Annotated in this window: 36 protein-coding genes (1 of these 36 cut by a window edge); 8 read left to right on the top strand and 28 right to left on the bottom strand. The window is 61.3% G+C overall.

Annotated elements, in window-relative coordinates; genetic code table 11:
* The 8 genes from DIE12_RS20550 to DIE12_RS20515 all read right to left on the bottom strand — a co-directional run.
* Positions 1–2,684: efflux RND transporter permease subunit (locus tag DIE12_RS20550; RefSeq protein ID WP_124551324.1), on the bottom strand; the 2,684-nt coding region annotated here is incomplete at its 3' end.
* Between the two features lie 15 nt (positions 2,685–2,699).
* The gene (locus DIE12_RS20545) at positions 2,700–3,959 is read right to left on the bottom strand and encodes an efflux RND transporter periplasmic adaptor subunit (protein ID WP_124523526.1); all 1,260 of its coding nucleotides are present in this window, start codon (positions 3,957–3,959) and stop codon (positions 2,700–2,702) included.
* A 1,046-nt stretch (positions 3,960–5,005) separates the two neighbouring features.
* A complete protein-coding gene (locus DIE12_RS20540) occupies positions 5,006–6,370 on the bottom strand; it encodes a cytochrome c (RefSeq protein WP_124523527.1) in 1,365 nt (454 codons plus the stop codon).
* Positions 6,371–6,398: 28 nt separating this feature from the next.
* Complete coding sequence (locus DIE12_RS20535; protein ID WP_124523529.1) at positions 6,399–8,657, bottom strand: molybdopterin cofactor-binding domain-containing protein; 2,259 nt, start codon at positions 8,655–8,657, stop codon at positions 6,399–6,401.
* A complete protein-coding gene (locus tag DIE12_RS20530) occupies positions 8,654–9,244 on the bottom strand; it encodes a (2Fe-2S)-binding protein (RefSeq protein ID WP_059541835.1) in 591 nt (196 codons plus the stop codon). Before DIE12_RS20530 ends, DIE12_RS20535 begins: the two co-directional genes overlap by 4 nt.
* Before the next feature lie 431 nt (positions 9,245–9,675).
* Entirely contained in the window at positions 9,676–10,713 is a 1,038-nt protein-coding gene (locus DIE12_RS20525) for a zinc-dependent alcohol dehydrogenase family protein (RefSeq protein ID WP_124523531.1), read from the bottom strand.
* A 102-nt stretch (positions 10,714–10,815) separates the two neighbouring features.
* Positions 10,816–11,580: an SDR family NAD(P)-dependent oxidoreductase gene (locus DIE12_RS20520; protein ID WP_124523533.1), complete on the bottom strand. Its 765-nt coding sequence runs from the start codon at positions 11,578–11,580 to the stop codon at positions 10,816–10,818.
* A gap of 70 nt (positions 11,581–11,650) precedes the next feature.
* Entirely contained in the window at positions 11,651–12,208 is a 558-nt protein-coding gene (locus tag DIE12_RS20515; RefSeq protein ID WP_059542955.1) for a flavodoxin family protein, read from the bottom strand.
* A 133-nt stretch (positions 12,209–12,341) separates the two neighbouring features.
* Here DIE12_RS20515 and DIE12_RS20510 point away from each other — a divergent pair, with 133 nt between their 5' ends.
* Entirely contained in the window at positions 12,342–13,304 is a 963-nt protein-coding gene (locus DIE12_RS20510; protein WP_059542957.1) for a LysR family transcriptional regulator, read from the top strand.
* A 73-nt stretch (positions 13,305–13,377) separates the two neighbouring features.
* Here DIE12_RS20510 and DIE12_RS20505 read toward each other — a convergent pair whose 3' ends face one another.
* The 8 genes from DIE12_RS20505 to DIE12_RS20470 all read right to left on the bottom strand — a co-directional run bounded on the left by DIE12_RS20505 (position 13,378) and on the right by DIE12_RS20470 (position 22,309).
* Complete coding sequence (locus DIE12_RS20505; RefSeq protein ID WP_124523535.1) at positions 13,378–14,877, bottom strand: aldehyde dehydrogenase; 1,500 nt, start codon at positions 14,875–14,877, stop codon at positions 13,378–13,380.
* A 132-nt stretch (positions 14,878–15,009) separates the two neighbouring features.
* Positions 15,010–16,032, bottom strand: a complete 1,023-nt coding sequence (locus tag DIE12_RS20500; RefSeq protein WP_124523537.1) for a zinc-binding dehydrogenase — start codon at positions 16,030–16,032, stop codon at positions 15,010–15,012.
* A 91-nt stretch (positions 16,033–16,123) separates the two neighbouring features.
* Entirely contained in the window at positions 16,124–17,515 is a 1,392-nt protein-coding gene (locus tag DIE12_RS20495) for an MFS transporter (protein WP_124523539.1), read from the bottom strand.
* A gap of 67 nt (positions 17,516–17,582) precedes the next feature.
* Entirely contained in the window at positions 17,583–18,122 is a 540-nt protein-coding gene (locus DIE12_RS20490; protein WP_185641027.1) for a VOC family protein, read from the bottom strand.
* Between the two features lie 122 nt (positions 18,123–18,244).
* On the bottom strand, positions 18,245–19,447 hold the full coding sequence (locus tag DIE12_RS20485; RefSeq protein ID WP_124523543.1) for a porin: 1,203 nt from the start codon (positions 19,445–19,447) through the stop codon (positions 18,245–18,247).
* Between the two features lie 205 nt (positions 19,448–19,652).
* A complete protein-coding gene (locus DIE12_RS20480) occupies positions 19,653–21,074 on the bottom strand; it encodes an aldehyde dehydrogenase family protein (RefSeq protein WP_124523545.1) in 1,422 nt (473 codons plus the stop codon).
* Between the two features lie 51 nt (positions 21,075–21,125).
* Positions 21,126–21,416 carry a DUF1330 domain-containing protein gene (locus DIE12_RS20475; RefSeq protein WP_039321237.1) on the bottom strand — a complete coding sequence of 97 codons (291 nt, stop codon included), beginning with the start codon at positions 21,414–21,416 and terminating at the stop codon, positions 21,126–21,128.
* Positions 21,417–21,514: 98 nt separating this feature from the next.
* Entirely contained in the window at positions 21,515–22,309 is a 795-nt protein-coding gene (locus DIE12_RS20470; RefSeq protein ID WP_124523547.1) for an HpcH/HpaI aldolase/citrate lyase family protein, read from the bottom strand.
* Between the two features lie 242 nt (positions 22,310–22,551).
* On the opposite strand from DIE12_RS20470, the gene DIE12_RS20465 reads away from it, so the two are divergent.
* The 4 genes from DIE12_RS20465 to DIE12_RS20450 all read left to right on the top strand — a co-directional run bounded on the left by DIE12_RS20465 (position 22,552) and on the right by DIE12_RS20450 (position 27,004).
* A complete protein-coding gene (locus DIE12_RS20465) occupies positions 22,552–23,391 on the top strand; it encodes a hypothetical protein (RefSeq protein WP_124523549.1) in 840 nt (279 codons plus the stop codon).
* Between the two features lie 43 nt (positions 23,392–23,434).
* The gene (locus DIE12_RS20460) at positions 23,435–24,295 is read left to right on the top strand and encodes a fumarylacetoacetate hydrolase family protein (RefSeq protein ID WP_059541820.1); all 861 of its coding nucleotides are present in this window, start codon (positions 23,435–23,437) and stop codon (positions 24,293–24,295) included.
* Positions 24,296–24,429: 134 nt separating this feature from the next.
* Positions 24,430–25,440 carry a LysR family transcriptional regulator gene (locus tag DIE12_RS20455; RefSeq protein ID WP_185641028.1) on the top strand — a complete coding sequence of 337 codons (1,011 nt, stop codon included), beginning with the start codon at positions 24,430–24,432 and terminating at the stop codon, positions 25,438–25,440.
* A 211-nt stretch (positions 25,441–25,651) separates the two neighbouring features.
* Positions 25,652–27,004: an NAD-binding protein gene (locus DIE12_RS20450; RefSeq protein ID WP_260429036.1), complete on the top strand. Its 1,353-nt coding sequence runs from the start codon at positions 25,652–25,654 to the stop codon at positions 27,002–27,004.
* Positions 27,005–27,237: 233 nt separating this feature from the next.
* On the opposite strand, the gene DIE12_RS20445 is transcribed toward DIE12_RS20450, so the two are convergent.
* The 12 genes from DIE12_RS20445 to DIE12_RS20390 form a co-directional block, all read right to left on the bottom strand.
* A complete protein-coding gene (locus tag DIE12_RS20445; RefSeq protein WP_260429035.1) occupies positions 27,238–28,032 on the bottom strand; it encodes an enoyl-CoA hydratase/isomerase family protein in 795 nt (264 codons plus the stop codon).
* Between the two features lie 69 nt (positions 28,033–28,101).
* Complete coding sequence (locus DIE12_RS20440; RefSeq protein ID WP_124523553.1) at positions 28,102–28,827, bottom strand: enoyl-CoA hydratase/isomerase family protein; 726 nt, start codon at positions 28,825–28,827, stop codon at positions 28,102–28,104.
* Between the two features lie 49 nt (positions 28,828–28,876).
* Positions 28,877–29,920 (bottom strand): CDP-6-deoxy-delta-3,4-glucoseen reductase, encoded by a 1,044-nt coding sequence (locus DIE12_RS20435; RefSeq protein WP_124523554.1) that lies wholly within the window; start codon positions 29,918–29,920, stop codon positions 28,877–28,879.
* Between the two features lie 47 nt (positions 29,921–29,967).
* Positions 29,968–32,217: an acetate--CoA ligase family protein gene (locus DIE12_RS20430; protein WP_260429034.1), complete on the bottom strand. Its 2,250-nt coding sequence runs from the start codon at positions 32,215–32,217 to the stop codon at positions 29,968–29,970.
* Positions 32,218–32,672: 455 nt separating this feature from the next.
* A complete protein-coding gene (locus tag DIE12_RS20425; RefSeq protein ID WP_124523556.1) occupies positions 32,673–33,515 on the bottom strand; it encodes an SMP-30/gluconolactonase/LRE family protein in 843 nt (280 codons plus the stop codon).
* Between the two features lie 76 nt (positions 33,516–33,591).
* Positions 33,592–34,335, bottom strand: coding sequence for an SDR family oxidoreductase (locus tag DIE12_RS20420; protein ID WP_124523558.1), 744 nt, complete (start codon positions 34,333–34,335; stop codon positions 33,592–33,594).
* Positions 34,336–34,484: 149 nt separating this feature from the next.
* Positions 34,485–35,456, bottom strand: a complete 972-nt coding sequence (locus DIE12_RS20415; RefSeq protein WP_124523560.1) for a sugar ABC transporter substrate-binding protein — start codon at positions 35,454–35,456, stop codon at positions 34,485–34,487.
* Between the two features lie 210 nt (positions 35,457–35,666).
* Positions 35,667–36,848, bottom strand: a complete 1,182-nt coding sequence (locus DIE12_RS20410) for a porin (RefSeq protein WP_124523562.1) — start codon at positions 36,846–36,848, stop codon at positions 35,667–35,669.
* A 675-nt stretch (positions 36,849–37,523) separates the two neighbouring features.
* The gene (locus DIE12_RS20405; RefSeq protein ID WP_124523097.1) at positions 37,524–37,913 is read right to left on the bottom strand and encodes a type II toxin-antitoxin system VapC family toxin; all 390 of its coding nucleotides are present in this window, start codon (positions 37,911–37,913) and stop codon (positions 37,524–37,526) included.
* 11 nt (positions 37,914–37,924) lie between these two features.
* Positions 37,925–38,143, bottom strand: coding sequence for a type II toxin-antitoxin system Phd/YefM family antitoxin (locus DIE12_RS20400; protein WP_124523095.1), 219 nt, complete (start codon positions 38,141–38,143; stop codon positions 37,925–37,927).
* Between the two features lie 121 nt (positions 38,144–38,264).
* Positions 38,265–39,485, bottom strand: a complete 1,221-nt coding sequence (locus DIE12_RS20395) for an ABC transporter permease (protein ID WP_124523093.1) — start codon at positions 39,483–39,485, stop codon at positions 38,265–38,267.
* A 2-nt stretch (positions 39,486–39,487) separates the two neighbouring features.
* Positions 39,488–41,029, bottom strand: coding sequence for a sugar ABC transporter ATP-binding protein (locus DIE12_RS20390; protein ID WP_124523091.1), 1,542 nt, complete (start codon positions 41,027–41,029; stop codon positions 39,488–39,490).
* 123 nt (positions 41,030–41,152) lie between these two features.
* On the opposite strand from DIE12_RS20390, the gene DIE12_RS20385 reads away from it, so the two are divergent.
* The 3 genes from DIE12_RS20385 to DIE12_RS20375 all read left to right on the top strand — a co-directional run.
* The gene (locus DIE12_RS20385; protein WP_124523565.1) at positions 41,153–41,359 is read left to right on the top strand and encodes a hypothetical protein; all 207 of its coding nucleotides are present in this window, start codon (positions 41,153–41,155) and stop codon (positions 41,357–41,359) included.
* Between the two features lie 271 nt (positions 41,360–41,630).
* Positions 41,631–42,383, top strand: coding sequence for a hypothetical protein (locus DIE12_RS20380; protein WP_260429033.1), 753 nt, complete (start codon positions 41,631–41,633; stop codon positions 42,381–42,383).
* 183 nt (positions 42,384–42,566) lie between these two features.
* Positions 42,567–43,905, top strand: partial view of an NAD-binding protein gene (locus DIE12_RS20375; RefSeq protein ID WP_409364392.1) — the 5' portion only. It continues 80 nt past the right edge of the window; only the first 1,339 of its 1,419 coding nucleotides appear in the window; it begins with the start codon at positions 42,567–42,569; the stop codon falls past the right edge of the window.

Here is a 43,905-nt window from a genome sequence, read left to right as displayed (position 1 = left end):
GACCAGCTTTCATACAGCGCCGCGAGACACAGGAACACGACGAGGATCGAGATCGCGTACAGGATCGGCGCCTGCGAACCCGACTGGATTTCCTGGAACGACAGGCCGGTCCACGAATAGCCGATGCCGACCGGCAGCTTCTTCGCGAGCCCTTCCATCGCCGCCATTGCCTGACCGGTGGAATTTCCTTCGGCCGCCTGCCCCTGGATCTCGATCGCAGAGATCCCGTTGTAGCGTTCGAGCTTCGGCGAACCGTACGTCCAGTGACCGGTCGCGAACGCGCTGAACGGCACCATCCCGCCCGAACCGTTGCGCACATACCAGATGTTCATATCCTCCGGCGTCATCCGGAACGGCGCATCCGCTTGCACATAGACCCGCTTGATCCGGCCGTCGGCGTCAAGGAAGTTGTTCACATACTGCGATGCCCATGCAATCGAGAACGCCTGGTCGATTGCAGATGCCGTCACGCCAAGCGCATTCGCCTTCTCGCGATCGATGTCGACCTTGTACTGCGGCGTGTCGTTCAGCCCGTTCGGGCGTACCAGCGCGAGCGTCGGATCCTTCGCCGCCATCCCGAGCAACTGGTTGCGCGCGGCCATCAGCGCGTCGTGGCCAAGACCGGCGTTGTCCGTCAGTTCGAAGTCAAAGCCGGCGGCCGTGCCAAGTTCCGGAATCGAGGGCGGGTTGAAGGGAATGACCACCGCGTCCTTGTACTTCGCATAATGAGCCGACGTTCGCGCAATGAGTGCGGCGACTTTCTGGGCAGCACGCTGACGCTGCTCATACGGTTTGAGCTTCACGAAAACGAGCCCGGCATTCTGCCCGCGGCCGGCGAAACTGAAGCCATTGACGGTGAACACGGAATCGACAGTGTCCTTTTCCGCTGTCTTCATATGTTCGGTAATGTCATCGAGCGTCACGCCGGTGGTTTCCTGCGTCGAACCAGCTGGGGTCTGTACGATCATGAACATGTACCCCTGGTCTTCATCCGGCAGGAACGACTTCGGCAGGCGCACGAACAGGAATCCGACCGCGACGATTACGGCCAGATAGATGACCATCCAGCGCCCCGAGCGCCTGATCACGTGATGCACGCCGCCCGTATAGCGATCGCGGTTGCGATCGAAGGTCCGGTTGAACCAGCCGAAGAAACCCTTTTTCTCTTCGTGGTGGCCTTTTGGGACCGGCTTGAGGATCGTCGCACACAGTGCCGGCGTCAGAATCAACGCGACCAGCACCGACAGCACCATCGCCGACACGATCGTCAGCGAGAACTGACGATAGATCGCGCCGACCGACCCGCCGGAGAACGCGACTGGCACGAATACCGCCGACAGCACCAGCGCCACGCCGACGAGTGCACTCGTGATCTGCTCCATCGCCTTCTTGGTCGCCTCCTTCGGCGACAGCCCCTCCTCGACCATCACGCGCTCGACGTTCTCGACCACCACAATCGCATCGTCCACCAGTAGCCCGATTGCGAGCACGAGGCCGAACATCGACAACGTGTTAATCGAAAAACCGGCGATTGCCATGACTGCGAACGTGCCAAGCAGCACCACCGGCACCGCGATCGTCGGGATGATCGTCGCCCGCAGGTTCTGCAGGAACAGATACATCACGAGGAACACGAGCACGATACCTTCGAGCAGCGTCTTGACCACTTCCTCGATCGACAGCTTCACGAACGGCGTCGTGTCGTATGGATAGTGAACCACCATCCCGTGCGGAAAGTATCGGGAAAGCTCCTCGACCTTGCTTTTCAGCATCTTGGCCGTCGCAAGCGCGTTTGCGCCCGTCGCCAGCTGGATCCCGAGACCCGCGGTCGGCTGTCCCATGTACTTCGTGTCGAATGTGTAGTTTTCCGCGCCAAGCGCCACTCTTCCGACGTCCTTCAGGCGAACCTGTGAGCCGTCCTGGTTGACCTTGAGCAGGATGTTCTCGAACTCACTTGGATTACGAAGCAATGTCGCTTCGGTAAGCGTTGCCTGCAACATAGTGCCCGGCTTCGCCGGTGTGCCGCCAAGCTGCCCCGCGGCGACCTGCACGTTCTGGGTCGCGATTGCAGCCGTCACGTCTGCAGGCGTGAGACCGTAGTTCGTCAGCTTGTTCGGGTCCAGCCAGACTCGCATTGCATACTGCGACCCGAGCAGGAACGTCCGTCCGACGCCATTGATCCGGCTCAGCGGATCGAGAACGTGCGACGCAACGTAGTTCGCGAGATCGTCCTTGGACATGCTCCCGTCCTCGGAATTGAACGCGAACCAAAGCAGCCAGTTGTTGCTGGATTTCGTCACCTGCAGACCAAGCTGTTGCACGACCTGCGGCAGAACCGGCGTCGCGAGCGACAGCTTGTTCTGCACCTGGACCTGCGCCACATCCGGATTGGTGCCGGGGGCGAACGTAATGGTGATGGTCGAGTTGCCCGAGTCGTCACTCGTCGACGACATGTACAGAAAGTTGTCGAGACCGCTCATCTGCTGCTCGATCACCTGCGTCACCGTGTCTTCCACCGTCTTCGCGGAAGCGCCCGGGTAGCTCGACGTGACCTGAATCGCAGGCGGGGCGATATTCGGGTATTGCGACACGGGGAGCGAGAAAATCGACGCAATCCCGGCCAGCATCAGGACAATGGCGATCACCCACGCGAAAATCGGGCGATCGATGAAGAACTTTGCCATGAAACAGGCTCCTTATTATTGCGCGCTCGACGCAGCGGCGGCGCTCGCCGGTGCTCCGCCCGATGCGGCTGCGGCGCCGGAAGCGACAGCGGCCGGCGCGGCGGATACGGCAGCCGCGCCCGAAGCGGCATTGGCTGCCGGCAGTTGCGCCGCGACCGACTTCACCGTCGCACCTGGGCGCACCTTGTCGACGCCCTGCACGATCACACGGTCACCCGCTTGCAGCCCGCCTTCGACGATCCAGTTCTGACCCTGCATGCCGGTCGTCTTGAGTTGCCGTGTTTCGACCTTATCGTGTGCGTTCACGATCAGCGAAACCGGCTGGCCCTTCTGGTCGTGCGTGACGCCGATCTGCGGCACCAGGAACGCGTTCTCGTTCACGCCTTCCTCGATCCGCGCGCGCACGAACATCCCCGGCAGCAGCACGCGGCCCGGGTTCGGGAAGACCGCGCGGATCGTCACCGAGCCGGTTGCCTGGTCGACCGTCACGTCGGAGAACTGCAGCTTGCCGGCTTCCGAATACGTCTTGCCGTCCTCGAGGATCAGCGACACCTTCGCCGCGCCCGGGCCGCTCGTCTTCAGGCGACCGCTCTGCACGTCCTGACGCAGCTTCAATCCCTCGAGGCTCGATTGCGTGAGGTCGACATACACGGGGTCGAGCTGCTGCACCGTCGACATCAGCGTCGCCTGGCTCGCCTGCACGTACGCGCCCGGCGTCACTTGCGAAATGCCGACGCGGCCCGTGATCGGCGAGACAACGTCCGTGTAGCCGAGGTTGATCTGTGCCGTATCGACCGCCGCCTTGCCGGCCGCGACGTCCGCCGCGGCCTGCCCCTGGGTGGCCACTGCGTTGTCGTAGTCCTGCTTGCTGACCGCGTTCGCGGCCACGAGCACCTTGTAGCGCGCGACCAGTGCGTTCTGCGTGACGAGGTTCGCCTGCGCCTTCGCGAGCGTCGCCTTCGCGCTGTTCAATGCCGCGATGTACGGCGCCGGATCGATCTTGTAGAGACGTTGGCCAGCCTTGACGTCGGTACCTTCGGTGAATTCACGGCGCAGCACGATGCCGTCGACCCGCGCGCGGACCTGCGCGACGAGGAACGCACTGGTGCGGCCCGGCAGTTCGGTGAAGACCGCTACGTTTTGCGGCCGAGCCGTCACCACGCCCACTTCAGGCGTCGACGGCGCAGGTGGCGGACTGGTTTTTCCGCAAGCTGCCAGCGATGCAGCCGCGGCTGCGGCAAAAATAAAGCGATTAGAGATCCATTCGATCTTCATGGTGCAGCCTCTGAAAATTACTAGAAACCGCATCAGTCGGCGACATGAACGTCTTCGACTGACACGACAAGGTCCGGAAGCGAGTCATGACCCGGTATTCGCTCACCCGGATCAGCGCCTCGTGTATTTGCCGCAATCGCGTGCTGCCTGAAAGCCAACCCCGATGGGCAGATTCGACTCAGGCCGGCAAAGCGTCCGGTGAATGAGAAACGCCACGCGACAAGGGCTCAACAAAGCACGCGGCAATCAGTCGGAATCGCCGCTGTTATGCAGTCTCGGGATGGCGATGCCGTGCGAACGCGCGGAATGAAATGGGCGAACATCGGGTCACGCGTAAGCGATATCGGATAAATCGATACGGAAAGGATGTGAGCCGGGTGTCGATCCACCGAGTTCCCCTCGCGCACGCTAATGGTCGATCACGCGCCGCTCATCGGAAGGACCCGCTACATCGTGGGCAATTGGGACACTGCACGAACCGGCGACGCTCACCGAAGCGATCAACCGGTCGTCGACTCGGCGCAATGAAGTCAACTCCTTGAAGCTGACACTGCCTGCGTTCCGGGAAGCGAATCGACCTCGCGCTCGCACGCGCATTTCCGCTCGCGGCGGTAGGTGAAAAACTCATTGTTGCGACTCCAGAAAGCTCGGACTTGCGCACACCCTCGTACGCCGAACGTCGTAACATGCCGGACTTCACGCGCTTTGCGTGCTGTCCAACATGTCACCTTGTCTCCTGCGCCTTATGGCGCGAGCCTCCTGATTCCGAAATCGCGGTGATGAATCTGCGCGACGCCGATGGAGCATGCTTCATGCGATGGATTCGGCCGTCCATCATTCGAACGCCGCAGCCCAGATTTTCAGGTTGCCGACGTCAACACAGGGAAAGCCCGGTGGCTATCCAAACCGAAAGGAATGTACCAGCATCGCAATCTTCGACAAATGGCCCGGCGTCGAATGACCTTATGAGCCGGAATCATCAATCGAGCACAATGCGATGTATCGAGGTGAGCCGGTCACCGACCGGCTCGCGAGGCGGAAAGCCTTCAGCGCATCTGCAGAACGATCACGTTGCTGCTGGCCGGATTCGTGCGATCGCGAAGGTGCTTTACCTCGTCGGCATTCACTGCTCCGCCGCGGTTGCCCCACGACGTCCGGACGAAAGTCAGCACGTCCGCGATCTCCTGGTCCGAGAGCTGGTTCCGGAATGGAGGCATCCGATAGGCATCCGGAACGCCGCCCGCGACAACCCGGCCGGACCCGTTCAACGCTACGTTGACGGACGACACGTTCGTACTGGCCATCGAGGATGCGGCGCCAGCAAGAGAAGGGATCCATTGGCCTTGACCGCGTCCGTCCACGCCATGACACGCGCTGCACTTTGCCATGTAGGTTTGTGCACCGTGCACCTTCAACCGCTGATCGACTGCGAGCTGACCGTTGGACGCTGCATCGTATTTCCAGGGCGCGCCGTCCCTTGCGGGGTCGCCCGGCAACGACTTCAGATAATGTGCGACGGCCCGCAGATCATCATCCGTCATGTACTGCGTCGAGTTGTTGAACACCTCGGCCATCGAACCGAACACCACGGAGTGCCCATTCCGGCCCGTTCGGAGGAAGCGAAACACATCGTCCTCGTTCCAGCGACCGAGCCCGGTATTGACGTCGCCTCGCAAGCTGGGCGCATACCAGCCGTCGAGCTCGGCACCGGCGAGATAAAGCGCGCTGCGTTCGTCGAGCGCCTTTTCATTCATCCCTATCCCGCGCGGTGTATGGCAACTGCCGCAGTGACCGAGCCCCTGTACGAGATAGGCACCACGATTCCATTGTTCATCGGCAGACACTTTGGCCTGGTACGCACCGGGTTCCGTGAATACGCCGTTCCATAGCGCGAGCGGCCAACGCATGTTCAGCGGCCACGGAATGTCGCTACGCTTGTTTTCCTCCCGAACCGGCTGTACGCCCTGCAAGAAATACGCATAGAGCGCGCGTACGTCGCCATCGGAGAGCTTCGAGTAAGACGGGTAAGGCATGGCCGGATAGAGTCGATGACCATCGCGCGCGACGCCGTGACGCAACGCGCGATCGAAATCCGACAGCGTATAGCTGCCGATGCCGGTTTCCTTGTCCGGCGTGATGTTCGTCGCGAAGATCGCGCCCATCGGTGTCGCCATCTCGAGGCCGCCAGCGAATGGCGCGCTGCTCGGGGTACTGTGGCATGCGACGCAATCCCCGAGCCGCGCGACATACTCGCCATGCCGAATCAATTCGGCCGACGGCACACCCGCATCCACGACGGTGTCAAACGGCGACACCGGTGTTCGGTTCACGAACCAGGCAACGCCGGCCGCCACGACACCACAGGCGGCCAACAGGATGGTGATGATCTTCTTGAAGCGGCTTTTCGTCATTGTCGGGCGTTGCTTTGCTGGCAAGTTTTCAGGTATCGAACGTATAGCGCGAGAGCGGCATGCTGCGAACGCGCTGGCCGGTCAGCCTGGCGACGGCGTTGGCTACGGCCGGCGGCACTGCGGGCAACGGCGGCTCGCCGTTCCCACCCATCTTCTCGCCGCTCTCGATGATCCGGACGTGTACGCGCGCCATGCGGGCGGGCGGCAGAATCGGATACATGTCGTAGTTGCGCGCGGTCGGTACGCCCTTATCGAACGAAGCCTCTTCCAGCAGGACCTGGGACAAGCCGAGTGCGACGGCTCCGCTCACCTGAGCCTGGATGATGGCCGGGTTGACGATGCTGCCCGGATCGATCGCCTCCCAGATATCGTGCACCTTGACTCGCCCTTGCTCGATCGACACCTCCGCGATCACTGCCGCCTCGGTACCGAACGGGCTCGCCATCGCGACGCCACGAGCGCGGCGCGTACCGTCGCTGGCCGTAAACGGTCCACGCTTCCAGCCGCCGGACATGTCGCCGACGGCTCGCAACAAATTCGTGAGCCGCTTGTTGCCGTTCAGCAACCGCATCCGCAGGTCATACGGGTCGTGGCCACCCTCGTCGGCCAATTCGTCCAGGAACGTCTCATAGAAAAAGTCGTTCATCGAGTTGCCGACCGAGCGCCAATAGCCCTGGATCATCGGGCTCTTCACATAAAGCCGCGCAATGCGACGATCCGGAATCGCGTATTTCTTGCCGGCGAGCCCTTCGACGGCACTGGGATCCACTTTCTCGCCCCGCTTGTTGCTCAGCGCCTCGGTCGGGCCTTCGGTGACCGTCACGGCTTCGAGGGCGATCGGCAGCCCCTCGGCATCGAGCCCGGCACGAAAGCGCACCGCCGCCATCGGTCGTACTGCGTCGCGCAGGAACTCTTCCTCGCGACTCCAGATGACCTTGACCGGTCGTCCGACCGACTTTGCCAGCTGGATCGCCTGTGGATACACGAGTGCCGTGTCGTACAGGAAATGGCGCCCGAAGAACCCGCCCAGTAGCGGGGAATGGATGATCACCTTGTCGGCCGCCAAGCCCGTGCGCTTGACGATGTCGGCCTGGAACATTTCGGGCGCCTGATTTGGCATCCACAGTTCGAGCGAACCGTCCGCGTTGAATCGCGCAAGCGCCGACGGCGGCTCCAGTTGCGCGTGGTTCAGATACTGGCTGTGATAGGTCGCGTCGACCACCTTCTTCGCACGCTTGAACGCCGCATTTGTATCACCCACGACCTCGGCATCGTCGCCAACGCCCGGCTCGTTGGCGAGGCGTTTCGCGAATGCCGCGGTCGAGAAGTCGGCGGGCATGTAACGTACGGTCGAATCCGGCCCCGGCTCACGCCAGTCGACCTGCAGCGCTTCCGCTGCACGCTTCGCGTCCCACCAGCGCTCGGCCACCACTGCGACTGCACCCGGCAGGCGATGAACGGAATGCACGCCCTTCATTGCGCCGACCTGTGCCTCGTTACGGATCGCTCCGACGGTCAACCCCAGCCGCGGGGCATGCTGGACCGCCGCCTGCAGCATGCCGTCCACGCGACTGTCGATGCTGTACATCGCCTTGCCCGTCGATTTCTGGCGGACGTCGACACGCTGGACCGGCTTGCCGATCCACCGGAACTGCGCTGGGTCCTTCAGCTTCACGCTCGCGGGATCGGGCACCGGCAGGTCCATCGCGCGCGATGCGAGCTGCCCGTAGTCGAGCGAGCGACCGGACGCGCGATGAATCACCTTGCCCGGCTCCGTGCTCAGTCCATCAACCGGCACGCGCAGTTGGGCTGCCGCCGCCTGCAGCAGCATCTGGCGCGCCAGAGCGCCCAGGCGACGCATCGTCGGATAACTCCTGCGAACCGACATGCTGCCGCCAGTAATCCGCATGCCGTTGTCCATGACCTTGTACTCGGCACCCGGCGGCGCGCTTTCCACGACAAAACGCGCAGGATCGGCATCGAGTTCCTCGCCGACGATCTGTGCCATCGCAGTAAAGACACCCTGTCCGCCTTCCATGAACGGACTGAGCAGCCGGATCGTGTTGTCCGGACGAATCTCCAGAAACGCCGGCACGCGAGTCCCGGGAGCCGCGGTCGTCGCAGCGGCAGCGGCGCGCGCAGGACGAACCGGCAGGCCGAAACCGAGGACGAGCGCGCCCGCAGCGGTGCCCGCACTGGCAAGAAGGAAGCGGCGCCGGGAAATGTTCGTCGCCTCGCCGGCCGGAAACGTATCGTCCTGCACCTGCGTGTCGGCTACCTGCTTCATGCCTCACCCCGCTCGTTTTCCGACGTGCCCGACGCGTTACCCGCAACTGCACTCACCACCGCGATGCCCGCCAGCGTGGCGGTGACGGCAGTCGCGGCGGGCGGCACCACCGCATCGGATCGCGCGGCATGCGGCGAGGTATTGCCACCCGACAGTTCTTCCACGGCCGCACGAATCGCGTTATAGGTGCCGCAGCGACACAAGTTGATCATCGCAGCGGCAACCTGTTCGTCCGTCGGGTGCGGGTTCTGTTTCAGAAGCGCGGTCGCGGCCATGACCTGGCCGGACTGACAGTAACCGCACTGCGGCACCTGATGCTTGACCCAGGCTTGGACGACTCGCTTGCCGACACCGTCTTCCTCGATCGCTTCGATCGTCGTGATCTTGCGCCCCTCAACACTTTCGACCGGCATCACGCAGGAGCGCGTCACCACGCCATCGACGAGAACCGAGCACGCGCCACATTGCGCAAGACCGCACCCGTACTTGGTACCGGTCATCCCGAGTTCGTCGCGGATAACCCATAGCAACGGCGTGTCCCCGTCGGACTTTACCGGGTAAGTCTTCCCGTTGATCTGAAGCTGCATGGTTCTCCCATCTTCTCGTGAGGCCGAAACTCGTGAGTGCGGCATTCCAGCCAATTGGCATGGAACCGGTACCTGACATTTGGGTCCGATGCTAGCACGCAGTCAGGCCTCAATTAACCGGTCTGTACACATTGGTCTTATCAGGCTAGCTAATGAATCGAAACCGCTTCCTTGTAGACGGACTATGCTTAGTCGACGGGATCAACGACAAGTATCGAGATACTTCGGATAAGCAAATCCACGCTATAAATATGCATACCTAATCTAGTCAAGATCAGCATTCCATCCGCGTTCAAAAGATCTGCCACATTGAGCCTTGAACGGCGCAATGAACTTCTATCTGACCAGATCGCTCATTCCATGCGGTGTTATCGGTGTGGCACGCCAAGGACGGCGAACCCGCCGTCCACATGGCGGTCGTGGCGGTCCCCTCACGGCTTGACCATGACCTTGACCGCTTCGCGGTTGTCCATTGCGCGATAACCGTCCGGTACGCCGTCCAGATCCACCGTTCGGTCGAACACGCTCCCTGGCTGGATGCGTCCTTCGAGTACGTCCGGCAGCAGGTCTGCAATGTAAGCCCGCACCGGAGCGGGTCCGCCGCCAACGGTTACGTTTCCGAAGAAGGCCTGCTGCGAACCCGGCATGGCCACGTAATGCGGCACCCCCACTCTCCCGATCGCGCCGCCCGGCCGTGCGATTCCGATGGCCGTAATCATCGCCTGGTCCGTACCGACACATTCGAGGATTGCATGAGCTCCGAATCCCCCGGTCAAGGATCGGACTTTCTCGATCGCCTCCTCGCCTCTTTCGGAAACGACGTCGGTCGCCCCAAACTCCCGTGCCAGTTCGATGCGGCCCGGGTGACGCCCGAGCAGGATGATGCGTTCGGCGCCCAGCCGCTTGGCCGCAATCACGCCGCACAGCCCGACCGCGCCGTCGCCGATCACCGCGGCTGTCTTGCCGGGCCCGACCCGGGCCGTGAGAGCCGCATGGTGCCCGGTGCCCATCACGTCCGACAGCGTGAGCAGCGAGGGCATCAACGCATCGTCCTCAGCAACGGGCAACACTGCAAGCGTGCCATCTGCAAACGGGATTCTCAGTGCTTCGGACTGGGCGCCTTCGTTGTTTCCCCAACCGAAGAAACTGCCGTGAACACACGCAGTGTGGAGATTCTCGTGGCAGAAAGTGCACGTGCCGTCGGAAAATGCGAATGGCATGACCACCACGTCGCCGCGTTTGAGCGTCCGCACGTCCTTTCCGATCGCCTCGACTACGCCGATCGCTTCGTGGCCCATACGTTGCCCGCGCTCGGCGATCGAATCTTCGCCGCGGTAAGGCCACAAGTCACTGCCGCAAATACACGCGCGCGTGACACGGATGATCGCATCGGTAGGCTCGACGATGGTGGAGTCGGGTACTTTCTCGACACGCACATCGCCCGCGCCGTACAGAATGGTTGCTCGCATGGTGATCTCCTTCGTCTCGGACGAGAACAAGGTTGCTTGTGAGACTGCGGCTTCAATACCCCGCGGCACGCCGCGTGTGCGCCTTTCTGCAAATCAACTGCTTCAAAAGAGCGCGACGCCAGTCAACTCCTCGAGCGCGTCCATCAGGTCACCCTGGAACTGGACATCCACAGCCTCGGCAGCAGGTTCTTGCCGCTTCCGATGATGCCAATAGCCGCCACTTGCCATCACCGCGGGATCGTCACTGGCTGCCAGCCAGGTCTGCGTGAGGTGCCCCAACGCGAGATCGTCCGGCGCACCGGCGCCGCCCATTCGAGTCGGCACCCAGCCGGGATCCACTGCATGAGTCAGGACGTCGGGCCAATGGCGTGCGGCCGCCAGCGTCAGCGCCGTCAAATACAACTTGCTTTCCGAATACGCGTGCTCCGAATTCCATCGACGCTGAAGCCAGTCGATGTCGCCGAGGTCGCTGCGGACGCCCCGGTGCATGCTGCTGCTGAGGTATATCAGTCGTGAAGGACGTTCGATCAGCGCGGTCAGCAGGTACGGTGCGAGGACGTTGACGGCAATCGTACCGGCGTGTCCGTCGACGGTCGTGTTCCGACCGGACAGATATGCACCGGCATTGTGAATCACCGCATCCATGCGTCCCATGGCATTGACCCGATCGGCGATTCGTCGCGTCTCGACGCCGCTCGCGAGGTCGCCGACGATCACGCCCATCGCGTGCCCGGCAAGATCGCTCACGGCAGATGCGCGTGCCTGCGAACGCGCGTGCAGCAGCACCTGATGCCCTTCGCCAATCAGGGTCGCCGCCGCTGCGCGCCCAAGTCCGTCAGTGCTACCGGTGATGAAGATCCGTGCCACTGGTGCATTCCCTTCCGTCCATCGACCGGGGCACGAGCGTTACCGCCTCGCGCTCCCGGTCGACTACGGATTAGTCACGCCCGTTGCGAAACTGACGGGTGAGTTCCGCGACGCGCTTGCCGAGATGGGCCGCCGTCTTGAGGTCGCTTTCGATCGGCGAGAGTTCCGGGGATTCGTCCTTGGAATAGGCCATTGCACCCAGCCAACCGCCGATCCGGTTCTGCTCGTCGTCCGATTTCCCGGGGAACAGATCGAGGCCGACCCAGATCATCCCGTGCTGCGCGGCAAACAGTGCCATCGAAACGAGCGAGTTCAGCTTGTCACCATGGATCGCGCCGGAGTTGGTGAACCCTGCGGCAATCTTGTTCCGCCATTTTTGCGGAACCCACGCCGTACGCGTCGAGTCTTCCATGAACTGCTTGAATCGGGCGCTGACGAGCCCGTTATAGGTCGGCGAACCGAAGATGATCGCGTCGCTGGCCTCCAGCACGTCCCATTGAACCGGGCCGTCCGCTACCGCGAACAGCTGCACTTCCGCGCCGTGGACTTCCCGGGCGCCCTCGGCAATCGCTTGAGCCTGTTTTGCCGTATGACCATAGCCGCTGTCGTACACGATGGAAATCAACATCACAATCCTTTCGATTAATCAATACCGGGCATTATCGCGACAGCGATGCCTCGCGAGAACGCGGGTCCGGGTTGAACGATCTCCAACGTGAGGTTGATAATCGGCGGGACACGACACCGTTAGACTGGCACCCATGGACTCCTCGCAACGCGTACGCGCGATACTCTCCTTTGTGCAAGCGGCACATAGCGGCAGTTTTTCTGCTGCAGCACGGAATCTCGGCATCTCTTCGGCCGCAGTCAGCAAGAACGTGGCAAGTCTCGAGCAAGCGCTCGGCGTGCGCCTCGTCAACCGGACAACGCGGTCGCTCAAGCTCACCTCGGAGGGCGGTGCGTTTCTCGAGCAGGCGCAGATTGCCCTGGACGCGCTCGATGCCCTTGATGCAGCCGTGGGTTCGGTTTCGGGACAGCGTGTAGCGCCGAGCGGCCGTGTACGTATCTCGACAAGTGCCGCGTTCGGGCGTAACCAGGTTCTGCCGGCGCTGCCGGCTCTGCTGGCGCAGTATCGCGACCTACGTGTCGAGGTAGACTTTGACGACCGGCGCATCGATCTGGTCCAGGATGGATATGATCTGGCGATACGCGGGGGACAGATCGCGGACTCGTCGCTGGTTTCCCGGTCGGTGTGCCAACTGAACATGGCTCTTGTGGCATCGCCGGCTTACCTCGCGGAGGCCGGAACGCCGCGCACCGTTCAGGAGCTGAGCCGCCATCGGCTCATCGGACGCCGCTTTCTTGCGGGGCGACTTTCTCCGTGGATGTTTCGACAGACGGACGGAACACTGGCAGAGTTCGCCGTTTTCGCCCCCGTCGTCACGGTGTCGGCTCCAGAAGCCGCGGCACAGGCGGCGCTGGAGGGGCTTGGCATCGCACAAGTCGGCATTCACCACGCATGGGCCCATCTACGCGCCGGCGAGTTGAAGACCGTGTTGACCGACTGCCATCATCCGGGCACCTACGAGATGGTGCTGCAGTACCCGCATCGCGCGCTGCTGGCGCCGCGCGTGCGCGTCACGGTCGATCACCTGCTCGACGCGTTCGCGCATGACGAAGCCCTCCACGTTCCGATCGCGACGATGGCCGAATTTCAGGCTTGATCGAACGACCGGCACACCACCCGTCACTCTTCTACACGGTGCACGGGTGATCACCACAACTGGATCGCGGCACTCAGGTATTGATATACACGCACTTCGAATACAGATACGTGTCGAGATGCGCGCGACCGCCTTTCGCGCCATATCCGCTGAATTTCGTCCCGCCAAATCCCACCAGCGGGTCGATCAGCCCATAGCAGTTCACCCACATGACGCCAGTATGGATGCCTTTCACGACTCTCAGCGCAGTGGAGATGTCCCTCGTCCAGACCGCGCCGCCCAGTCCGTACTGAGTGTCGTTGCCGAGCCGGATCGCCTCTTCGATCGTATCGAAAGGGATGACCGACAATACCGGCCCGAAAATCTCCTCCTGCGCGATCCTCATCCTGTTGTCGACATTCGCAAACACCGTCGGCGTGACGAAATAGCCGTCGGCGAACGGCCCCCCGAGGCGCTCCCCGCCACACACCAGCTCGGCCCCCTCCTCCGCCCCCACCCTCACGTACGACATGACGCGCTCGAGCTGCCGCTCCGAGATCAACGGGCCAAGTTGCGCGCCGGCATCGAGGCTATGACCGACCCGAACCGACTTCGCGAAATCGGCGACGCGCGCGCAGAACTCCTTGACGATCTGGCGTTGCACGAACACGCGCGTTCCCGCGAAGCAGATCTGCCCGGAGTTGTTGAATACGCCCATCGCAGCGCCCGGCACTGCCTTGTCCAGATCGGCGTCGGCAAAGATGATGTCGGGCGACTTCCCCCCGAGTTCGAGCTGCAGTTTCTTGATGTTGACGGCCGACGCTTCGATGATCTTGCGTCCCGTCTCCGTCGATCCGGTGAACGCGATACGATCGACGTCGGGATGTCTGGCCAACGCCGCGCCTGCGACATGTCCCAGCCCGGTCACCACGTTGATGACGCCCGGGGGAAGACCGATTTCATGCAGCAACTCGACCGCACGCAGCACGCTCAGCGATGCGTCTTCTGCCGGCTTCAGGACCACCGTGCACCCACTAGCCAGCACGGCTCCGACGAGCCACCACTGGCTGCCGAGTGGGCCGTTCCACGGGATGATGCCGCCGATTACACCGACCGGCGCCTTGATCGACATCGTGGCCACTTCCCCCGGCAACCCGTTCTGCAAGGTTTCGCCCGTGATGTTGCCGGCCTGTGCCGCAAAAAACAGGATCATCTTCAGAATCGACGCCTTCGTCGCACGGGTGCGCGAAATGGGCGCCCCCATGTCGATGGACTCGATTTCAGCCAGCTCATCGAAATTGCGTTCCATGGCCTCGTGCGCGCGATACAGGAACGCCTGCCGCTCATACGTCGTCCATCGGCTCCACGGGCCTTCGAACGCTGCACGCGCCGCCCGGACCGCCCGATCGACGTCGACATCGCCACCGTCTGCGAGATGCCCCAGCACCTGGCCCGTCGAAGGATCCCGGGTTTCAATCGTCTGGCCGGACGCCGCGGGAACGGCCTGTCCGTCAATCCAGAGTCCGTGGCGCTCCCTCGACAGGAAACGCCGGGTTGCCGCGCTCGGTTCGATGACTTCGGGTTGCTGACTCATACGCATATTCCTCTGCTTGCTGACTGTCTTGCCGAATTGGCCATTTGGGAGTGAATGGTCATGCAGCACGATCGATGAGCGGCCAATACGATCATCGATATGAAGATGGCCCGGAAAATCCGCACCGCGAAACTAAATGACAAACACACCCTTGCCGCCACTTTGGCGATTGAATGATTCGTACGCGGCTTCCGCTTCGTCGAGCGTCCACTGATTCGTGAAGAGCGCGTCGAGGTCGATGCCCCGCTCGACGACAAACTGCGCGCAAGCCTGTTGCGCCTGGATCGACATCGTCCACGAAGTCATGATGCGAAGTTGACGACGCAACATTTTGGCAACCGAGATACTGACCTCCGCGCCGATGCCGACAAGACAAACCGTTCCCCACGGACGCACGGCATTGAGCGCTGCCTCGCCAGCCGCGGCAGCGCCGGCCGTCTCGAGTGCCATGCTCGCGCCTTTGCCACGAGTGAGTTCACGAATGGCATCCGGTACGTTTCCATCGAGAGGATTGACGACGTGATCGGCGCCGAATTCCTTCGCCTTGTTCCGACGACTCTCGTCGATATCAAGCGCGATGACTTCCGCGCCCTGCGCCTTAGCCAGGAGCGTTGCGGACAGGCCGACCGGGCCCTGCCCGAAAATGGCGACGGTGTCGCGGCCCGTGATTCCCATGCGTTCGAACGCGCCCCACGCCGTGCCCGTCCCGCAGGAAATGGCGGCGCCGGCGGCAAAGCTCAACTGGTCGTGCAGCGGGACCAGCGTATCGGCAGGCACCTTCATGTAGGGTGCGTGACCGCCATGGGCGTCTGTGCCGTACACCGTCACGGGTACGTCCTGGCACATTTGCGGCCAGCCCGAACGACAGTCTTCGCAACCGCCACAGCCGCGGTAGTGATGGACCATCACGCGCGTCCCGATGCGCGCATACGGGTGAATGACGCCCGGCCCTACGGCAACCACCACGCCGCAGGGTTCATGGCCGCCGATCACAGGTGTAGCCACTGCGCTTCTCGGGCGTCGATAGAAATGCAGGTCGCTACCGCACATGCCGGATGCCTTGACGTCAATCACGACCTCGCCCGGGCCCGGCGTCGGGTCCGGCACTTCCATCAACTCGACCTTGCAATCTCCGCGAAATACGATGCCACGCATAATGACGACCCTCTCCAGTGCTCTGATATTCAGAAGGCTGCATGTTCGTCCAGACCCACACAGCCTCGACTTCGGTTCAACGAACGACGACTCAAATCTTGCTATGTGCCCGCGGCGGATGTGCAAGCGGATCTTGCGCCGAAAGATCCGCTTCAGGTTCGACATCTTCCAGCGACTGTTGATTGGTCTCGATGCCAGCCACCGCGAGGATCAACGCAACCAGGACGTACAAACCAGAAACGGCAGTGATGACCCCACCGATTCCGTAGTGATCGAACACGTACAGGATTACGAAGGGACTGCCGATAAGTCCGAGACGCCCGGCCGTCTGCGCGAACCCGGCCCCTCGGAAACGGTATTCGGTAGGGAACAGCTCCGGCGTTCCGCCCAGGCCAAGGATGAGGGCCACGGCCACGGCCGAGACAAGAAAGAAGCCGCAGGTAATGATGGCCACCGACGATGTCAAGAACGGATAGACGACGCACGTCGCAGCACAAATTACCGCGGCAAGCGCGACGCCCCAACGGCGGCCAAGACGATCGGCGATGAAGGTACAGAGAAGCGGCCCCGCGACCCATCCACCCATCATCGCGGCATTGAAGCCCAGCGAGTGCGTGACGCTCATGCCCTGCTTGACGAAGAAAGTCGGCATCCAGCCCGAAATCGTGTATGAGCCGAACAGTACGATGACGTTGACGGCAACCGCCACCAGCGTCCGCCGAATGACCGGGCGGCTGAAGAGCACCGACACATTCACATGGCGAGGCTCCGTCGAGCTGGTTCGCGCGAGTTGTACAGCAGGTTCCGTCACGCCGGCTTCCGCTTCGATACGTTTCAGGATCGCGTCTGCCTCGGCGCCACGCCCAACCCGCTCGAGCCACCGCGGCGATTCCGGCAGGTGACGGCGCAGATACCAGAGCCAGAGCGTACCCACCCCGCCGATCACGAACATTGCGCGCCAGCCGAGCGTCGGAATCGTGACCATCCCGACCACCGAGGTAATGAACACTCCAGCGCCAGTGATGATGCCAAGCAGGCCGAGGTATCGGCCTCGCTGCTGCGGCGGTACAAACTCAATGATGAGGCCATATCCCATTACATACTCGGCGCCCATCCCGATGCCCATGATGAAGCGCATCACGATGAGCCAGTGCATCGAGGGTGCAAAGGCAGATGCCAGCGCCATCACGCCAAAGATGGCAAGGTTGAATTGATAGGCGAACAACCGCCCGAACCTGTCGCTCAGCCAGCCCGACAGCGCGGCGCCGATCATCAGCCCCAGAAACGTGGCGGACATGAACAGCGAATTGAGTTCCAGTGTGGACCACTGGCTATGCAGCATGGCGGCCAGCACCGAGCCCGACAACGTGTTGTCGAACGAGTCGAAAAACATGCCCATGCCGACCAGCCAGAGCACGCGGCGGTGGAAAGGTCCGATCGGCAGGCGATCCAGTCTCGCGCCTGCGTTTACACGGTTCATCATGATGGGTAACACTCCTGAAATATCCAACGAACGACTGCGGTGAAATCCCGGCAGTCGCCAGGCAAATTCATTCGACGCTGTCGGGCCAACGAGTCTGCGCAGTCAATGCCGCTCCGAATCGCTCGTACTCGCACGGATCGAAGAACCGTTCGCTCGCGGTATATCGCCTTTGCGTCGGAATGGAAATCGGAAAATCGATCTCGGTCGCACGGCGGAAACTCAATTCGAGCTTGATGCCGTTCGGATCGTGAACGAACAGTTGCCAGATCGGTCCGTCATCCAGGTTTTGCTCTTTGAAGGTCAGGTCCAGGCGCTCGAAGTGGACCCGATACCATCCGAGTCCGTTCGCCTGGAACGCAATATGATCGACCGTCCCACGCGCATTGTCTGTCGAGACTTGCCCGCACTCATCGGCAGCAGCTCGCCCGCCATAGACGTGCAGCACCGCGGATTCGCGGGTGCCCGGCGCAGCGAGCCATGCGCCCATGGAAGTCAAGCTCCCCGGCCTCGGTACCGGGACGAACCCCAATGCATCGCGGTAAAAGGCGACTGTCGTGTCCAGGTCTATCGCCCGGATCGCAACGTGGCCTATGTTCCCTATCGTCATGATCTGTCTCCGTCCTGCTGCATCTCCGGCTCGAGCCGGCATCCTCTGTCGGAGCGGGCTGCAGTCGCCCGCTCCGGAATCACCACGCACAACTCCGAACGACAGCTGTCCTTCGCACAGGTTCAGAACTTGTGCACCAACCCGACAACGACGCCCACCATGCTGCGAGACGACGACGGCGTGGCGTTGTAGGTATCGCCGATCGTCGCGGTCGCATTGATAATGCTGCCGGCTCCGGTCGTCCCGAGTGTCTTTCCGCCGGCTCGAGCGTAGGCCTCCAACGCATAGAGATTCGTTCTCTTCGACAACGCGTAGAACTCGCCAAGCGTGAATTGCTGGTACCGGGCACTGTCCGAGATGCCGTTCGCCTTCGTGGCGCGCGTATAGCTATAGCCGGCGGCCAGGTCCCACACCGTTGCGGGCTTCCAATGAACTGCGACACCGCCGGTGTTGAAGATTTGTGTGTTGTGGAATGCGGAACCCGAACCCGGGATATATTGAACATTCGTATAAGTGCCTCGAATGTCCAGCGTCGACGTGATCGCATAGCTCGCGCCGACGGCGAAACGTTGCTGCCCCTGCGCCGTCTGATAGCCGTTCGTCACGGACGACACGCCGGCTTGCGCCCCCGCGTTCGAGGTCGTCGAGCTCGCGCCAAACGGCCCGCCGCCCAGCGTCGCGTTGTCGATTCTCGATACCCCGACGCCTACGCCGAAGGGGCCGCGGTCGTAGCGTGCGGCCACACTCCAACTCGCGCCACGATTGACACTACCCGGCACGCCACCGAACGAATACGAACCGCTTACGGTAAATCCGTAAAGCATCGGCGACGTATAAAGAATCGTATTGTTGGTCCGGTAAACGGTATCGAGACCGTCGACGTCGCCGGAATGCGCACCGAAGCCCGTAAGCGGAACTGTCGGACCGAATCCGTACATGATCTGGTAATAAGACATGTACTGTCGGCCGGCCGTGACGGTACCGTAGCTCGGATTGGTCATCCCGACGAATGCTTGCCGGTTGAAAATCAGTCCATCGGTCGTTTCCGCGCCATTCAGCGTATTGAAACCTGCCTCGAGGGTAAAGATGGCCTTGGTCCCTCCGCCGAGATCCTCGGAACCTTTGAGACCGAAACGGCTTCCGTAGGCGACGCCCGTGATCATTTTCACGACGGAATGCCCACCGGCATTCGAACCGAGCGCCGATTGATTCGACGCGTAGGCGAAGCCGTTGTCGATGATGCCGTACAGCGTGACACTGCTTTGGGCGAACGCGGGCGCGCTCGCGAGTGCGGCGATACCGACAATCGCCAGTTTGCTCTCCATACCTGCTCTCCTCACCATGACTCTCCTTTTATGACGTCACGTTAGTACGACTTATTTTTATGATTTGCCGCTGAACCACTCGATTCGATTGATTGCCCTGCCGATTCTGGTTTCACGTAGCGCCGAGTCACTTCCCTCGGCAGGGGCAATCCCAAGTAACATCAAGAAGCGCGGTCCGTTTGGCGCGCCCCAAGCCCGGCGCCTGTTAGGCGTCGAACCCGAGCATCGCCTTGACTTCGAGATACTCTTCGATACCGAATACCCCCATCTCGCGGCCATTTCCGGAACGCTTGTACCCCCCCATCGGAGCAGCCGGATTGCTTGCGACACCGTTGAAAAACACGCGTCCCGCCCGGATTCGGGAGCCGATCGCACGCCCTCGCTCCTTGCTGGCACTGAACACATATCCGCCGAGGCCATACTCCGTTCCGTTCGCGATCTCGATTGCCTCATCGTCACTGGAATAGGTCATGACGACGAGAACCGGACCGAAAATTTCCTCTTGGGCGATCCGCATCTCCGGCTTCACATCGGCGAAGACGGTCGGTTTGATGAAGTACCCGCTCGCGAGCCCTGCGGGAAGCCCCGGACCACCCGTCACCAGCGTGGCGCCTTCCTCGAGTCCGATCCGGATATAGTTTTGAATTCGTTCGTACTGGCTTCGGTTCACCACCGGCCCCATCGTCACCGATTCGTCCAACGGATTTCCGACACGCACTTTGCCGGCCTCGACCCGCAGCATTTCGAGGAACGTATCGCGCTGACGCTCATGGACCAGAATGCGAGTCGGCGCGTGACAAGACTGCCCCGAATTGGTAAATGCACGCGTGATGTTCCATTCGGCCGCTGCCCGAAGATCCGCATCGTCCAGAACGATGTTTGCCGACTTGCCGCCAAGTTCCTGGCACACTCGCTTGACGGACGGCGCAGCCGCCTCCGCGACCAAAATGCCAGCGCGCGTCGAGCCGGTGAACGACACGAGATCGACGTCCATGTGACGGCTCAGTGCATTACCGACCACCGGCCCGTTACCGTTGACCAGGTTGAAGACGCCCTTCGGCACCCCGGCCTCGTCCAGGATCTCGGTCAGCAGGATCGCCGACACCGGAGTGAATTCGCTGGGTTTCAGGATCGTCGTGCAACCGGCCGCAAGCGCATAGGCGAGCTTCGTTGCAATCAACTGGATTGGCCAGTTCCACGCGGTGATGAGCGCGCATACGCCGATCGGTTCGCGGCGCACGAGGTTGCCGTCGAGTCGGGTTTCGAACGCGTAGTCGCGCAGCGTCGCAACCGCCTGCTTGAACGACGCAAGCGCAGCCGTCGTGTGGATTTTCTGGCTGACAGGTGTACCGAGTTCCTCGGTGACCGCTGCAGCGAGTTCAGCCTCCCGTGCAGAAAACCGCTCGATGATACGGGCGAGCAACGCGAGCCGCGCTCCTTTCGTCGTCGCGCTGAATGACGGGAATGCGGCTCGTGCCGCTCGAACTGCGCGCTCCACGTCTTCGGTCCCGCCCAATGCGACAGTCGCAAAGGGCTGTTCCGTCGCCGGATTGATCAGCCTCCACGTCTCGCTGACTGTCGGCTCGACCCATTGCCCGTCGATATAGATCTTGTCGTACGATCGCACTTCAACTCCTTGGCTGTTTGACGGCGCCGGTCATGCACCGGCGCCCCTGAATCACGACGCCTCGATGATCCGGATATCGCGCTCGGCACCGTCCGCGAGCGCCTTCAATGCAGCTTGATACTCGGGGCTGTCGTGCGTCGCGATCGCCTGCGCGATGCTGTCGAACTCGATGAGGACCGTGCGCTCAGCGACGCCCTGCTCGTACACCTGCGCCGGGACCCCGCGTGCGATGAATCGGCCACCACCGCCCTGAATGGCCGGGCCGGCAAGTTTGCCGTATGCCGCGAGCGCATCGCTGTTCTTGATCGCCCGATATGCTGCAATCCAATATGCCTTTGCCATGCTTCCTCCAGTTTTCGCCGTGCATTTCGCACTGAACGGTTGAAAATCGACCTCGCACGTCCTGCGCGATGATCAGTAGGTAATGAATTCGGAATGATTCAGAAACGCAGGCGACGCGCCTTTTCCGCTGCCGCGCCATATAGGAACGAGAGATCGGTCCCGCTGGAAATGTAGCGGGCACCGAGCGCCACCAATTCACGAACGAACTCGGGATCTCCACCGAGACCGCCTACGCCGAGGTGTTTGCCATGCTTCCTGCAGGCCTCGAGGCATCGACGATAGGCATCCTTGATCAGTTCGTGCTGCAATTGCCCGGTTATTCCCAAAGACGCACACAAGTCGTTCGTACCGACGAACAGCATGTCCACGCCCTCGACTGCGGCAATCGCGTCTACCTGATCGAGTGCCTGCCCCGTCTCGATCATGACCACCACCATCGTCGCGTCGTTCATCGCCGCAAAGAGCTGATCTGTCGGCATGCTTCTAAAGCCTACGTGCGGTAGCCCGCCAGTGAACGAGCGCGTTCCGGTGGGAGGGTACTTGGCGGCCTGGACCACCGCCGCCGCTTCGTCCGCCGACTGTACGTGCGGCGCGATCACGCCGAGCGCACCGCCATCGAGCACGCGGGTGATATCGTCCGGCGCGCCCGCTGGAACCCGAACGAACGGCGTGATCCCCTGCCCCAGCGCTGCCATGCAAATTTGAGACGTCGTTTCGACGGAGAAGCTGCTGTGCTCGAGGTCAATATAAATCGAGTCAAATCCGGCGGTTTTCGCAATGACGGCTATCTCAGCCGTTCGCACCAGCCTGGCCGTCATGGACAGAACAACCTCGTCTTTTGCGAGCTTATTCTTTACACGATTGAGGACGACTCCCCCTTCGCTCTCCTCCATCAAAATCTCCATTTATCTAAGAAGTATTTGTCACTCATATGCCGGAAAAACATACAAGCACCAAAATCGCGATTTGATGATCTACCGCAGCCAAAACCATGTCAAGGAAGGTGCCGCGGACCTATAACCTCAGGATATATCCGGCCCTCCCCTAATCTGGATCAATGCGTAGATACCCCTCTAAACTGAACTTACGCAGCAGGAATGCGGTTTTATCTCGTGCAGATTTAAAGGAGCGACACGTGAAAGTAGCTGAAGCGGCGAAGGCTGAATCGGGAGTAGTAGGCAGCATGCGCGAAGGCGTGCTGGAGCAGAAGATCTTGTTGACGGGGGACGACGACACCCCGAACAACTACGTTCTCAACCTGGGCCGGACCGGCTCCGGTGGCTGGCAGGCGCCGCGCCACCGCCACAACTTCGACCAGATCCGGTACGTGATCAAGGGTACGTTCCCGTATGCAAAGGACAAGACGCTGCCGGAAGGTTGGGTCGGCTATTTCCCGGAGAGCGTCTACTACGGCCCGCAGGATCGCCCGGAAGGTCTCGAAATGGTGGTCTGTCAGTTCGGCGGCGCCAGCGGCAACGGTTATATCAGCGTGGAGCGCCGCGAGGCGGCAAACGAAGTCCTGAAACAGAAGGGTGAATTCAAGGACGGCGTGTTTACCTATTACGACGAGAGTAACAAGAAACATAATAAGGACGGGTTTGAAGCCTGCTACGAGCAAATTACCGGCAACAAGCTTGTTTACGCCCCGCCTCGTTATCATGACTTGATCATGATGAATCCCGAAAACTATGCGTGGGTCACGGACTCCGAGCCCGGCGTTTCGGTGAAATGGCTCGGCTCTTTTACCGAAAGAAATACGCGAATCGGTTTTGTGCGTATCGAGCCGAATGCCGAATTCTCGGCTGGCATGCAGGACGCAACGGAACTGCTCTACCTGAGCAAAGGTCGCGTGTCCCTGAACGGTCGGGAATTCGGCCCGGAGTCTGCCTTCGAGTTCGGAGCCAACGAGGGCCCGATCAAGATCTCTGCCACGGAACCGACGGAACTTCTCCGGATCGTTCTCCCGAAGTTCTGACCGAACAGATTCAGACCCAATCGAATCATCTAAGGAATATCGAATGAAGCTCGCCCGTATTTTGTTTGAATCCACCGAACGGCTTGGCGTGGTCGATGTGGAGAAATCCCGTGTCCGGCTGCTGGATCCCTCCCTGCGCGATATGGCAGACCTCATCGAACGCCAAGTAGCCTCCGGCGATATCGACGGCGATGCGGAGCCCATCCCGCTCGATCGTGTAAAGGTACTCGCGCCGATCGTGCCCCGCCGAAACGTTTTCTGTGTCGGCAAGAACTATCGCGAACACGCAAAGGAGTTCGCGGGTAGCGGCTACGAAGCAGGCGCCGTTAAAGGTGCTGAAATCGACGAGTATCCGGCCGTCTTCAGCAAGCCGCCGTCGACGATCGTCGCTGATGGCGACGATGTGCTGCTCCATTCGCACGTCACGACGTCGGTCGATTACGAGGCCGAACTCGCGGTCGTCATCGGCAAAGGCGGACGCGATATCCGCGCGGAAAACGCACTCGAACACGTGTGGGGCTATACGATCATCAACGACGTGACCGCTCGCGATCGTCAGCGGCAACACAAGCAGTGGTTCCTCGGCAAGTCCCTCGATACCTTCTGCCCGATGGGTCCGTGGATCACCACCGCTGACGAGCTGCAATCCGACAACCTGAATGTGCAGTGCTGGGTCAACGGCGAACTCCGCCAGAACGCGAATACCCGCGACCTGATTTTCGGCATCCCGACCCTAATCGCGACGCTGTCCGCAGGCCTGGAACTGCGACCGGGCGATGTCATCGCAACGGGAACGCCGGCCGGCGTCGGTATCGGATTCACCCCGCCTCGCTTCTTGAAGTCTGGCGACGAGGTCAGGATCACCATCGAGGGTATCGGTACTCTGACAAACCGCTTCCGGTAATGTACCGTAGCGTACAAATGGGTCTGGTTCGTCCGGATCCGGGACGACGGTCAAGCCCGGATCCGAGCGACGCGGGGCGCAGGAATGCGTTCCGCTCGACCCTCCTGTGTACGCATACCGGTCAGAGTGATGCCATGACAACAGCCGTGACTCCGGAACCCGCCAAAATTCAGTCCCGCAATACTCCGGTTCACGGAGAAGGCGGTACGATCCCTGGCCTTGCCATGGATCCGCGAAAGCTGCTGTACATGGTCACCGCGATCGAACAGGGAAGTCTCTCGAAGGCGGCAAAGAAGCTGTCCATTTCGCAGCCGGCATTGACGAAATCGATGGATCGCCTCGAGAGCGACCTGGGCATGAGGTTGCTGGAGCGAACACCGACCGGGATCGTTCCGACCGCGCTTGGCGAACTGCTCTACTCGCACGCCAAGCATATTCGCGACGAGATCGACCTCGCGGAGACGCGTTTGCAAGCCGACACCGGCGCAACCAACGTGATCACGCTTGGCACGCTCCCCAGCCTGGCAAGCCGGATCCTGCCGCTGGCTGTCGCCCGTTGGCGAGAACAGGTTCCGAACGTATTTTTGCGCGTAGTCGAGAAGGTACAGGTCGAGCTCCTGCTCGGGTTGCTTCGCCGGGAATTCGATTTCGTGATCGGCCAGACGGAGTTCTTCGACATTTTTCCGGAAGGCCTCAAGCAGCGGGTGCTGTTCCGCGACAGGCTCTGCGTGTTCGCACGCCCGGATCATTACCTCTTCGGGCTCCAGGCATTGTCGTGGGCAGATCTCGCGCAGTTTCCGTGGGTATGCCCGATGGTCGGCTGGCAGCAACGCGCAGCGCTCGAACAACTGGTCGCCGCCGAAGGTGTACCGCCGCCAAAGCAATTGATCGAAAGCGGTTCGATCGAGTTTACGAAGACCTTGATCGCGGAAAGCAATCATCTGGCGCTGCTGCCGGCTCACTCCGCGATGCCCGACGTCCGGGCCGGCTACATCAAGGCACTCCCGATCACGATTCCCGCGCTCAAGCGGAACATTGCCGTGATCTTTCGAGAAAGCGCCCCGATCAACGATGTGCACCGAAACTTCATCGCACATCTCGAGAAAGCAGGAAAAGAGCTATGTGAGAACCAGGATGCCCTGTAGTCCGGAAGGCGGGTCTTTCGATAAGCCCTGCATCAGCACGATCGGCGGACGACTGATGCACTAAAAGCAACAGTCGCATGTCTGGTCCGCGGCCGCACACATTGAAATGCAGCCACCCCAACGAAAAGCTTTCCACCACGAATGCCGGATCTCCCGCTAAAGGTGCATCGTCGCGCATTTCGGATTGGCTCGAAAAGACTGGAGGTAAAACATGATGAAAATTGGATACGTTGGCCTCGGAGCGCTCGGCGGTCAGCTCGCTCGCCGCTTCATTGGCTCGGCGGAACTCTGGGTGTGGGACATCAGCGAGCACGCACGTACGACGTTTGCGCACGAACAAAACGTTCACGTCGCCTCATCTGCTGCCGAGCTTGCTCAGCAATGCGAAACGATTTTCGTGTGCTTGCCACGGAGTTCCAACGTCAGGGACATGGTGTTCGGCGAGAACGGTCTTTCGGCAGGGCTGTCTCCGGGAACGATGATCATCGACCAGACGAGTGGCGCGCCGGAAGAGACGAGACAGATCGCCAAGGAGCTTCTCAAGTGCGATGTGACCCTGATCGACGCGGCCGTCTCGGCAAGCCCGCACATCGTCGCATCGGGCGGCGCCACGCTCATGGTTGCGGGCTCCGATGAAGCATTCGAGCGCGCGTTGCCGGCGCTTCGCATCATCACTGAAACGATCTATCGTTGCGGAACGCGCGTGGGCGATGGTCAGGCGATGAAGATCGTGAACAACGCGATGAACGCGGCGTGCCGGCTCGGCACACTCGAAGTTGCCGTGCTCGGCAGGAAAGCCGGCGTTTCGCTGGCCGACATGGCGCCCTTTCTGAATCGTGGCCAAGCCCGGAATCAAACTACGGACAAGATGCTGCCCGCGCTCGTCGAAGGCAAGACCTCGACAAACTTCGCGCTGGCGTTGATGCTGAAGGACGTCAGCCAGGCAGTATCGCTCGGCATGACACTGGGCGTACCGATGCACGTGACCAACCTGGTGCGCGGCCTCCTGCAAATCGGCGTGAACACGCTCGATAGCTCGGCGCGACTGGAAGACATGGTCAGCGTGATCGAGACGCTCGCGGGTACCAAGCTTGCAGCCCCCGTCGAGCCCTCCCGGACGGATGCCGCTGTTGAGAAAGCGTCGCAAGCACCGCATCTGACCGAAGCCGATCAGTATCGAGTCGAGGAACTGCTCGAGCGCACCATTGCGGCGTTATGCCTCCACACCACCTACGAATGCGCGATGGCAGGGATCCGATACGGCCTGTCGATGCAGGCGATCTCCAACGTGGTGAACAAGAGTTCGGGCTGGAGCGAGCACTCCCGCTCGCTCCTTCCCGCGCTCGCCAACGGCAACGGCAACGTGCCCGACGGACTCGATATCGCACACACGGTACGCGATTTGAATCAGGCGTGCTCTCTCGCCATTCGGGTCGGCACGCCGTTGTTGATTGCGAACTCGGTACGTAGTGTCTGGGAGCAGGCACTCAATCAGGTTGACGCCGCGCGGGTATCCTCCGATCCGACTGAGTTCTACCGGGCAATGTCAGGCGTTCGCGACTGATAAGCGAATCCGCCGCTGATTCATAGGAGGCGCCGCTAGACGGCGCCTCCCGTGCCGCGCGGGCATTCGCGTACGCCGGTCTCGCAATTACGTCGGAGCAGCAACGTCCGGCCCTACGCCCCGTGGCCCGGGGGCGCGCTGCTCGGCCGGCGGCATATGCGCTCGAAGCTCCATGACTGACGTGCGATCGCCCCCACGGTGGCGAAGCGCACCGTTGGTTGTCGATTCGAACGTCACTTGCCTTGGAATTGGGGCTTGCGCTTGTCCTTGTAAGCCTGAATCGCCTCCTTGTAGTCGGCCGTCGATTGCACAACGGCCATCTGCGCCGCGACGGCATCCAGACTTGTCCGCAGATCCGTCCGCATCGACTGGTACATCAGTTTCTTGATTTCGCGTAGCTGGATCGGCGGACCATCGGCCAACTGAGTAGCGAACGTCAGTGCTTCGTCCATCAACGACTCGTCGCTGAACACGCGATTGACGAGACCGATATTCAGCGCTTCCTCCGACGATACGAATGCACCGGTCCACAACAGCTCCAGCGCCTTGGCCGGACCGACCAGACGTGGCAGGAAATAGCATCCGCCGTTACCCGGCAGCAGGCCGACTCGGATGTACGCCTCCGAAAAACGTGCGGAAGCACCGGCGAATCGCAAATCGCACATCAGCGAGAGATCCATCCCCGCGCCGACCGCCGCTCCGTTCACGACCGCAATCAAGGGTTTCTCGAACGCATCGACAGCGAGCGCAACCTGGTGGGTGACTTTTTGCAGGCGGAGCTTGCGCTCGAGCGGTGTAGGGTCGCGCGCTGCGTCTTCGGCAGAACGCCGGCCCAGGTCGCCCCCCGAACAAAACGCATCGCCTGCGCCGGTAATCACGAAGCAACCGATCGAATCATCGTCGTTCGCAGACTTCAATGCACTACCGAGCATCGCAAGCATTTCTTCGCTTAGCGCATTCTTCTTTTCCGGGCGATTCAGGCGAGCGACCATCACTCGGCCGACTATGCTGATCTCAAGATCGGACAATTTCAACTCCTTCTGTTGGGCTCGGCCGTCCGCGCTCGCGGAAGGTACGGGTAGATGTTCGGCGGGCAATCACTTCGCCGCCAGCTGGCGATGACGTGCGTGTTCGTCGCGCGCCTCGGCAAGTGCGTCTTTCAACGCGCGATTGATCCAGCGCTTGTTGTCGGCGAATACGGTCGGGTCTTTTGCTCCGAGGCTCGTCGCCACCGCGCTCGCGGCAGCGGAGAGCTCCTCGCGCCTCACGACCGACCTGACAAGCCCGCGACGCTGCCCTTCCGCGGCAGACATCCGACGGCCGGTCTGAATCAGGTCGAGTGCCAGCGCTCGCCCACCGATCACCGCGAGGATATTCGCGCCCGAGAACGTCGCAATGCCGAGATCGATCTCGGGCAGAGCGAGGTCCGCCGAGTCGACGGCAACGCAAGCATCCGCAAGCAATGCAAGCATCGCCCCTCCGCCTATCGCTGCGCCGTTGAGCACCACGACGACCGGCTTCGGCGCGTCCATCACGATGTCCTGCAATGCCGCCAGCGCGTGCGAGCGCCGCTCCCTCTGGCGCACTGCGTCACCGTCCTCGGGCTTCTCGCGCACATCCACACCTGCCGTGAAGACCCGTTCTCCCGCTCCGGTCAGCATCACCGCCCGAATCTCCGGATCCCCTACGCCTCGTGCAATCGCCGCGGTAATGTCCTGGACCATGCCCACGGTCATCGCATTCGCCTTGTCGGCCCGATCCACGGTGATCCATAGAAAGGCATCCCGTTTGTCGACAACTACGTTACTTGCCGCTGTTTCCATTTCGTACTATCCCGATTGCTGATTTCCGTTCAAGTCGCGACGCCATTCATCACGCAGAAGGCGGCGTGCTTGAAACAAACATGTCTGCATGAAACTCATCTTCCGGAAGCCCGCATTCCGCCGTGAAATCACGTAACGCCGCCTGCACGACCACCGGTGCCCCGCATGCATAAACCTGATGCCCCGACAGATCCGGGTAGTCGTCCATCACGGCCCGGTGCACGAAGCCTGTCCGGCCACGCCACGTGTCTTCGGGGCGAGCGTCCGAGACGACCGGGACATAAGTCACGCCGTGCTCCTCCGTCCAGGTTCGCGCGAGTTCATCCAGATAGAGATCAGCGGGTCTCCGTCCACCCCAGTAGAGCGTCATTGGTCGGCGGCTCCCCTTGCGCACCTCGTGTTCGATCATCGACTTGATCGGCGCGAAGCCTGTGCCGCTGGCGACGAATATGATCGGCTTTTCGCTGTCTTCCCGAACGAAGAACGTCCCCAACGGACCTTCAAGCCGAAGCAGGTCGTTTACTTTCATCGCGTTGAACACATGCGTGCTGAACGGACCGCCATAGTTGCGCAGGTGCAGTTCGACAAACGCGTCATCGTCCGGGGAATTGGCCATGGACAGGCTGCGCCGGATACCGCCGTTCATCAAGACATCGATGTACTGGCCGGGCAGAAATACGAGCCTGTCTTTTGCGGCCGTCCTGAGCCGGATGCGCATCACGTCGTCTGCCAGCCGCTCGAGCTGATCGACGCGGCTGGCCAGGCGCCGCACCGGTATGCCTTCGGCCGCGTGAACGACCTTGCAGGCCACGGTCACCGCAGAAAGCGGCTTCGCTTGACACAGCAGCGCATAGCCTTCGCTGCGCTCCGCGTCCGTCAATCCCTTGAGGCCACCTGCGCCGTGGTCGACTTTGCCTGCCACGACCTTAGCCTTGCACGCACCGCAAACTCCGTTTCGGCAGCTATGCGCCAGCGGATACCCGCTGCCAAGCGCTGCGCCCAGAATCGTTTCACTGCGCCGCACGTCCAGGGTGCGATCGAGCGGCTCGAATGTCACCGGATAACTTTCCGGCGCTACCAGATCATCACTCATGGGAAGCTCACCTGAATCTCGGACGGGGAGTGTTTGTTGCGCCCCAGTCACGCCAACGACCCTTCATTGGCATCGTGCGGGACAATGAGCGCATCTGCGGCAATCACGCCGCCCGGCAACGCGAACAGCGGATTGATGTCGATTTCCCGCACGCGATCGCGGTTTTCCCACGCGAAGCGGGACAGAGCGGCAAGCGCCGAAGCGATTGCGCCCACATCCATGGCTGCGCCGCCACGAGCGCCATCGAGGATGCGGCGGAACTTCAGCTCATCGAGCATTTCCCGTGCCGTTGCTTCGTCGAACGGCGCCAGTCTGCAGGTCGAGTCGCCCAGCAATTCGGCATAAATGCCGCCCGCGCCCACGACGACCACCGGGCCGAATACGATGTCGTTCACCGCGCCGGCAATGAGTTCGATGCCGCCGCGCACCATCTCCGATACCAGCACGCCATCAATGCGTGCCGACGGCATGTAGTTGCGCGCATTCACGAGGACTTCGTCGATTGCCGCCTCCAGTTCTGCCCGTGTGCCGATACCGACCTTCACGCCACCGGCCTCAGTCTTGTGGGGGATATCGGCCGACACGACCTTCACCACCAGAGGCGCATTCAACGAGTCGAATACCGCGCCGTCCGCGCGGGTGACGACGACGTCTCGTGTCACCGGAATGCCGGCCGACGCCAGAATCGCTTTCGACTCCGTCTCGGACATCGCAGCGCCCAGCGCGATCTGATGCCCATTGCTCGATGCAGCGGTCTTGCCGTCGACATCCCGGGTCCGGCTCACGCGAAGTCGGGCTTCCTGATAGCGTGCCAGCATGGCGATCGCGCGCGCCGCGCGCGATGGGGACGGCAACACCGGAATACGTGCGTCATCGAATCGGCGCAGCGCGTCAGCGACCTCGCTTGCCGGTGCGGAAGAGAACACGACGATCGGTTTTGTCGCATCTGCCGCTACGCGTGCCAGCACGTCGGCTGCCGCGGCACTGCCGGCCTTGCCTGTCGTTGCGAGATTGACGCACACCGCATGTACGTTCGTATCGTCAAGCACCGCCCGCACCGCGGTTTCGAGCTTGTCTGCGTTGTTCGCGGAGAAGTAGCCGGCGGTGAGATCGATCGGATTGTGAACTGCGCCGATATTCGGCACGACGGCCTGGAGCTTGCGCTGCGTCTCTTCACCAAGTTCACACAGTGTCAGCCCCTGCGGCTCGCCTGCATCCGCGAAGACAATGGCGGAGCCGCCCGACACGCCCATCACCGCAACGCCATGGCCCGACGGATACTTTGCGCCGGCCAGCGCTTTCAGATAATCGACGGCCTCGTGGATTTCGTTGATTTCCACGATACCCGTTTGCTTGAACAGCGCCCGGTAAAAGTCGTAAGTACCGGTCATGCTGGCCGTGTGCGACGCGGCAGCGCGGGCGCCCTGTTCGGTGACGCCGCCCTTCCATAACAGGATTGGCTTACCGGCTGCCATTGCCCGACGGCCGACGTCGAGCAAGGCGCGACCGTCGCGGGTGCCTTCGATATACGCGACGATGATTCGGGTTTGCGGGTCGTCCAGCAATGCATCGATGAGCTGCACAGTGTCGATATCAGTCTCGTTGCCTGTCGCCACAACGTGACGGAATCCGATATCCGCGGCAGAGCACGCAAGCGCGAGGCTGTAGCCGAAGCCGCCACTCTGCGTCACAAGCGACACTCCGCCTGCCTTCAGTTTCGGCTCGCGCGTAATACTGCCGAACGCCGCGTAGACGTTCGAATGGATGTTGGCGAAGCCGAGACAATTGGGCCCGATGATACGCATGCCGGCTTTGCGTGCCAGCGCAAGCATGCGCTGTTCGCGTTCAATGCCTTCCGGCCCGCTTTCACGAAACCCGCCGCTCAATACGACCGCGAACGGCACGCGCTTTTCCGCACACCCTTCCAGCACCGGCAATACGCCGGCAGCGGGAACGCCGACGACGACGAGATCGACAGGCTCGTCGATCTCGGCTACCGATCCGTAGCATTTCAGTCCTTCGAACTGTTCGTATTTCGGGTTGACCGGAAAGATCTTTCCCGCATAACCGTTCTTCAGCAACGCACGAACAGCCTGGGAACCCGGCCGTCCAGCGTCGTCGGACACACCTACCACCGCGATTGAGCGCGGCTCGAACAAATGTCTGAAGTCGTTGTCGTTCATATCGTTACTGGCTACCACACCATCGATGAGAAATTGGGGGGATCGGAAACGCGCCTGCTCGGGGTCCTCACAACGCCGCGCGCTCTGATCGCAGCACTCGTGGGCAGGGTCCATGCGACCTCGCCGACAAGAAACACTGTAGACCGCCCCTTCGCACGCGTCAATTAAAATGAAACGGGTTTCATTGTTCGGAACCAAAAAACGACCGACGAGACATGCTCGACAATCGCGAATATCCGCCGGCAGCGGGTGGAAAGGGGTAAGGAATTCGGCAAGAAACTCTTGCGCGGCTGGCAAAGCGCACCGTTCAATGCGCCGGATCGGCCAATCGCCGGAATGAGACACGACCTTCTGATTTGCAGGAGCGCGACTGAAGCAGTCCAGGCATTTTCGGAGCGACCGACGCTGTTGCCGTCGCAAGATGTGGCATTGACTCGTGCAGCAGCACATTGAAGGCTGGGGCATGACACATGCCGGCGGCATGAAGTCGCGCGGCGTGTCGAGCCCGCAATCGGATCGATTGAATAGTGCGGCGGTGTCCCGCGACGATACCGCCGCGAGACGATGCCTTACTGCAACGCCGGCACGTCGACCCGAACGGTCAATACAGCGGCCTTTCGCTTGCGCGCGGACAGTTCGTCAAGCGTACCTTGATAGACGGTACAAAACAGCTGTCGTCCGTCGGCACCGCCAAGCGTGCACGATACGGCGCGACCGTCGAAGCTGATCGCATCCGTGATTGTCCCGCCGTCGAGCACGCGAAGGACCTCGCCCGTATTGAAGCAGGCGGCCCAGACTGCGCCCGCCGCATCGGCGCAGATTCCGTCGGGCTCGCGCTCGCCGAGATCCGCATAAACGCGGCGATTGACGAGGTGTCCGCTTTCGTCGATGTCGAAGGCTGTCAGTCGACGAAGCCAGGTTTCCGCGACGATCAGGGTTTTGCCGTCGTTGGTGATGACCGCGCCGTTCGGAAATTCCAGCTCCGTCGCGGCCACGCTGATCGCCCCGTCGCGATCGACGCGATGCAGTGCCGTCAGCGCTTTCGGCTCGCCAGCATCGTAGTCGTATCCGAAGTTGCCGACATAGATGCGCCCGTGCCGGTCGATCACAAAATCGTTGACATCGCCCGCAGCGACCCCGGAAAGGTCCGCATACTCGACGATCGAATGTCCAACGATCTTCATCAACCGACGATCCTTCGACGACACGACGATCGGTGTCCCGCCCGGCAGAAACCCGAGCCCCGACGGTCGATGCGGCACGTCGCAGATTTTTTCGCGCATGCCGTCGAGACCAAGTGCGTAGACCGCATGGTCGAAGACATCCGAAATCCAGAGTCGATCATCGTGCCAACGCGGCGCTTCCAGGAAGACGAAATCTTCTGCAAGAAGCGAGGGTTGGAAAGTTTTCATGTGCTCCTCCTTGTGCTCCAGCCTGGTGCGTAATGGCGAGAGCGCCTGTCCGCCCTCGTCATTGCCAGCCGGCGCGTTACCAGCCGCCGTCGATCTGGATATTCTGCCCCGTGATCAGGTCGGACTGCGGCGATGCAAGGAACAGCGCGAGATTCGCCACATCGACCGCCTCGATCCGGCGCTTGAGGCTCTGACGCTCGAGAATCCAGTTGTTGTACTGCTCGCGGCTATCCGCGCGATCGCGGAATTCGGCTTCGGAGACGACGGCACCCGGCGAAATGCCGTTCACGTTGACGCCATGCGCACCGAGTTCCCGCGCCAGCCCCTTTATCAGACCGAAGAGCGCCCCCTTGGACGCGATGTACGGCACGTATCCGTCCCACTGGCCCGTGAGCGTCAGCGACGTGACATTCACAATCTTGCCGTAACGGCGGGCTTTCATCGCGCCGCTGCACGCTCTAGCCAGAACGAAGGCAGCCGACGAATTGATTCGAACCTGGTCTTCGTACTCCTCGATCGAGAATTGTTCGAACGGCTTCATGATCACGAGCGCTGCATTGTTCACCAGCACGTCGATCCCGCCGACCTCCTCGGCCAGCGCCGAAACGGCCGCTTCGGTCGCCGACAGTTGATTGAGGTCACAGCCGAAATAACGCACATCGCTGCCGAACTTGCCAAGCGTCTCCTGCGCGCCTTCGACACCCGGACGGTCCAGCGCGATCACGGTTGCACCCTCCTCGGCGAAACGCGCGACCAGCGCACGACCGATCGTCCCCAATGCGCCCGTTACAAGCACCTTTTTCCCGGACAACTGAGCCATTTAAATCTTCCTCCAGTTTTCACTGCATGGTTGCGCCCCGACGGTGTCGGGACCCGGTACACCGGGAAGCAGGCGCTTCCCGCGGAAACTTCGTCGACCTCCGCTCGATCGCATCGCTGCGATCGAGCGGCGTATGCATCAGGCACCGGTCACCATTCCGCCGGACAGGCGGCCAGATTCTCCTTCGTGATCGCCGGTGTGTCGTACGTGATGAATTGCGCCTTCTTCGTGTTCTTCCCGGTCGCGGCGTCATACAGCGCCTTGGCCGCGAGACGCCCGATCAACTGAGGACGTGTACAGACCGAACCGTCGATGCCACCGCTCTTGATCGCATCGTTGCCGAGCCGGGATCCGCCCGCCGTCGCAACGAGCTTGGCCTTGGCACCACTCGAACGCAGTGCGCGTGCGCAGCCGAGCGCCATATCATCCGCGTGGCTATAAATGAGATCGAGATCGGGATTGGCCGTCAGGATGTTCTGGCAAACCGACTCACCTTTCGCCGGCGTCCAGTCGGTCGGTTGCGAAGCGACGATCTGATATTTCACACCCGCTTTGTCCAGAGCCTTCTTGAAACCGTCGGTCCGCTGCCGTACCACGGCAAAACCAGGCGCGCCCTCGATAATGCCGATCTTCGCTACATGGTCCTTCGGCAGAAGACGGGCGGCCAGTTCGCCGGCGCGTTCGCCCGCTGCAACGTCGTCAGTCGTGACCAGCGCCGTCAGTTTCCCGTAGACCTGACGAATCGGCACCTTGTTGGGATCACCAATCTGGACGGCGGCCGCCACGAACGGAATGTTGCTGTCTGCTGCGCGATCGACCCAACCCCGAGCAACGACCGAATCGACCGCGATCATCGCGATACCGTCGACCTTCTGTGCGATCAGATCATCGACGGCGTTACCTTGCCGCTCAACGCTTGCCCGACCGTCCAGCACGACTGCCCGACACCCCATTTCCTTACAGGCGTCCTGAAAGCCCTTGGCCAGCGATACGTCGTAGGGGTATTGCATGCTGTCCGCGACAAACGCGAGCGTCACTTCCTTCGCGTTGACGGCATGAGCCGACAACGCCAGCGTCGCCGCGATCGCGGTCAGCCCGAGCTTCATGAAAATTGCCTTCATGCTTGTCTCCTGATTCCTCTTTTGGTTTTGCAGATTGCCGGCGCGACCTGACCACAACGACGCTACCGGCCTGACGTGTATGCGATACAACTCTAGACCGGCTGCATCGCGCCGTCAATTAATTCGAAACTAGTTCCGATGTTCGGAACTTCAAATTGAATGCGACGATCTCGGCTTCAATGTGATCTCTGCCCGAAATCGACTTGACGATCAGAACAGCGTCATGATCCCGGCGATCGCGCCAAACTGGCTGTGTCCGTAGTTCGGTGCGACATTGCCCGCGGCACCGCCCTGCCTCGCGTTCGGGCCGTACGGGTCGAGGAAGCCATTGCCGAGCCCCAGATTGGAGGTCGAGCTGTTGTGGAGATAGGCGAATTCCGAGTACAGGAAGGTCCGCTTCGACAGACTGTAAGTGCCGCCAAGCGTATACATCGTCGCGTTGCCGTTGCCCTTGTTCGCGTTGGCGTGATAAACGCCACTGGTCAAGTTGATGAACGGATTCACGAGGTATGAAACCCCCACCCATTCGTGGTCAACTGCCGTGGGCACGCCGCTGACACCGGACGGCAATGTGCCTGCCGTCACGCCGTAGCTGCCGAGAGACGCATCCGGCGCGCTCAGGTGCTGGTATCCGACGTACGCCTTGAGCGGGCCCCATGCATAAGTGCCGCCGGCCATGATGGACCGGGAACTGACGTAGACATTCGAAAACTTACCGTTCGGATCGCGCGTTTCGTCATAGATCGCGAGCAGTTCGAGATTGCCGGCGTTGTACATCAACTTGACACCGTCCGCGCGTCCTTGCGCACCGCCCAGCTGATTCGGCCCCGAACCCGAGATGCCGGAGCTCGACGGTGCCGAGTTCCAGCCGCCCGGATTGTTGGTGAGGCTGTACTGCCCTTTCACGGTCAGCCCGCCAAGGCTCGGCGACGTGTATTCGAGTCCGTTGCCGGCCTGTGACCAGTTTCGCCCGCGCACCAGCGTCGACACGGCGAATTGCTGAAAGAGCTGTGGATCGAGATCGTAGCTATCCTGCATGATTTCGCCGGCACCCGTGTTGCCCATCTTGAACGTGCCGTACCTGTCGTTCGTCACGCCGACCCACGCATGACGGCCGAACAGGCTTCCGTTCTGGATGTTACCGGTCAACGTGCTGATCCCGGTTTCGAGCTTGAAGATGACCTTCGTGCCCGAGCCAAGATCCTCTGCCCCTTCGATACCCCACCACGATTCGCCGAACCCGCCGCTTTGCATGCCGATGAGGCGCCCGTCTCCACGGCCGCTCCAGTACGTCATGCCGTTGTCGATCCGACCATAGAGCGTAACGCTGCTCTGCGCCTGCGCGCCCGCCGCCAATGCGAGCAGCGAAAGACAAAAAATTTCCTTCTTCATGTCGCTTCCTTGTATTGAAACGTCTCCACCATGACCAGGCTTTCATACGCCGGCGATCAATCCCGCCAACCTATTTGCCTGTACCCCGCGACAGATTCTATTGACGCCAATGGCATCGGAAGGGCGATCGATGGGTCAGGAAAGCGATAATCAATTTTTCCTTGTCACGCTTTATTGACAGGGCTTCGGCGTCGGATGGTCACTTTCCGTGATCAGTATTTCTTGCACGGCTCGACTACGTGTTCGGCGGCGCACCACCGTCGACCTCGACGTATCGCTTCCCGATGAAATCGACCGGCCCGGCAGATCAGACCAATGAACTTCGTTGCCAAACCTTGTGTTCAAAATGCAACGAAAATTATTCGTAGTGGTACTTATCAATTAAAGATTTCCCCTGTGAAATGATCCGCGTGGTGCCAGCAGAAACTGCAATGGCGACCCAGCCAATACGACCATGCATGGCGAAGCGATACCCGACCTGCGCGCTACCTGCGTGGTGCGCATTGGAAGGTGATCAATGAGAATCGGAAAAGAACAGCAATGTGGCACAGAGTCTGGTGCAAGACGCAGCGCCACCATCGGTTAAAGAATGCATTCGGCCCCGCTCAGGAACACCGCATTACTGAGCCCCGATTTCGAGAGGAATGGTAAGTGTCCCGTCGTATGTGACGGCGGTCACCAGACGGATTCGCCATAGACGAGCGTGTGCAAACGCTTGTCCGGTGTAATGAGAACGGCATCGACAGTGATCGCGGTCGCCGCGATCAATCGAAGGTTCATATCTATTTCAATGGGAAAGTTCGCAGCCCGTATCGTGATGGCCATATCCACCGGGATGACCTGCAGGCCGTCGATCGATACGAGCGTGGACAGCCAGCGTCGCTTGTCGACCGACAGTTTCAACCGTCCGCCATCGACATACTGCGACACCTCGAGAACGCTGATCACCGAAATGGCGAGCGCACCGGCGTGTCGTTCCCGTTCGATCCTTTCGCGCATGGCCGGGCTCAGCGTTCCCTGGCCGCTGAGCCACATGACCAGTGCCGGCGTATCGATTACGACCAAGGCGGCTCCGCTCAGGATTCCGCGGGCTCGCGGATCGGATCGAGGTCGAAGTGGACGATAGCGGCCGTTACCGCCGCCATCGCATTACGCTTCGGCCCGACGTATCGACGGATTTCGATGGTCGGCCGGCCATGGTCTGTCACGATCACGCTTTCTCCGAGCATCTCGACCTGTCTGAACAGCTCGCACGCCTTCGTCTTGAACATTGCCTTCGAAACGCGCTTTTCCATTCTCGCCTCGCTAACTGCGACAGCGATACTCAATGATCGCCATCGCAACGAAATTCGCCTGCATACTGTGCCACGAGCACAGCGTCCGTCAGTTGCGTGCCCGTGTCGCCTTTGGCCGCGGTCAGTGCGACTTGCCTCGTCGTCGAGATCCGCCGACCGTATAAATCGCGGCGGCGACAACAATGACCGTTCCTTCGATAACACCCTGATAATTGGCGCCGAGGTTCAGAATGTTGAAACCGTTTGCGAGTGTGACCAGAAGCAGCGCGCCGGCAAGTGTCTTGACGACGCTGCCCGATCCGCCGTAAAGCGACGTTCCGCCCAGGATTGCTGATGCGATGACAGCAAGTTCCTGCCCCTGCATCGCCGTCGGATTGATCGCACCAAGCCGGCTGCCGAACAAGACGCCACCGAACCCCGCCACGCCGCTGCAAAGCACGAACGCCGCCATCTTATAGAGCTTGACGTTGATGCCCGACAGTCGCGCGGCTTCCGGATTGCCGCCGACCGCATAGACTCGCCGCCCGGTCGTCGTGAACGTGAGCACGGCCCACACGAGCGCCGTGAAGAAGGCCATGTAGATCACCGGCTTCTGGACTGTCAACTGCGCGCCGGCCAGCCACGAAATGCCAATCAATGCCATGCCGCCGGCAATCGCTCCGACCGGCGATGCGATGCTCCGCCCGGCACGGCGTGCGCGCGACACGGACGACATGCCGCCCAGAATGAGCAACGCACCGATGACGAGCAACGGCAATGCGATATGCACTCGTCCGGATTCAAACGCCTGCATGGCCGCCAATGCATCGGAATCAGACACCGAAAGCGAACGGCCGTCAGTCACGATCTGCACGACGCCGCGAATCGCCGTCAGTGTGCCGAGTGTGACAATGAACGCGTTGATGCCGAGGAACTGCACGATCGCGCCGTTGAGCACGCCGACCAGCATGGCGACGACTACCGCCATGCATGCGGCCGGCCAGAAACCCATCGAGTCGGCAGCTCCGACCAGCACCGCGGCCGACAGGGCGGCGACCGACGCAACCGATAGATCGAAATTGCCGGTAATCAGGATGACGGTCATGGCCACGGCCATCATCGCAACCAGCGACGACTGATAAAACACGTTCGTTATGTTCGCGAGCGTGAGGTAGTTCGCGCGTCCGGTATACGCGGTAACGGCCGACAGCACGACCACCAGCACGATCAGCGCGTAATACACACCCATCTCCCGCAAGCTCAGCAGTCGTCGCAACGTCGTCGACGTGTGGGACGGCACATCGGCCGCGTCCTTGCCGTCGAACGGCTGCACGGACTGATTTTTCGAAGTAGACAGATTCATGATCACTCGCTCATTGTTGATTGCTGCGCCGTGCATGACGCGCGCTGACCACCGGCCAGCAAGATCAGTTCATGCTCGGAAGTTTCTTGCGCCGGTCGTTCGGCGATGCAGCGGCCGTCGCGCATGACGAGAATTCGCTGGCTGACAGCCAGCAATTCCTCAAATTCGGACGACACCATGATGACGGCATTGCCCGCGGCAGCGAGCTCGCGCACGAGCAGCAGGATGTCTGTTTTTGCGCCGATGTCGATGCCCGCGGTCGGCTCGTCGAGAAGAAATATCTTCACGTCGCTGAACAGCCATTTGGCGATCGTCACCTTCTGCGCATTGCCGCCGCTCAGTTCCGTCACGATCGAATCGGGTGATGGCGCCTTGATCTTCAAACGCCGGATCGCCTCCGCTCCGCGCACACGTTCAAGGTCACGCTGCGGGAACAGGCGCCGCCGCGAAACGCCTTCGAGCGCCGGCAGCGTCGTGTTGCGCCAGATCTCGAAGCCGGGGATGAGACCCTGGTCCATGCGATCTTCAGGAACGAGACCGATACCCGCCTTGACCGCAGCCATCGTGGATCGCCGGATCGACCGACCATTTACCCGGACTTCGCCAGTTGCCTCGGGGTCCGCACCGAAGATCGCATGCAAGAGCTCGCTACGTCCGGAGCCGAGCAGACCGGCGATGCCGATGACCTCACCCGCCGCAACTCTCAAGGAAATGGCCTCAAGCTTGCCTGGCGACGCAACGTTACGCAGCTCGAGCCGGACGCATGCGTCCGCAGTGATCCGCTGCAGCGGCGCACGCTCGAGCGCAACGATTTGTCGCCCGACGATCGCTTCGGCAAGCCGAGCTTCATCGAGCTCGTGCGTTTCGGCACGTACGACGACCTCGCCATCGCGCAGGATCGTCACGCTGTCCGTCAGCGACATGACCTCGTCGAGAAAGTGCGACACGAAGACGATCGCCTTGTTTTCCACGCGCGAAAGGTGGCGGACAATCCGATAAACGACCTCGCGCTCCTCGGTGGCGAGGGATGCCGTCGGCTCGTCCATGATGATGAGTTCCGCACCCGTGCCGAGCGCCTGGAAAATGGCGACCATCTGGCGCTGCCCGATCGACAGATCGCTAACCGGGCGATCCGGATCGAGCCAGTACCCCGTGCGCTCGCAGAGGTCCTTGTACCGAACACGCAGCGACATATCGCGTCGCCACCGGCCTCGATCGCCAAGAAAGACGTTCTCGAGCACGGACAATGTCGGAATCAGCGGAATGTGCTGATGAATGGTCGCGACGCCCATTTCGTTCGCTTCACGGGGGCTAGACCATTGGACGGGCGAACCTCGCCAAAGGATCTGCCCGCCGGTTGCCGGAAACGAACCCGACAGGATCTTGATCAGCGTCGACTTTCCCGCGCCGTTCGCGCCCAGCAGCCCATAGACCCTTCCGCGGGCAATGTCGAGGTCAACGCCGCGCAGCGCTACCAGCCCGTTCGGAAACGTCTTCGCGACCCGCTCGAGACGCATGAGCGGAACCTCCTCCGCGAGTTGCATCTTGCCTCCTTCTCTCTTTTTTCACGCGTGGCGCAGGGGTTCTAGCGCCCCCGTCCACGGACGCGCCGGCTGGCGGCGCGGTCTCCGATTTCCTGTGGCGTCCATCGCGAGCGACGAATCGACGTGCTGCGCCGTACCGTTCGCGATGTGTTCCAGGCGTTATTCACTCCAACCCGCATTCCGGAGCTCGGACAGTCGAGCCAGTCGTCGAAGCAGCTCATCGGCAAGGCGGTTGCATACCGTGACGCCAGTGACGGCGCGCGCGGCCGATACATCCAGCTCGTGTCTCCTGACGAGTTACTGCTTCTTCTGCTCGGGATCGTCGGTTAGGGGTTGTTAGCGGCAATGTAGCTCGCACATCATCGACCGTCAATTAAAATGAAATGCGTTTCGATCAGTGGAATATAAATGCCTCGCCCAGGAATCTCTCGATGCTGGTCGACGGCCACCGATCTGAATCAACGAAGTTTCGGTGGTTGGAACTTATTCTATTTAATGAAACCTATGCTACGATGCCCTCATCGGCCACCGTCATGCTGAAGCCTCCCCGGTCAGGCACGGCCCGATTTGACATGCAGCGCAAGACCAAGGAGAACGACTGATGATCTACACTCGAAGCGGCGCCGACGCGCTCGCACAGCGCAGCACCATCGTTTCCCCCGGAACCGGGAACGAGCACTGGGGAACCACCTACTTCGGCCCGCGCTCGTCCGCGGGGTCGGCGCCCGGTCCGCAAGCCACGATGTCCGAACTCAGGGCGCACGAAACCATCGTCCCGCACTTTCACGGCGTCACGATGTTCCAGTGCTTCCTTGCCGGCGCCGGCACGCTCGGCAGCCGCGGTCAGGTGATCGAGCCGCTCACGGTTCAGTTCAAGGACCATCACACCGCGTATGGCCCGATCGTTGCGGGTCCGCAAGGGCTGTGCTTCGTCGCGATGCGCATGTACACCGGCAATTCCGAACCCGTGTATCTCGACAAACCGGGCTATCGCGACCGGCTGCAGACCAGCAAGCGCCGGCACATCACGTCCGAACCCGTCCGCTTTTCGATCGCGCCCGTCATGCAATCACGCACGGAAGTCGCGTGGGAAACGCTGTTCCGTGACGACGACGATGGCGTGCATGCCCAGGTCGTACGACTCGGCGCGGGTATGACCGTCGAAGGCCCCGATCCGCGCGCCGCCGGCGGGTATTACGTGTTCGTCGGCAACGGCAGTCTGTTGCACGGCAATGAAGAACTCCCGCTGTGGTCGATGATCGTTGTCGAGCCGAACGAAGAAAAATTCGAGATCCGTGCGGGCGATCAGGGTCTCGAGGCACTCGTACTGCAGTATCCGCGCGAAGAACGGTAACGAATCTCGAGCCACCGCTCTCGAAGTGGCGTACGGGGGCGGCTTCGAGGCACACGAGAATGCTTGTCCGGCCATTCCGCTGTCTTCATCGGCCGGAACAAGCGCAATGACCGGACGCTCCCGACGCGACCTCCGTCGCGCGTCGCTCTCATCAGTGCATGGCGACCAATTCGACCGGAGAGCGTGCATAGCCCGGTTGAACTCAGATCACATGAGAGGCGACGCGAAATGAAGATTGGTTACATTGGGCTTGGCGCGCTCGGCAGCCAGCTCGCACGCAGATTCCTGCCGGACCACAGTCTGTGTGTCTGGGACATCAACGCCGCCGCGGCGAACACCCTAGCGGCGCATGGCGCAGAGGTCGCGCCGACCGCGTCCGAACTGGCTCGGCGATCGGACATCGTCTTTCTTTGCCTTCCCCGCAGCTCGGATGTCGAGCGCGTCATGTTCGGCGCCGATGGTCTGGCAGCGGGCTTGTCCGCCGGCAAGCTCGTCATCGATCAGACCAGCGGCGTACCCGAAACGACTCGCGATATCGCAGACAAACTCGCGAAATCCGGCATCGACATGATGGATGCGGCGGTATCGGCCAGTCCGCACATCGTCGCCGCCGGTGGCGCCACCCTGATGGTCGCCGCGTCGGACGCCGTGCTCGAACGAGCCATGCCGGCATTGCAGGCGATTACACCGACCATCTATCGATGCGGTTCGCGGGTTGGCGATGGCCAGGCAATGAAGACGGTCAACAACGCAATGAATGCCGGCTGCCGCCTCGGGACGCTCGAGGTCGTTGCCGCCGGTAGAAAAGCCGGCTTGTCGCTCGCATTCATGTCGGATTTCCTGGGCCGCAGCGACGCACGCAATCAAACGACGGAAAAGATGCTGCCCGCGCTCGTGCAACAGAAGTCGTCGACGAACTTCGCCCTTTCGCTGATGCTGAAGGATGTCGCGCAGGCCGTGTCGCTTGGTATCTCGCAGCGTGTACCGATGCCGGTCACGGGCATCGTTCGCGGCTTGCTGCAGATCGGCGTCAATACCCTCGGCAACGGGGCGCAACTGGAAGATATGGTCGGTCTGATCGAGTCGATGGCCGGCACTCGGCTTGCCGACGACGCGTCGCAAGAATTCGATCGATCCGCCGTCCATCGAGATGCGGAGCAAGAAACAGTAGCACTCGTCTCGGATGCGATCGGCGCATTGTCGCGGTTAATCAGCTTCGAATGCATTGCTGCGGGGCTGCGGTACGGGCTCGCACTCGACGACATGTCACAAGTCATCAACAAGAGTTCGGGATGGAGCGACGCATCGAAGTCGGTCTTTGCCGAATTGCTGAGCGGCACGCGTCACGACGGCGCCGACCTGAAGAAGATCATGACCCGAATGGATGCGGCGTGCATGCTGGGGGACGACTGCGGCGCTCCGATGCTTATCGCGAACGCCGTTCGTTGCCTGCTCGAGCAAGCGCTGAATCATGCAGGCGAGAACGCTCGCCTTGACGAGCTCGCAGCGTTCTACGATGACA

This window comes from Burkholderia sp. Bp9015, assembly GCF_003853505.1.
Lineage (GTDB): Bacteria > Pseudomonadota > Gammaproteobacteria > Burkholderiales > Burkholderiaceae > Burkholderia.
This window is presented reverse-complemented; position numbering and strand designations above follow the sequence as displayed.

Coding starts and splice junctions, on each gene's coding strand:
- DIE12_RS20500 (WP_124523537.1), bottom strand. CDS start 16,032: ATGCGTGGCATCGTATTTCGCGGAGATTGCAAGGTCGAGTTGATGGAA.
- DIE12_RS20525 (WP_124523531.1), bottom strand. CDS start 10,713: ATGCGAGCAACCATTCTGTACGGCGCGGGCGATGTGCGTGTCGAGAAA.
- DIE12_RS20395 (WP_124523093.1), bottom strand. CDS start 39,485: ATGAATCTGTCTACTTCGAAAAATCAGTCCGTGCAGCCGTTCGACGGC.
- DIE12_RS20495 (WP_124523539.1), bottom strand. CDS start 17,515: ATGATGAACCGTGTAAACGCAGGCGCGAGACTGGATCGCCTGCCGATC.
- DIE12_RS20530 (WP_059541835.1), bottom strand. CDS start 9,244: ATGCAGCTTCAGATCAACGGGAAGACTTACCCGGTAAAGTCCGACGGG.
- DIE12_RS20510 (WP_059542957.1), top strand. CDS start 12,342: ATGGACTCCTCGCAACGCGTACGCGCGATACTCTCCTTTGTGCAAGCG.
- DIE12_RS20505 (WP_124523535.1), bottom strand. CDS start 14,877: ATGAGTCAGCAACCCGAAGTCATCGAACCGAGCGCGGCAACCCGGCGT.
- DIE12_RS20425 (WP_124523556.1), bottom strand. CDS start 33,515: ATGAAAACTTTCCAACCCTCGCTTCTTGCAGAAGATTTCGTCTTCCTG.
- DIE12_RS20440 (WP_124523553.1), bottom strand. CDS start 28,827: ATGGAAACAGCGGCAAGTAACGTAGTTGTCGACAAACGGGATGCCTTT.
- DIE12_RS20420 (WP_124523558.1), bottom strand. CDS start 34,335: ATGGCTCAGTTGTCCGGGAAAAAGGTGCTTGTAACGGGCGCATTGGGG.
- DIE12_RS20450 (WP_260429036.1), top strand. CDS start 25,652: ATGATGAAAATTGGATACGTTGGCCTCGGAGCGCTCGGCGGTCAGCTC.
- DIE12_RS20390 (WP_124523091.1), bottom strand. CDS start 41,029: ATGCAACTCGCGGAGGAGGTTCCGCTCATGCGTCTCGAGCGGGTCGCG.
- DIE12_RS20430 (WP_260429034.1), bottom strand. CDS start 32,217: ATGGACCCTGCCCACGAGTGCTGCGATCAGAGCGCGCGGCGTTGTGAG.
- DIE12_RS20470 (WP_124523547.1), bottom strand. CDS start 22,309: ATGGAGGAGAGCGAAGGGGGAGTCGTCCTCAATCGTGTAAAGAATAAG.
- DIE12_RS20435 (WP_124523554.1), bottom strand. CDS start 29,920: ATGAGTGATGATCTGGTAGCGCCGGAAAGTTATCCGGTGACATTCGAG.
- DIE12_RS20380 (WP_260429033.1), top strand. CDS start 41,631: ATGATCTACACTCGAAGCGGCGCCGACGCGCTCGCACAGCGCAGCACC.
- DIE12_RS20535 (WP_124523529.1), bottom strand. CDS start 8,657: ATGAAGCAGGTAGCCGACACGCAGGTGCAGGACGATACGTTTCCGGCC.
- DIE12_RS20515 (WP_059542955.1), bottom strand. CDS start 12,208: ATGTTGATTTCCATCGTGTACGACAGCGGCTATGGTCATACGGCAAAA.
- DIE12_RS20455 (WP_185641028.1), top strand. CDS start 24,430: ATGACAACAGCCGTGACTCCGGAACCCGCCAAAATTCAGTCCCGCAAT.
- DIE12_RS20545 (WP_124523526.1), bottom strand. CDS start 3,959: ATGAAGATCGAATGGATCTCTAATCGCTTTATTTTTGCCGCAGCCGCG.
- DIE12_RS20540 (WP_124523527.1), bottom strand. CDS start 6,370: ATGACGAAAAGCCGCTTCAAGAAGATCATCACCATCCTGTTGGCCGCC.
- DIE12_RS20485 (WP_124523543.1), bottom strand. CDS start 19,447: ATGGAGAGCAAACTGGCGATTGTCGGTATCGCCGCACTCGCGAGCGCG.
- DIE12_RS20490 (WP_185641027.1), bottom strand. CDS start 18,122: ATGACGATAGGGAACATAGGCCACGTTGCGATCCGGGCGATAGACCTG.
- DIE12_RS20415 (WP_124523560.1), bottom strand. CDS start 35,456: ATGAAGGCAATTTTCATGAAGCTCGGGCTGACCGCGATCGCGGCGACG.
- DIE12_RS20400 (WP_124523095.1), bottom strand. CDS start 38,143: ATGGAAAAGCGCGTTTCGAAGGCAATGTTCAAGACGAAGGCGTGCGAG.
- DIE12_RS20410 (WP_124523562.1), bottom strand. CDS start 36,848: ATGAAGAAGGAAATTTTTTGTCTTTCGCTGCTCGCATTGGCGGCGGGC.
- DIE12_RS20475 (WP_039321237.1), bottom strand. CDS start 21,416: ATGGCAAAGGCATATTGGATTGCAGCATATCGGGCGATCAAGAACAGC.
- DIE12_RS20460 (WP_059541820.1), top strand. CDS start 23,435: ATGAAGCTCGCCCGTATTTTGTTTGAATCCACCGAACGGCTTGGCGTG.